This window comes from Streptomyces sp. NBC_00178, assembly GCF_036206005.1.
Taxonomy (GTDB): domain Bacteria; phylum Actinomycetota; class Actinomycetes; order Streptomycetales; family Streptomycetaceae; genus Streptomyces.
On record NZ_CP108143.1, the window covers coordinates 3,218,510 to 3,274,309 of the forward strand.

Genomic DNA, 55,800 nt, shown 5'->3' on the forward strand with positions numbered 1-55,800 from the left:
CGTAATCAGCAGACGGCGGGCGTGCCGTTGCAGCCGCAAGCACAGGCGGGTCGCGGCAGCATGGCGCACACCTCCGTGCACTGACCGCGCGCACCCCTCGCGCGGAGAACCGAACACCGCCGTACCGCGTCCCCATGACCCGGTCCGGGAGCCGCACCACGCGCGGGGCAGCCGGATCCACCGGCTGCCCCGCGCGCTTTGGTGTCGCCGTTTCCCAGCGCGCCCGGGTGCGCGGGTGGCAATCTGCTGAGCAGTAGATACGCACAGCTAGAACAGCTGCATAGCCGGAGGTGCCGTTCCGTGCCGACCAACGTCAATCCCACCGTCAGGCGACGCCGGTTGGGCCAGGAGTTGCGCCGTCTGCGCGAGATCAAGGGCATGACGGCCGAGGAGGTGGCGGAGCGGCTGCTGGTCTCGCAGTCGAAGATCAGCCGCCTGGAGAACGGCCGGCGTTCCATCAGCCAGCGCGACGTCCGCGATCTGTGCGGGGTGTACGAGGTCGAGGACCACCGCGTCGTCGACTCGCTGATGCAGATGGCCAAGGACTCGCGGCAGCAGGGCTGGTGGCACGCCTTCGGCGACATCCCCTACAGCGTGTACATCGGGCTGGAGACGGACGCAGAGTCCCTCAGGGTGTACGAGCCCCAGGTCGTCCCGGGGCTCCTCCAGACCCGGGGTTACGCGGAGGCACTGATCACCGGGGCCCTGCCCGAGGCCCCGCCGGCCGACATCGAGAAGCGGGTCAACGTCCGCGCCCGCCGCCAGGACCGCGTCAACGCCCCCGAACACCCGCTGCGCCTCTGGGCCGTCATCGACGAGTCCGCCCTGCGCCGGCAGGTCGGCGGCAAGCAGGTGATGATCGAGCAACTGGAGCACCTCATCGAGCAGTCGCAGCTGCCGCACGTGACGGTGCAGGTCCTGCCCTTCGACATGGGCGCCCATCCGGGCATCAGCGGGCAGTACGCGATCCTGGAGTTCCCGGACGCCGCGGACTCCAGCGTCGTGTACATCGAGGGGGTCACCAGTGACCTCTACCTGGAGAAAGCGAACGACGTGCAGCGCTACAGCGTCATGTACGAACACCTGCGGGCACAGGCGCTGAATGTGGACCAGACCCGCCAATTCATCGGTGACATCGTGAAGGACTACACACGCTGATCCAGCCGCGCCGGCCTCCGGAAAGTGCCGGGCGCCCGCGGAAACAGCACGTCCCCGATACCACCTGATGTGCGAGAAATGCTGCGATGTAAGTGAGGTGGGGGCGGGACGATACACCGCCACCACCTCGCAGCGGAAGCCCAAAACGGAATATGCCATCCGGTCGAGTGAACGGCCCCACCACCGGACGATGTTGGCGAGTAGCGTCGATCACGCCAACAGGAACGAAGTTGGTGCCCTCCCACATCAACTCTCTGAACCGGAGTGAACATGGCTATTCTTCAGGGTGCTACGGAGAACTGGACGAAGTCGTCGTACTCCGGCGGTAACGGAGCATGCGTCGAGGTGAAGTCACCCGTCACCCAGGCCATCGCCGTGCGGGACTCGAAGGCCCCCGAAGGCCCCTCGCTCAGCTTCGTGTCCGGGGCGTGGAACACCTTCGTCCGCGATGTCGCTTCGGGCTCGATCAACGCCTGACCGGCTTCCCGCCACGCGCGCGCCTCATGCGGGTTCTTCCCCGCCCGCGCGCCGCGCCCGCTCCTCGTGCGCGGCCCTCAGGAGCCCTCTCGACCGGCTTCGCCGTCCTGGCCGAGGGGGACCCGCCCGCAGGGGGACCGCCGCCGACGCACCTTGCTCGCAGGGGCGTCGGTGGTGGGCCCGAGCGGCGTCGAGAGCGCCCGGGCGTCGCGTGGTTCAGCTCTTCCTCTTCTCCGGCCGCACGGGACCCGCATCCCGTGCGGCCGTTCTGCGTTCTCGGGCATTCCTGCATGGCGTGGATCTCTGCACAGCCTGACGAAGTGCCCGCTCATCGTGTGGCCGTGGTCACGTTCACGACAACGCCCCACAAGGTCAAGAACAAGCAAAATCGTTCGCCTTGCTGATCTGCGTTCACATCCCTGATCGCGGAGACCTTGACCGAGGACCCGGACAGGCGGTTCAATCCCCCAAGTCCCCGTTCCCGCACGGGGACACCGCTGAACGGCCGTACTGACGAAGTGCGTTCCCGTTCACAAGGCGGACCCCTGGAGGGGGCACATGAACAGTCTCGACTGGGCCGTGCTCATCGGATACTTCGGTGTGATGGTCGCGATCGGACTCTGGTCGCACAAGCGCGTGGACGACGTCAGCGACTTCTTCACGGCCGGCGGCAAGATGCCGTGGTGGCTGTCGGGCATCTCGCACCACATGTCCGGTTACAGCGCGGTGATGTTCACCGGCTACGCCGGGATCGCCTACCAGTACGGCGTGACGTCGTTCGTGACCTGGTCCCTGCCGATCGCGATCGGCATCGGCATCGGGGCGAAGCTCTTCGCCCCCCGGCTCAACCGGCTGCGCTCGCGGCTGCACGTCGCCTCACCGCTCGAATACCTGAAGAACCGCTACAACATCCCGACCCAGCAGGCCCTGGCCTGGTCCGGTCTGCTGCTGAAGATCGTGGACGTCGGCGCCAAGTGGGCCGCCATCGCGACCCTGCTCTCCGTCTTCACGGGCATGAGCCTGACCCAGGGCATCTTCATCACGGGCGCCATCACCGCCGTGTACTGCACGGTCGGCGGCCTGTGGGCCGACGCCCTCACCGAGCTCGGCCAGTTCGTCATCCAGCTCTTCGCGGGTCTGACGATGCTGGTCATCGCGATGAGCGAGCTGGGCGGCTTCAGCTCCCTGTGGACCGTCTGGGACAAGCTGCCCGAGGGTCACACCGACCCGACGGCGGGGCCGTACACCGTGACGTTCCTGCTCGCCTATCTCTTCATCAAGACCTTCGAGTACAACGGCGGCATGTGGAACCAGGCCCAGCGCTACATGGCCACGGACTCCGCGCGGTCCGCGACCCGCTCGGCCCGCCTCTCGGCCCTGCTGTGGCTGGTCTGGCCCGCGGTGCTCTTCTTCCCGATGTGGGTCGCCCCGCTGCTCGTCGAGGCCAAGAAGCCCGACGCGTCGGACAGTTACGCGCTGATGACCGAGCAGCTGCTGCCGCACGGCCTGCTCGGCCTGGTCGTCGTCGGCTTCTTCTCGCACACGATGGCGATGTGCTCCTCCGACGCCAACGCCATCTCCGCCGTCTTCACCCGGGACATCGCGCCGGTCCTCTCCAAGGCCGCCCGCTCCTGGAGCAACCGCAGCGGGCTGCTCGCCGCCCGGCTGTCCACGCTGACCTTCCTCGGACTGTCCATGGCGCTGGCGACCCAGATCAACTCCCCGACGTTCAAGGACATCATCACGGTCGTCATCAAGTGGGTGGCCGGCCTGATGGGCCCCATCGCGATCCCGTTCATGCTCGGCCTGCTGCGCGGGTTCCGCAGGTCCGGCCCGACGGCGGCGCTCACCAGCTGGGCGGCGGGGCTGCTCGCCTTCTTCTTCACGAACTACAACCTCGACGGTTCGGTGAAGACGGATGTGGCACTGCAGTACCAGGTGGCTCTGCCGCTGGCCATCTCGCTGGTGCTCTACGTCGTCATCGGCTTCGTCAAGCCCGAGGACACCCCGGAGCGGGACGCCCTCATCGAGGTGATCAACACGGACGACGGAGGCCCTGGCGGCGCCGCGGCGACGGCGGGCGTCCCCGCGCAGAAGGCGGGTCCGGAGGGCACCGGGGTCCGCGAGGGCGTGCGGGACTGACCGGTCCCCCGCGACGCGGGGGCAGGAACGGCGGGCGGGCGCGGCGGCGTCCGTCCGCCTCCGCGCTTCCGGGGTGCGGGCCCGTCTCAGTCCCTCGGGTAGCGCGCCACCCAGCCCGGGGCGACGGCGGTCGGGCTGTGCAGGGCGGGGCCCTGGGTCATCTCCATGGCGAAGTCGTCGGCGAGTTCGAGGAGGGTGGAGCGTCCCTCCAGTTCGGCCAGCCAGGCGGGCGGCAGCGCGGTCTCGCCGTGCAGGGCCCCGAGGAGCGCCCCGCAGACGGCGCCGGTGGCCGCCGAGGGGCCGGAGTGGTTGACCGCGAGCCGCAGACCGTGCCGCACGTCCTCGCCCACCAGCGCGCAGTACAGCGCGACCGCGAGGACCTCTTCCGCAGAGTCGGTGTCGCCGAGCGCCTCTATGAGCGCGGGCCCGGGAATCCCCTGCCGTACGGAACCGAGCGCCTGGCGGAGCGCGTCGGTCACCTGCTCGTTGCCCGGCCGTTCGGCGAGCAGGGCCAGCGTGTGCTGCACGGCCCCGTCCAGGGTCTCCCCACGGGCCAGCCCGTGCACGAGCAGGGCGAGGGCGCCTGCGGAGAGCTGGGCGGTGGCGTGGCCGTGGGTGTGGGCGGCGCACTCGACGGCGAGTTGCAGGACCAGCTGGGGCTCCCAGCCGACGAGCAGGCCGAAGGGCGCGGACCTGGTGAGCGCGGCCGAGTCGCGTGCGGAGGGGTTCTTGGGCACGGCGAGGGTGCCCATGGTGGCGTCGCCGAAGCCGATCAGGCATTCGCGGGTGGGGGCGCGGCGGGTGTAGAGCCACTCCTCCCTGGCCAGCCAGCCGTTGTCCTTGCGGCGCTCGTCGGGGCCCCAGGCGCTCTGCGTGGCGGCCCACCGCAGATGGGCCCGGAACACGTCGGTGGGCGGGTGCCAGGCGCCGGTGTCCCGGCGGACCTGCGCCCTGATGAGCCCGTCGACGGTGAAGAGGGTCAGCTGCGTGACGGCGGTGACGGCACCCCGCCGTCCATGTACGGGGACGAAGTCCACGACTCCGTCGACCCCGTGGGCGGCGCGGATCTCCTCCAGGGTGAGCGGGGCGACGCCCGCCCCTATGGCGTCTCCGATGGCGCCGCCGAGCAGGACGCCACGCACCCGGCTGCGGAAGTCCTGTTGTTCGGCACGGCCCCAGACAGCTGTGGTCCCAGTGCTCACCGCGCCCCTTCCTCGACGAATACCGGCGTGTGACCGCGCAAGCACTGTAATCGAACGGAATGAGGTGTCTCAGGGGTCGAACGGAATGTACTCAGTAACTCCTCAGATCCCCTTTGAAAGGCATTCCTCAGAGTTTTCCGGATGTCCTCCCTTCTCTGCAGTGCGCGACGCGCAGAACGTCCCGCAGTGATTCGGTGGTCCACGTGAGGGCGAAACGCACCGCCCCCTCTCCCGCTGCCGCGTCGGCGAGGACGGCCTCCGCGCCGCTGAGAACGGCTTCTCCACAGGAGAGCAGTTCCGCCTCCACCTCGTCGGCGAGGCTGGACAGCCTGCTGTCCGGATGGTCGGTGCTCAGATAACAGGGCCTGCCCTCCGGGGAGTTCCAGGGCAGCAGGCGAAGGGGGGATTCGTCCACGGGCGTGCCTCACAGGTGTCGGGTGCGGTGGCGGTGCGGGGTCGGTGCCGGGGGCCGGCGTGACGACGCTGTCCCCATCGGGTGATGCTCACCTTTCGTGTTCCGATGATCACCCTCTGCGCGTAACCTCGGAAGGGGCGCCCGATTGCCGGCGCACGGGACAACGGGAGGACCGCGATGACCGCTCAGCCGGCCGACGTGGACGAGGAGTCGGGGCGCGCCGCCCTGGGCCGGGCCCTGCGCTATCTCCGGGAGAGCTCGGGGAAGTCCCTGGGCCGCCTCGCGGAGGAGACGCGCTACGACAAGAGCTACCTGTACCGGCTGGAGGTCGGCCAGCGGCTGTCCAAGCTGGCGGTGATGGAGGACCTGGACCGGCATTACGAGTCCGGGGGCCTGCTGGTGCAGTTGTGGAAGGCCGCTCGCCGGGAGGTGTTCAAGGACAAGTACAAGGAGTTCATGCGCCTGGAGCCGACCGCCTGCATCATGCACAAATTCACCCTCGGAATCCCGGGCCTGCTGCAGACGGAGGACGTCGCCCGTGCCTCGTTGTCCGGCGCCCAGGCAACGGAGACGGACGCCGAACTCGTGGAGGAGCAGGTCGTCGCACGCATGGGGCGGCAGCAACTGCTGCACCGCAGGCCGGCCCCGTCGGTCCGGATCATCATCGACGAGTACGCACTGCGCCGCCCCGTGCCGGACGCAAAGGTGTGGCAGGACCAGCTGACGCACCTGATCGACACGGCCGACCTCGCCTCCGTGGTCCTCCAGGTGCTGCCCTTCTCGGCCGGCGCCCACCATCTGATGGACGGCTCCCTGACGTTGCTCTGGCAGGAGGACGGGGCCTCGGTCGCCTACACGGAGGGCAACGGCTGCGCCGAGCTCATCGAGGAACCGGCAGCGGTCACTCGATACCGGCTGTCCTACGATCGGCTCCGGGACCGGGCGCTGCCCCCGCCGGAGTCCATCGGGTTCATCAGGGGCGTCCTGGAGGAGCAGACATCATGAGCCGTATCCCCGACCTCTCCACCACGGCCTGGCGCAAGTCCAGTTACAGCGACGGCGGCGACAACAACTGCCTGGAGGTCGCCGACGGCTTCGCGGGTCTCGTCCCCGTCCGGGACAGCAAGGTCCCCACCGGACCCGCCCTCCTCGTGACCGCCCCCGCCTGGACGGACTTCGTCGCCTTCGTCACCGGGCACTGAGCCGGGCGCCGAACCGGGCGCCGATCCGGGCCCCCGGCCGAGCGCCGCGCCCGCCGCAGGACGGCCGCCCGGCGCCCCCGCCCCGCCCGGCGGTCGGCGCGGGCGGGGCGGGGAGAGGCAGGGATCTCAGCCGGGCAGGACCGGCAGCAGTTCCGGCAGGTGTCCGTCCGACGCGGCGGCGGCCTCGACCCGCTCCCGGGGCACCTCGCCGTACAGCGTCGTCCGCGGCTTCGCCGGGCGGCCTGCGAGACCGGCGATGGCGACGAGGTCCTGGACGGAGCGGTACGAGCCGTAACCGGACCCGGCCATACGGGAGATGGTCTCCTCCATCAGCGTCCCGCCGAGGTCGTTCGCACCCGAGCGCAGCATCTCGGCCGCACCCTCCGCGCCCAGCTTCACCCAGCTGGTCTGGATGTTGGTGATGTGCGGGTGGAGCAGCAGCCGGGCCATCGCCGTCACGGCGCGGTTGTCCCGGTCGGTGGGGCCGGGGCGCGCGATCCCGGCGAGGTACACCGGGGCGTTGGTGTGGATGAAGGGCAGGGTGACGAACTCCGTGAAGCCGCCGGTCTCCTGCTGGAGCCGGGCCAGCGTCCGGAAGTGGCCGAGCCAGTGGCGGGGCTGGTCGACATGGCCGTACATCATCGTGGACGAGGAGCGCAGGCCCGTCTCGTGCGCCGTCCTGATGACCTCCAGCCAGGTGGCGGTGGGCAGTTTCCCCTTGGTGAGGACCCAGCGGACCTCGTCGTCGAGGATCTCGGCGGCGGTGCCGGGGATGGAGTCGAGTCCGGCCTCCTTGGCGGAGGTCAGCCAGTCGCGGATCGACAGGCCGGTGCGGGTCGCGCCGTTGACGACCTCCATCGGCGAGAAGGCGTGGACGTGCATGCCGGGCACGCGCTCCTTCACGGCGCGCGCGATGTCGAAGTACGCCGTGCCGGGCAGGTCCGGGTGGATGCCGCCCTGCATGCAGACCTCGACCGCGCCGACGTCCCACGCCTGCGCGGCACGGTCGGCGACCTGGTCGAGCGAGAGCGTGTAGGCGTCGGCGTCCGTACGCCGCTGGGCGAAGGCGCAGAAGCGGCAGCCGGTGTAGCAGACGTTGGTGAAGTTGATGTTCCTGGTGACGACGTAGGTGACGTCGTCACCGACCACGTCACGGCGCAGGGCGTCCGCGATCCGGCACAGCTCGTCCAGGGCCGGACCGTCCGCGTGGAGCAGGGCGAGGGCCTGGTCGTCGGTGAGCTTCGTGGGGTCGTCGGCGGCCTGGCCGAGGGCCTGGCGTACGTCGGCGTCGATGCGGGAGGGGACCATGCCGGGAGCCGCGGCCTCGCGCAGGGCGTCCCAGTCGCCGTACACCTCGTCGAAGTCGTCGCGCCGGTCGCCGGTGCGCCCGTCGGTGTCGATGGTGCGGTGCAGGTCGGTGCGCCCCGAGGCGTTGAAGCCCTCGTCGGGCTCCTGCCAGGGCAGCCCCACCGGGATGGCGCCCTCCTTCGCCAACCCGGTCTCCGGGTCGGCGAGCGCCCGCACGTGCGGAAGGAGGCGCGGGTCGAGCCACGGCTCACCACGCTGGATGAACTCGGGGTAGATGGTGAGGCGTTCCCGAAGCGTGAAGCCGGACTCGGCGGTGCGCGCGGCGAGTTCGTCGATGTGCGGCCAGGGGCGCTCGGGGTTGACGTGGTCCGGGGTCAGCGGTGAGACGCCGCCCCAGTCGTCGATGCCCGCCCCGATCAGCAGGGCGTACTCGGCGTCCGCGAGGTTCGGCGGGGCCTGGATGCGGGCCGAGGGGCCGAGGATGTGGCGGGCGACGGCGATCGCGGCGGCCAGCTCCTCCAGCTCCGCGTCCGGCATCCCGCGCATCGCGGTGTCCGGTTTGGCACGGAAGTTCTGGACGATGACCTCCTGGACGCCGTGGTAGGCCCGGGTGGTCTTGCGCAGTTCGAAGAGGGAGTCGGCGCGCTCCTCGTAGGACTCGCCGATGCCGATCAGGATGCCCGTGGTGAACGGCACGTTGGACCGGCCCGCGTCCTGGAGCACCCGCAGCCGGACCGCCGGCTCCTTGTCCGGGGAGCCGTAGTGGGGACCGCCCTTCTCCGACCAGAGCCGGGTGGCCGTCGTCTCCAGCATCATGCCCATGGACGGGGCGACCGGCTTCAGCCGTTGCAGGTCCGTCCACGTCAGCACCCCCGGGTTCAGGTGCGGCAGCAGCCCCGTCTCCTCCAGCACCCGGATGGCCATGGCCCGCACGTAGGCCAGGGTGTCGTCGTACCCCTCCGCCTCCAGCCACTCACGCGCCTCGGGCCAGCGGTCCTCCGGCCGGTCCCCCAGCGTGAACAGCGCCTCCTTGCAGCCCATTTCAGCGCCCTTGCGGGCGATGTCCAGGACCTCGTCCGGGGAGAGGAACATGCCGTGGCCCGCCTTGCGGAGCTTGCCGGGCACGGTCACGAAGGTGCAGTAGTGGCACGTGTCCCGGCAGAGCCGGGTCAGCGGGATGAAGACCTTGCGGGAATAGGTGATCACTCCGGGACGGCCCGCGGCCTCCAGCCCGGCGTCGCGCACCCGGGCCGCGGACGCGGCGAGGTCGGTGAGGTCCTCCCCCCGCGCCTGCAGCAGGACGGCGGCCTCCGCCACGTCGAGGGCGACACCGTCGCGGGCCCGCCTCAGGGCGCGCCGCATGGCGTTGGTCGTGGGGCGCTGGGGATCGGTCATGAACCGAGCATACGAGCGCGGCACTCGGTCCGGACCAGGGCCTCTGCCCGGCGGAACCACCCGGCCGCCGCTGGCGCCTTGGACGTTATGTCCCACTTGGCCCGTAGGCTCGGAGGGGTGATGGAAACGATCGTCTTCGACATCGGAGAGACCCTCGTCCGCGACGACCGCCACTGGGCCTCCTGGGCCGACTGGCTCGGGGTCCCCCCGCACACCGTCAGCGCCCTGGTGGGCGCGGCGGTCGTACAGGGCCGCGACCGCACCGACGCGCTGCGCATCCTGCGCCCCGACATGGACGTCGAAGAGGCCGCACACGCCCGTACGGCGGCCGGGCGCGGCGAGCACCTCGACGAGACCGACCTCTACCCCGACGTCCGCCCGGCCCTCGCCGAACTGCGCGCCGCCGGCCTGCGGGTGGTGATCGCGGGAGACCGGTCGGTCCGGGCCGGCCAGTTGCTGCGGGCCCTGGACCTGCCGGCGGACCTGGTCGTCACGTCGGAGGAGTGGGGCGTGGACAAACCGGACCGGGAGTTCTTCTCCCACGTGCTGGAGGTGTCGGGCGCGGCGCCGGACGCCACCCTGTACGTCGGCGACCACCCGGCCGACGACCTGTTCCCCGCGAAGTCCTCGGGGCTGCGCACGGCCCACATCCGCCGCGGCCCCTACGGCCACTGGTGGGCGGACCACCCGGACGTCCTGGACACGGCGGACTGGCGCATCGACTCCCTGACGGAACTCCCCGCCCTGCTGGACGCCAAGGAGCGGCGCAAGCACCTGGTGCTGGCCCCGAGGCCCGAGGAGCCGGAGGTCTGAGCCGGCGCCGCCGCCCCGGAACACGTCCGCCCGCCCGGTGCTGACCGGGCGGGCGGACGGACCCACGGATCGGACGGGCGGGGGCTACTTCCCCAGGACCGCCTTCATCACGTTGCGGGCGATCGGGGCGCCGAGGCGGCCACCCGAGATGTCGGAGCGGGAGATGTCCATGGCCGTCGGGTCGATGAAGACCGCGACCGCGACGGCCCGGCCGTCGGGGTTCTTGCCGTAGGAGACGAACCAGCCGTACGGCACCTCCTTGGTCACGTCGTTGCCGCGCTGCGCCGTGCCCGTCTTGCCGCCCACCGTCACGCCGTCGATCAGGGCGCGCTGGGCGCTGCCCTCCTTGGCGGTGAACTCCATCATCTCCTGGACCTTCTTCGCCGTGTCCTCGGAGACCGCCTGGCTCATCAGCTTCGGCTCGTGCTGCTCCAGGACGGACAGGTCCGGCCCCTCCAGCTTGTCCACGATGTAGGGCTGCATCAGCTTGCCGTTGTTGGCGAGGGCCGCCGTGACCATCGCCATCTGCATCGGGGTGCTCGTGAGGCTGCCCTGCCCCATGCCGGTGAGAGCCGTGCCGGGCTTGTCCAGCTCCGCCGGATAGAGGCTCTTGGTGGCGAGCATGTCGCCGAACTCCTCGGAGTAGACGTCCTCGTTGAAGCCGAACTTCTCCGCCGTCTCCCGCATCTTGTCGTCACCGAGCTTGGACGCCATGTCGAGGAAGACGTTGTTGCAGGAGTGCTGCATGGCCGTCTTCAGCGAGGCCTTGTTGCAGACCGCGTCACCGGCCTCGCTGCCGATCTTGTTCGAGGAGAGCGGCAGCGGGTACGGCGAGACGGCGTCGGTCCTGGCGTCGACGTCGGTGACGACGCCGTGCTCCAGAGCGGCCGTGGCGGTGAGGATCTTGAAGGTGGAGCCGGGCGGGAAGGTCTCGCGGAGCGAGCGGTTCGCCAGCGGCTTGCTCTTGGCGTCCACCAGCGCCTGGAACCTGTCGCCCTCCTTGAAGGAGTTGCCCGCGAAGACCGAGGGGTCGTACGAGGGGGTCGACACCAGCGCCAGCACCTTGCCTGTCGCGGGGTCGAGCGCGACGACCGCGCCACGGGCGTCGAGGTCGCTCAGTCCCTTGTAGGCCGCCTCCTGCGCCTTCGGGTCGATCGTCGTGATGACGTCTCCGCCGCGCCGGGGCTCACCGGTGAGGATGTCCTTGGCGTGCCGGAAGGCGAACCGCTCGTCCTGGCCGCTGAGGATGCTGTCGTACGTCTTTTCCAGGAGTGACATGCCCTGGGCCTGGGACGCGTAGCCGGTGACGGGGGCGTACATCGGGCCGTTCTTGAAGGTGCGCTGGTACTTGAAGTCGGTACCCGAGACCTCCTTCGACCCGGTGATCGCCTTGCCACCCACGATGATGTCGCCGCGCGGCGTCGCGAACTGGGTGATCTTCACCCTGCGGTTGAACTCGTGTCCGGCCAGCTCCTCGCTCTTGGCGAACTGGAGCCAGTTGGTCCGGATCAGCAGAGCCAGCATCAGGATTCCGCAGAAGATGGCTATGTGCCGCAAGGGTCTGTTCATCGAGCTCCCGCTCCCCGGCAGCCGGGCACACACGCGCAGGCCGCTCCATCGATGTACGTCAGTGAAAGATGCGATTGCGGCGACCGTGGTTGCACTCCGGGTGGCACACCACGACGCCGGTCACCGCTACAGGTGCGCCGCATAGGCGTCCAGTGCCCGCAGAACCTCCGCCTCATCCGCCGGGGGCAGCTGCAGGACGACCTCCTCGACGGCCAGGTCGGCGTAGTACGCCAGCTTCCCGGGGGTCGGGACGACGGCGTACGGCACCACTTGGAGGTGCTTCGGGTCACGGCCCGCGTCCTCCCACGCCGTGCGCAGTGCGGGGATCGACTCCGACAGGCCGCGCCCGCCGATCGGCAGCCAGCCGTCCGCGTCCCGGGCGATCTGAGCGAAGAGCTTCGGTCCCGCCGCCCCGCCGATCAGGGTGCGGGGTCCGTTCACCGGCCCGCGCGGCCGCTGCACCGGCTTGGGGTAGGCGTGGCTCGCCCGGACGGAGCCGAACTCCCCGTCGTACGCCGTGGGTTCGTCGGACCACAGGGCGCGCATCAGGGCCAGCCGGTCGCCGGCGAGCGCACGCCTCGTCGACCACTCGACCCCGTGGTCCGCCGCCTCCTCCACGTTCCAGCCGAAGCCGACGCCGAGCGTGAAGCGGCCGCCCGAGAGGTGGTCGAGCGTGGCGGCCTGCTTCGCCAGGTCGATGGGGTCGTGCTGCGCGACCAGCGTGATGCCGGTGCCGAGGGCCAGCCGCTCGGTGACGGCCGCCGCCTGCCCGAGGGCGACGAACGGGTCCAGGGTGCGCCCGTACTCGGCCGGCAGTTCGCCGCCCGCGGGGTAGGGCGTGTCCCGGCTCACCGGGATGTGGGTGTGTTCGGGCAGGTAGAGCCCGGCGAATCCCCGCTGCTCCAGCTCACGCGCGAGCCGGACCGGCGTGATCGTCTCGTCGGTGAGGAAGATCGTTGTGGCGATCCGCATGCGAGGCACCTCCGTCGTCGTCCGTGACGGCTCCAAGGTATGCGGTACGGCGCCCTGTTGAGTCCACTCCGAAAAGATCATGGCCCGGTTTCGCACACAACTCCCCGCTCAGGGACCCTCGAGGAGAAAAAGTTAGGGTACCCTAAGTCGCAATTCGTCCGGGCGCGGGAGGGCACCGATGGGTCACGGCTGGGAGGGTGCCGTCCTCAAGCTGTTCCGGGGACGGGACTTCACGTTCACCGTCACGGGTACGGAGCAGGTCACCCAGGCGTTCCGGCGGATACACGTGACCGACGGGGGCCTGCTCGCCGCCACCGGCGGCGCGCACCCGACCATGTGGGTCAGGCTCTGGTTCGACCGGGACGGCAGGCCCCACCAGCGCGGCTACACGCTCGTGGACCCCGATCCCGCCGCCGGGACGTTCAGTCTCGAATTCGCCCTCCACGACGGGACCGCCTGCGACTGGGCGCGGGCGGCCGAACCGGGCGACACCATCGACGCGACGCTCCAGGGCACCCGCTTCTCCCTGCCCGAACCCCGGCCCGCCCGGCTCTTCGTCATCGGCGACGCGGCCTCGCTGCCCGCCGTCAACTCGCTGCTGGACGCACTCCCGGACACCCCGGCGACGATCTGGTGCGAGAGCGCCCACGCCACGGACGAGGACCTGCCGTTCCGCCTGGACCCGGCCCTTCACACGTTGCACACGGTCCCGCGCCGGGACGAGGGCGCACACCTCGTGTCCGAGGTGCGGACGGCCCTGCCCGGCCTCCTCGGCGACGACCCCTCCGACGCGTACGTCTGGATCGCCTGCGACACGGCGACGACCCGGACCCTGGCCGCGTACGCCCGCAAGGAGCTGCGGCTGCCCAAGGACCGGGTCCACGCGCTGGGTTACTGGCGGGCCTGAGCGCTCACTCGTCCACCACGAGCGCGGGGGGCTCCTTCGTCAGCACCTCGCCCCGGAAGAAGGCGGGCGCGCGACGCCGCATCGCCTCCATCAGCACCAGGCCGAGGAGCAGCAGGCCGACGCCGATGACGAACACGGAGCCGACGCCGAGGACCGAGGAGCCGGAGCCGTAGGCCGGGTCCCACATGTCGTACAGCGTCTTGCCGAAGACGGCGGTGAGGAGGATGCCCCCCACGACGGGAAACAGCCCCTTGAAGACCAGGTCCCGCACGGACCGGGTGAGTTCGGCGCGGAAGTACCAGGCGCAGGCGAAGGCCGTCAGGGCGTAGTAGAAGCAGATCATCAGGCCGAGTGCGTAGATGGTGTCGACCAGGACGTGCTCGCTGACGAGGGTCATCACCGTGTAGAACACGCCGGTCGCGACCCCGGCGACGACGGTGGCCCGGCCCGGGGTCCGGAAGCGCGGGTGGACCTTCGCGTACGACGCGGGAAGCGCCTCGTACGACGCCATCGCCAGGACCGTGCGCGCCACCGGGATGAACGTCGTCTGCAGGCTCGCCGCGGCCGAGGCCAGCACCGCGAGGAAGAGCAGGACGCCGAGGCCCGGCCCCATGACGGGGCCCGCGAGTGCGGCGAAGACGTTGTCGGACGTGCCGGGGTTCGCCAGGCCGAGCCCGGTGTCCCCTGCACCCACCGCCATCTGCGCGGCGATGCCGGTGGCCAGGTACGAGCCGACCAGGACGATCATCGCGACGAGGGCGGCGCGGCCGGGCGTCTTCTCGCTGCCGATGGTCTCCTCGTTCGTCGTGAGGCAGGTGTCCCAGCCCCAGAACATGAAGATGGAGAGGGACAGTCCGGCCGTGAAGGCGGCGAACGACTGGACGGCGAACGGGTTCAGCCAGGTCCAGGAGAAGTCCGTCGACGTGGCGGCGAAGCCGTCGCTGCCCGCCTTCCGCACGGCCATGACGACGAACAGCGCGAGGACGACGAGTTGCAGGGCCACGAGGGTGTACTGGATGCCCTTGGTCGCGGTCATGCCCCGGTAGCTGATCGCCGTCGCCACGGCGATCAGGAGCAGGCAGGTCAGGATGTGCACCGGCTTGCTGTCGTCGAGGGCGGCGACCGCGTCACTGCCGGAGATCTCGCCGGCCAGCAGCCAGAAGTACGAGGTCGCCACACCCGCGAGGTTCGACAGGACGATGATCGTCGCGATGACCAGGCCCCAGCCGCACATCCACCCCAGGCGGGGCCCGAACGCCTTGACCGTCCAGGTGAACGAGGTGCCGCAGTCCGGCACGGCCTTGTTCAACTCGCGGTAGGCGAAGGCCACCAGCAGCATCGGGAGGAACCCGGCCAGGAACACGGCGGGCATCTGCACGCCGACCTCCCCGGCGGTGGAGCCGAGCGTGGAGGTGAGGCAGTACACCGGGGCGACGGTCGAGATGCCGAGGACGGCACTGCCCGTCAGCCCGACGGAGTCCCCGCCGAGGCCCTTCTCGCGTACGCCGCCGTCGGCAGGGGTCGTTCCCCGTACCGTGTCTCCGGCCTGTGGCCGCGCGTCCAGCTGAGTCATGGGGAGGACGGTATGCGCTGCGATATCCATATCCGGAGGCTGAGACTCCCACGTCTCAACCTTGCATTAGTGCAGATTTTTCCGCATCTGCCCACCTTATCGCAGGCACACTAAGCATCCACCCATTGAATACATGACCGAATGACCGACCCGCGAGTATGCGGGAACCGCACCACCGCCCGTTTCGTCCTGGTTCAGTTTTTTCCCGTGCCTCGCCGGGAGGCCGGCGGGCGGTGGCCTCCGCCGGGTCCGCCGACCCCGCCCGGGCGCTCCGGTGAGCCGTCCGGCGCCCCGGTCACGTCCGGCGGTAGAGCTCCTCTATCTCCGCGTCGAAGTCCCGCGCGATCGCCTCCCGCTTCAGCTTCAGCGAGGGCGTGAGATGGCCGCCCTCCTCGGTGAAGTCCCCGGGCAGGACGGTGAACTTGCGGATCGACTCCGCCCGCGAGACCAGCCGGTTGGCCTCGTCGACCGCCCGCTGCAGCGCCGTGCGCAGTTCCTCGTCCCGGACCAGCTCACGCAGCGGGACACCCTCCTTCTTCCGCATCCGGCGCCAGTGGGCGAGACCGTCAGGCTCCAGGGTGATCAAGGCACTGACGAAGGGGCGGTTGTCGCCGACCACCATGCACTGGCCGACCAGCGGGTGGGCGCGGAGCCAGTCCTCCAGCGGGGCGGGGGCCACGTTCTTGCCGCCCGAGGTGATGATGATGTCCTTCTTGCGGCCGGTGATCGTGAGGTAGCCGTCCTCGTCCAGGGCGCCGAGGTCGCCCGTCGGGAACCACGCGTCGTCCCCGGCGTGCGGGACGGCCACGCCGCGCTCGGCGTCCCAGTAGCCGCCGAAGACCTGGCCGCCGCTGAGCAGGACCTCCCCGTCGTCCGCGATGCGCACGGCGGTGCCCGGCAGGGGCCAGCCCACCGTGCCCAGCCGGGGCTTGAGGGGCGGGGTGACCGTGGCCGCCGCCGTCGTCTCGGTCAGGCCGTAGCCCTCGAAGATCTGGATGCCCGCCCCCGCGTAGAACGCCGCGAGCCGGCGCCCCAGCGGGGAGCCACCGCAGATCGCGTACCGGACGTGCCCGCCCAGGGCCGCGCGGATACGGCGGTAGACCAGCGGGTCGTACAGGGCGCGGGCGGTGCGCAGCCCGGGGCCGGGGCCCGGGCCCGTGCCGTGCTCGGCGGCCTCGACGGCCTCCCCGTAGCGCCGCGCGATGCGGGCCGCGCGGTCGAAGGACGAGGCGCGGCCCATCTTCTCCGCCGTCGCGCGGCCGGTGTTGAAGACCTTCTCCAGGACGTAGGGGATGGCCAGCAGGAACGACGGCTTGAATCCGGCGAGGTCGGCGAGGAGGTCCTCGGTCGCGATGGACGGCGCGTGCCCGAGCCGGACCCGCGCGCGCAGGCAGCCGATCGCGACCATCCGGCCGAAGACATGGGACAGAGGGAGGAACAGCAGGGTGGAGGCGGGGTACTTCGAGACCGACCTGAACACCGGGTGGAGCAGTTCGATGGCGTTGTCGACCTCGGCGAAGAAGTTCGCGTGGGTCAGGACACAGCCCTTGGGACGGCCCGTCGTACCGGACGTGTAGATCAGCGTGGCGGGGCTCCCCGGTTCCAGGGCGGCGCGCCGGGCGTTGACGACCGCGTCGGGGACGGCCCTGCCGAGCGTCTTCAGCCGGCCCACGGCTCCCGTGTCGAACTGCCAGAGGTGGGTGAGGCCGCCCAGCTGCTGACGTTCCTGGCTGATCAGCCGCCCCTGTTCCTTCGTCTCGACCGCGCAGGCGACGGCTCCGGAGTCCTGGAGGATCCAGCGCGTCTGGAAGGCGGACGAGGTGGGGTAGATGGGCACGGTGACCAGACCGGCCGCCCAGGCCGCGAAGTCGAGCAGCGTCCACTCGTAGGTCGTACGGGCCATGATCGCGACCCGGTCGCCGCTCTGGAGGCCCTCGGCGATCAGGCCCTTCGCGACGGCCCTGACCTCCGCCGCGAACTCCTCGGCGGTCACGTCCCGCCAGCTGCCGTCCCCCTGCTTGCGGCTGAGGACCGGGTCCGCCGGAGCCTCGCGGGCGTTGTCGAAGGGGATCTCGGCGAGCGAGCCGCTGCGCACCGTCGGCGCGAACAGCGGCACGGACACTTCGCGCACGGTGCCGTCGGCCGTCCTGACCTTGGTCGGCTCGACCAGGACGGGATCGGTGGGCGGGACGGTCGCGGCGGCGGGGGCGGGCGTGGACACGGGCGGCTCCTCGACATGGGGTTCGGCACAGGGCCCCGTCCCTGGGGCAGGCGCCGAGCGGCTGCTGGATGCGCGGGGTCGTACACGTGTGGAAGGGCTGCGGGTCGTTCGCATGCGCGGCGTTCGCGGGGTGGTCGTTCACGGTGCGGGTCGCGCGCCGCCTCGCGGGTCGATGCGCGATCGGCGGGCGGCGGGCTCCCGGTCGTTCAGGGGCGCTCCAGGATGGCGGTGACCCCCTGGCCGCCGGCGGCACAGACCGAGATCAGGCCCCTGCCGGGTGCGTCACGCTCCGCGAGGAGCTTGGCGAGGGTCGCCACGATCCGGGCACCGGTCGCGGCGAAGGGGTGCCCGGTGGCGAGGGACGACCCGGCCACGTTCAGCTTGTCCCGGCCGACGGGCGCCAGCCCCTGCTCCTCCCATGAGGCGAGCGTCGCGAGGACCTGGGAGGCGAACGCCTCGTGGATCTCGACGAGGTCGAAGTCGTCCATGGTCAGCCCGGCCCGCTCCAGCAGGCGCGGTACGGCGTACGCGGGTGCCATCAGCAGCCCGTCCTCGCCGTGCACGTGGTCCACGGCCGCCGTCTCGTACAGCGACAGGTAGACCAGCGGTTCCAGGCCGCGCGCCTCGGCCCACTCCTCGCTCGCCAGGAGCACGGTGGCGGCGCCGTCGGTGAGCGGGGTCGAGTTGCCGGCGGTCATCGTCGCGTCGGGGTGAGAGGCGCCGAACACCGGCTTCAGGGTGGCGAGTTTCTCCACCGTGGACCCCGGGCGCAGGTTCTGGTCACGGTCCAGGCCCAGGTAGGGCACGACGAGGTCGTCCAGGAAGCCGCGCTCGTACGCCGCGGCGAGCCGCTGGTGGCTCGTGGCCGCCAGCAGGTCCTGGTCCTCTCGGCGCACCCCCCACTTCCGGGCGGTGACGGCCGCGTGCTCCCCCATCGGGAGTCCGGTACGGGGCTCGGCGTTGCGCGGGATGTCCGGGACGAGGTGACTCGGGCGTACGGCGGCCAGTGCCCGCAGCCGCGCGCCCGCGGACTTCGCGCGCCGGGCGTCCAGCAGGATGCGGCGCAGCCGGTCGTTGACGCCGAGCGGCGCGTCGCTGGCGGTGTCCGCGCCTCCGGCGACAGCCGAGTCGACCGCACCGAGAGCGATCTTGTTGGCGGCGGCGATGACGGCCTGCAGCCCGGTGCCGCAGGCCTGCTGGATGTCGTACGCCGGTGTGCGGGGGTCCAGTGCGCTGCCCAGCACGGTCTCGCGGGCCAGGTTGAAGTCACGGCTGTGCTTGAGGACCGCCCCGGCGACGAACTCGCCGACCCGCTCCCCCCGGAGGCCGAACCGGTCGACGAGCCCGTCCAGGGCGGCGGTCAGCATCTGCTGGTTGGACGCGTGCGCGTAGGGGCCGTCGGAGCGGGCGAACGGGATACGGGTACCACCGACGACCGCGACCCTGCGCGGCCGGGGAAGCGCGAGGGGAATCAACTCGACCAACTCATCTCGACCTACTCCTGACCCTTGAGTAACCTTACTCAACGGTAAATCTACGACCGAGCAGGAGTCTGGACAATGGCCGACCGCTATCTGCACTTCACCGGCACGGCAACCGGCCGCTTCCTGACCCGCAGGACCGGGCTGCCCGCGCCGACGGCGCTGCGCCGCTGGTCTGCCGAAACCCCCTCCCTGGACGGCCCGTTGCTGCACCTCACCGCCGGCGACTCCGCCTGGCCCGGGCAGCTCGCCCCGGTGCTGGAGGCCACCGGGCTGAAGGTCACCGACAGCGCCGAACGCCCCGCCGGCATCGTCCTGGACGCGACCGGGGTCATCACGGCCGCCGGGCTCGCCGACGTGCACGCGGCGCTCCACCCCGTCGTGCGGTCGCTCGCCGGAAACGGCCGTGTCGTCGTGCTCGGCACCACGGCCTCCCCCGACGACCACCACCAGGCCGCCGCCCAGCAGGCGCTCGAAGGGTTCGTCCGGTCGCTCGGCAAGGAGATCGGCAGGGGCTCCACCGCGCAGCTCGTCAGGCTCGCCCCGGGAGCCGCCCCGGCATCGGCCGGGTCCACGCTGCGCTTCCTGCTGTCGCCTCGCTCCGCGTACGTCAGCGGCCAGGTCGTCGAGCTCACCGCCGACGCCCCCGGCCAGGACACCGACCAGGCGGCGCCTCTGTCGGGCCGCACCGCCCTGGTCACCGGAGCCGCCCGCGGCATCGGGGAAGCCGTCGCGTCCGTACTCGCCAGGGACGGCGCGCGGGTGATCTGCCTGGACGTGCCCCAGGTGCGGGACGAACTGGCGCGCACCGCCGGCCGGCTCGGGGCGAGCTCCCTGCCGCTGGACATCACCGCACCCGACGCCGCCGAGCGGATCGCCGCGGCCGCCCCCGGCGGCCTGGACGTCCTCGTCCACAACGCGGGCATCACCCGCGACCGGCGGCTCGCCAACATGGCGGCCGACCGCTGGGCCGCCGTCATCGACGTCAACCTGGAGAGCGTCCTGCGCACCACGGACGCCCTGCTGGAGTCGGGCGCCGTGAACCGGGGCGGCCGGATCGTCGCCACCGCCTCCATCGCCGGGATCGCCGGGAACGCCGGCCAGACGAACTACGCGGCCGGCAAGGCGGGGATCATCGGCATGGTCCGCTCGCTCGCGCCGCGCGCGGCCGCCGCCCACGGGGTCACGGTCAACGCCGTCGCCCCGGGGTTCATCGAGACGAGGATGACCGCCGCCGTACCGCTGTTCATCCGGGAGGCGGGACGCAGGATGAACTCCCTCTCGCAGGGCGGCCTCCCGGTCGACGTCGCGGAGACCGTCGCATGGTTCGCCGGGCCCGGGTCCGGCGCCGTCAACGGCCAGGTCGTGCGCGTCTGCGGCCAGAGCCTGCTGGGGGCCTGACCGATGACCGGCCTCGGCCTCTCCCTGCTGCGCGGAGCCGTCACCTCACCGTTCAGACGGGCCGGGCGGCCCGGCGCCGTACTGCCCGCCGGACGCGAGGTGCTCACGCTCCCCCGCGTCGCCCCCGGGCCGCTCGCCGCGTACGCCAGGGTCTGCGGCTTCGCCGAACCGGGCGTACTGCCGCTCACCTACCCTCACGTCCTCGGCTTCCCGTCGGCGATGCGGGTCATGACCGGGCGCGGCTTCCCGCTCCCGGTCCTCGGCCTCGTGCACACCTGGATCGAGATCACCGGACACCGGGCCCTCCACCCGCACGATCCCCTCGAACTCACGGTGTACGCCGACTCCCTGACGCCCCATCGACGGGGCACGGAGGTCACCGTGGTGACGGAGGCCCGCCTCGACGGCGCCCTCGTCTGGGAGTCCCGCAGCGGATACCTGTCCCGCCACGCGACCGGGGAGCCGGGTGCCACCGGACGGCCGTCCCCATCCGTGAGCACGTCTCCCCGTCCCCGGGGGACCGCGGCCGGACTGCCCACCGTGGCCGAGTGGCGGCTGCCCACCGGCCTGGGACGGCGTTACGGCGCCGCGTCGGGCGACCGGAACCCCATCCACCTCCACCCGCTGACGGCCCGGCTGTTCGGCTTCCCCCGGCACATCGCGCACGGCATGTGGACCGTCGCCCGCTGCCTGGCCCAGGAGAGCGGAGGCGGAGCCCCGGGTCCCGGCCGGATCCGTTCCCTCCGGGCCGACTTCAGGGCGCCCGTGCTGCTGCCGGCCACCGTCACCTACGCCGCGTCCGGGCCGGACTTCGAGGTACGCGACGGCAGCCGCGTCCACCTCACGGGGCGCGCGACGAGGGAGGACTGAGGCCGGGGCCGGACGCGTACGCCGGGTGCAGCGGGGCCGGGACCACCACCGGGGCGGGGACCACCACCGGGGCCGGCCCGGCGCCCCTCAGTCGTTCCGGGACTGCCAGCCGCGCCCGTGCATGAGGTTCTCCAGGCCGGCCCACGAGAAGTTCATCAGGGTCGACGCGGCCTCCTTGGCCGAGACCCCGGGCGTGACGTTGGCCCACCCCGCGAGCGCTTCGGCGGCGCCCACCAGTGCCTGCGCGAGCCCCGCCACGTCCCGGTCGGGCAGAGCCGGATCATGGTGCGCCTCGCGGGCCGCCGCCCCGATCAGACCCGTCACGAACGCAACGATCTCCCTGCGCAGCGCCCCGACCTCGCTGACGAACGGCTCCCCGTGCGAACTCGCCTGCTGGTGCAGCACCGCCCAGCCGTCGGGGTTCTCCGCGGTGTGCGTGAAGAACGCCCGCAGCCCCGCCCACAGCTGCCGGTCCGCCGGAAGACCCGGCTCGACCGCCGCCGTCACGGCCTCCACCAGCGCCTTCGACTCGCGCCGGATGCACGCGGTGAAGAGCTCCTCCTTGGAGTTGAGGTAGAGATAGACCAACGGCTTGGATACCCCGGCCAGTTCGGCGATCTCGTCCATCGAGGCGGCGCGGTACCCGCGCTGCCCGAAGGTCTGCACGGCCGCGTCCATCATCTGCTGCTCACGCACCGCGCGCGGCATCCGTTTGCTCTTCACTGCACTCACGTCAGACATCCCCTCCGCCCCCACTGCGCTACTCCTCGGCAAGACTACGGCGCCGGGCGGGCGCACACGGCGCCCCGCTGATCCGATCCGGCCCCCGTGGCCGATTGCCCGTCCGCCGTCGGCCCCCTCCCCCGCGCACCGCATGGTGTGCGACCGCACACACGCGGGAGCGCCCCCGGCCTCGTAGGGCCGGGGGCGCTCCCGGTGCGTGTGCGGTGCGGGACGGCCTTCAGGCGGCGACCGGGACCCCGGCGGGCCTGGCGTCCTCGACCTCGGGCTCGTCGACCGGGGAGGCCGACGCCGAGTTGTACGCGTCGTGGTCCAGGATCTTCTCCCGCGCCGAGACGATGACCGGAACCAGTGCCTGTCCCGCCACGTTCGTGGCGGTGCGCATCATGTCCAGGATCGGGTCGATGGCGAGCAGCAGGCCCACACCCTCCAGCGGGAGGCCCAGCGTCGACAGCGTCAGGGTCAGCATCACCGTGGCGCCGGTGAGGCCGGCGGTGGCCGCCGAACCGATCACCGAGACGAACGCGATCAGGATGTAGTCGCCGATCCCGAGCTGGACGTCGAAGATCTGCGCGATGAAGATCGCGGCCAGCGCCGGGTAGATCGCGGCGCAGCCGTCCATCTTGGTCGTGGCGCCGAAGGGCACGGCGAAGGAGGCGTACTCCTTCGGGACGCCGAGGCGCTCGGTGACCTTCTGGGTGACCGGCATGGTGCCGACCGACGAGCGGGAGACGAAGGCCAGCTGGATCGCGGGCCAGGCGCCCTTGAAGAACTGCAGGGGGCTGACCTTGGCGACCGTGGCCAGGAGCAGCGGGTACACGCCGAACATCACCAGGGCGCAGCCGATGTAGACGTCGGCGGTGAAGGTCGCGTACTTGCCGATCAGGTCCCAGCCGTACGTGGCGATCGCGTAGCCGATGAGGCCGACGGTGCCGAGCGGGGCGAGGCGGATGACCCACCACAGGGCCTTCTGGAGCAGCTCCAGGACCGACTCGCTGATGGCGAGGATCGGCTTGGCCTTCTCGCCGAGCTGCAGGGCGGCGATTCCGGCGACGACCGCCATGAAGACGATCTGCAGGACGTTCAGCTCGGTGAACGGCGTGATGATGTCCGTCGGGATGATGCCGGTCAGGAAGTCCAGCCAGGAGCCCGCGTGTTCGGGCTTGGCGCCGTCCTTCGGGGTGAGGCCGGTGCCCGCGCCCGGGTTGGTGATCAGTCCGATCGCGAGGCCGATGGCGACCGCGATCAGCGAGGTGATCATGAACCACAGGAGCGTGCGGGTGGCCAGCCGCGCGGCGTTGTTGACCTTCCGCAGGTTGGTGATGGACACCAGGATCGCGAAGAAGACGAGCGGCGCGACGGCCAGCTTCAGCAGCTGGACGAAGATGCCGCCGACCTTGTCGAGCGTGGTGACGAGCCAGCTGACGTCCTGGCTGCGGGCGAGCCACCCGAGCAGGACACCGAGGACCAGACCGGCGACGATCTGGACCCAGAAGGGGACGCTGGGTATGCGGAAGCCGGAACCGGACGGCTTGCCGGCCTCGGTCTCGGCGGTGGGTGCGGAATTCGCGGACACGGACACACTCCAGATGTGACGCGACGGGGCGTACGGGGGACGGACGTACGGTCGTGCGGTGGAACGGGGGACGGGGGTGCGGCGCCCGCGTCAGGGGCGGCGCCGCTGCATGATGCCGGTTCAGACGTTGCGGCGACAGACCGCGGACATACAGCGGCAGAGATCGACGTGCAGGCGCACCACGAGCGGGACGCTCAGGGCGTGGTGGGTGCGCGGGGCAGTCGTCATGGCGAATACGTTAACACTGCAACTTTGGGAACCTCAAAGGTACGCTTCTTGATCATTTTCTCGCGTGGATGTCCGGACACGCCGAAGCCCCGGTCCGGGAGCGGCTGCTCCCGTCCGGGGCTTCGTCTGTACGGGTTCGCGGTGTGAGGAACCTTACGCGGCGCTTACCCGGCGACCGAGTCCTCGCGGGTCCGGTTCGCCTCGAGCCGGGCCTTGGTGCGGTCGACCGTCGAGACGAGCTGCTCGGACATCTCGTCGCGCTGCTTGCGCAGCAGGATGTAGCTGAGGGGCGCGGAGAGCACCAGGCCGAGGAGGAGGACCCAGACGACGTTGGAGCCGCCGACGCCCGAGGGCAGCACGCCGAAGTGGACCGCGACACCCGCGACGAAGAAGCAGCCCACGAAGATCAGCAGGCGCATCGCGGTGTAGCGGATCGTTGCGCTCGGCTTGGCAGCGGACACGGCTGGCCTTCTCTCTTCGTACGACTTCCACGGTCGCGCGGTCATGGTTCTGCCCGACCAGTGAAGCATGCCCCGAATTCGATCAGTTCACAGGGTTGTCCGGCGCGTCCGGCGGCTCCCGGCGAGGACGCGCCGCCCGAGGACGGGCCCGCGCGGCCCGGGGGCGCACCCCTACCGGAACAGCGGGAGCAGCATGATGACGTCGTCGCGGAAGTCGTCCTCGGCGACCCGGATGGCGTCAGGGATCCGGCCCACCTCCTTGTACCCGCAGGAGGCGTAGAAGCGGTCCGCCCCGGTGCCGCCGCGGCAGGTGAGCCGCACCGCGCGGATGCCGTCGATCGCGCGGGCGGCGTCGGCCGCCGCGGCCATCAGCTCACGCCCGAAGCCCTGCCCCTGGTGCCGGGGGTGCACCATCACCGTGTAGACACCGATCCAGTGCCGCATCAGCCGGTGCGTGTTGTGGGTGAGGAAGGCGGTGGCGGCCACGGCACCGTCCCCGTCCCGCCCGACGACGAGGTGGGTGCGCCCCTCGGCCATGCCGGCCAGGTGCTTGACCAGCTCCGGGCGGACCGCGTCGGCGGTGACGGGCGGCACGAAGCCGACGGCACCCCCGGAGTTCGTGACGTCGACCCAGAGCGCGGTGATGTCGTCCCGCAGGGCCCGGTCGAACGCGGGATTCACTTCAAACGTAAGCGCCATAGAGACAGATTAACTATTACGTGCACGGGACATCAACCGGTGTCCGCCCCGCGAGAAAGCCCCGGCCGTGGACAACGGCCGGGGCTTTCGGTGCGACAGGATTTTCGGTGGGACAGGTCTTTCGGTGGGACAGGACTTTCGGTGGGACGAGGCAACGAGCGCCCGCGAGAGGCGCCCGGCGTCAGACGCGCATGGGCTGCGGGGTCTCGCGCCGGTCCGCGTCGGGTCCCGGGTACTCGCGCAGGATCTCGTAGCGCGTGTTGCGCTCCACGGGGCGGAAGCCCGCGTCGCGGATCAGGTCCAGCAGGTCCTCACGGCCGAGCTTGTTCGGCGTGCCGTAGTCGTCCGCGTCGTGCGTGATCTTGTACTCGACGACCGAGCCGTCCATGTCGTCGGCGCCGTGCTGGAGCGCCAGCTGCGCGGTCTGCACCCCGTGCATCACCCAGAACACCTTGACGTGCGGGACGTTGTCGAAGAGCAGCCGCGAGACCGCGAAGGTCTTCAGCGCCTCGGCGCCGGTCGCCATCGACGTCCGCGCCTGGAGGGTGTTGCGGACCTTGCCGTCCTTCATGTCCACGAAGTCGTGCTGGTAGCGCAGCGGGATGAAGACCTGGAAGCCGCCGGTCTCGTCCTGCATCTCCCGCAGCCGCAGCACGTGGTCGACGCGGTGACGGGGCTCCTCGATGTGCCCGTACAGCATCGTCGCCGGGGTCTTGAGCCCCTTCTCGTGCGCGAGACGGTGGATGCGCGACCAGTCCTCCCAGTGGGTGTTGTGGTCGACGATGTGCTGGCGGACCTCCCAGTCGAAGATCTCCGCGCCGCCGCCGGTCAGGGACTCAAGACCGGCGTCGATCAGCTCGTCGAGGATCTCGGAGGCCGAGAGCCCGGAGATCGTCTCGAAGTGGTGGATCTCCGTCGCCGTGAACGCCTTGAGCGCCACCTCGGGCAGCGCCTCCTTGAGCGCGCTGAGCGAACGGGGGTAGTAGCGCCACGGCAGGGTGGGGTGGAGCCCGTTGACGATGTGCAGCTCGGTGAGGTTCTCGCCCTGCATCGCCTTCGCGAGCCGGACGGCCTCCTCGATGCGCATCGTGTACGCGTCCTTCTCGCCCGGCTTGCGCTGGAACGAGCAGTACGCGCAGGACGCGGTGCACACGTTCGTCATGTTGAGGTGGCGGTTGACGTTGAAGTGGACGACGTCGCCGTTCTTCCTCGTGCGCACCTCGTGCGCCAGCCCGCCGAGCCACGCGAGGTCGTCGGACTCGTAGAGCGCGATCCCGTCCTCGCGGGTCAGCCGCTCGCCGGCCCGGACCTTCTCCTCCAGCTCGCGCTTGAGTCCCGCGTCCACCTGGGCGCCTCCGTATGTCTCTGCGTCACCGAAATGTCGGTGCGTTACCGATCCGGCAGCCAACCGTACTCCCCCGCGTTTCGGGCGGAAGCACCCCCGCCCCCGGGTCAGTCCTCGTGGGGGAGCTCACCGACCCGGTTCTCCCACTTGGTGGAGAGCACGACGGTCGTACGGGTCCTGGAGACCCCCTTCGTGCCGCTCAGCCTGCGGATCGTCCTCTCCAGTCCGTCCACGTCGCCCACGCGCACCTTGAGCATGAAGGAGTCGTCGCCCGCGATGAACCAGCAGTCCTCGATCTCCGCGAGGTCCTTCAGCCGGTGCGCGACGTCCTCGTGGTCGGCGGCGTCGGAGAGCGAGATCCCGATCAGCGCGGTGACGCCCAGGCCGAGCGACGCGGAGTCGACGGTCGCGCGGTAGCCGGTGATGACACCGGCGGTTTCCAGCCGGTTGATGCGGTCGGTGACGCTGGGCCCGGAGAGCCCGACGAGCCGCCCCAGCTCGGCGTACGAGGCCCTGCCGTTCTCTCTGAGGGCCTGGATGAGCTGCCTGTCCACCGCGTCCATATGACTGAAACCTTCCATTGTTCAGCAGTACCGCGAGCTTACGTGTAGAATCTAAGGCACAACAGGGCTTACGGCCTGCAAATCTCTTCCGTAGCCCGATAAACGCTTACGAATCTTCAGGAGTGATCTTCACCGTGTACACGATCGAGATGGCCTACGCCCGGATGCGCGAGCTGCAGGACCTGGCCAACCGCTCGCGTGCCCACCAGCCCGCCGCCGCCCAGCGCGTCGACCGCACCCGCACCCGGCGGGCCGGGGGGAAGAAGCGCTGACCCCACCGGATCAGCCCCGGGAGCCACCACCGAGCTCCCCCTCCCACCGGCGGTAGAGCTGGTGCGGCACTCCCGCCGCGTCCAGCACCCGCCCGGCGACGAAGTCCACCAGGTCCTGGATGTGCGTCGCCCCCGCGTAGAAACCCGGAGAGGCGGGCAGCACCACGGCGCCCGCCTTGTCCAGCGCGACCATCTGCTTCAGCGTCGAACCGCTCAGCGGGGTCTCGCGCACCGCCACGACCAGCTTCCGCCGCTCCTTGAGCGTCACGCTCGCGGCCCGCTGCAGCAGGTCCTTCGAGAGCCCCAGCGCCACCCCCGCCACACAGGCGGTCGACGCCGGGACGATGAGCATCCCCTTCGCCGGGTACGACCCGGACGAGGGCCCGGCCGCCAGATCACCGGCCGCCCAGTGGCGCACGGCCCCGACGTCGGGCCGGAAGCTGTCGGGCTTCCCGTCCGCCCCGCGTGCCAGCCACGTCCGCAGGTCGTCCTGCCAGTGCGCGTCGCGGAAGGCGATCCCCGTCTCGTCCAGCAGCGTCAGCCGGGAGGACCGGCTGACCACCAGGTCGACGCTCTCACCCGCGTCCAGCAGCCCGCGCAGGACGGAGGCCGCGAAGGGCGTGCCCGACGCTCCCGACACCCCGACAATCCAAGGCCTGCGCTGCTGTTGAGTCACTGAAGTCCCGGCTGTCACACCGCCGAGCCTATCCGGCACCGGGCCTCCCGTCCGGGTCAGGTCGGCGCGGGCCGCACCCCGGCCGCCCGTCAGGAACCGGGCCGGGGTCCTCGTACGTTGCAGCGACAGGAGCAACAGCCATGGACAGGGGGTGCCCATGACGGACACGCGCACGAGCGCCACCGCACGGGCCGTCACGGCCGGCGCGGTCATGCTGGCCTGGGTCGCGCTGCTGTGGGTGCTGGAGGGCATCGACGTCGCGACGGGCAACTCCCTCGACACCTACGGCGTCAGCCCCCGCGAGCCCGCCGAGCTGGCCGACGTCGTGCCGGCCGCCTTCCTGCACGGCAGCTGGGAACACGTGGCGTCCAACAGCGTCCCGCTGCTGGTCCTCGGTTTCATCGCCGCGCTCGGCGGCATACGCAGGTTCGCCGCGGTGGTCCTGGTCGTGGTCGTGACCAGCGGTCTCGGCGTGTGGCTGACGGCGCCGCCGGACACCGTCACCCTCGGGGCGTCCGGCGTGGTCTTCGGCCTGCTCGGCTACCTGCTGGTCCGCGGCTTCGTCGACCGCCGCCCGCTGGACATCGTGGTCGGCGTGGTCGTCGCCGCGGTCTACGGCTCGCTGCTCTGGGGCGTGCTGCCGACCGACTCCGGCATCAGCTGGCAGGGCCACCTCTTCGGGCTGATCGGCGGGGTGGCGGCGGCGTTCCTCCTCCGTCGCCCTCGCCGGCCGCGGGACCCCGGACGTGTCACGGTGTGAGGCCGCGCGCCAGCAGGTCGAGCAGCGCGCAGGCGAACAGCGCGATCCCGATGAAGCCGTTGACCGAGAAGAAGGCCCGGTTGAGCCTCGACAGGTCGTGCGGCCGCACGACCCGGTGCTCGTACACGAAGGCCACGGCCACGACCAGCATGCCGATCCAGTAGAAGATCTCCGCGTCGGTCGCCAGTCCGAACCACACCAGCAGACCGGTCGTGACCACGTGGCAGACGCGCGCACCCCACAGGGCCGCCGGGATACCGAAACGGGCGGGGAAGGAGAGCACCCCGTGGGCCCGGTCGGCCTGCACGTCCTGGCAGGCGAAGATCAGGTCGAAGCCGCCGATCCAGATCCCGACGGCCAGCCCCAGGATCACCGCGTCCCACGACCAGCTCCCGGTCACCGCCAGCCAGGCGCCGATCGGGCCGATCGCCTGCGCGAGGCCGAGGATCGCGTGCGGGAAGTTCGTGAACCGCTTGCCGTACGGGTAGACGACCATCGGCACGACCGCGACCGGCGCCAGCACCAGGCAGAGCGGGTTCAGCAGGGCGGCGGCGCCGAGGAAGACGACGAGCGCCACGAGCGCCCCGGTCCACGCCGACCTGACCGACACCGCCCCGGTGACCAGCTCCCGGCCCGCGGTGCGCGGGTTACGGGCGTCGATCTCCCGGTCGATGATCCGGTTGGCCGCCATCGCGAAGGTCCGCAGCCCGACCATGGCGACGGTCACGAGCAGCAGCGTGCCCCAGTGGATGCTCTCGTCCAACTGGAACATCGCGGTCAGCGCGGCGATGTACGCGAAGGGCAGCGCGAAGACCGAGTGCTCGATCATCACCAGCCGCAGGAACGCGCGGGGCTTGCTCCGCGGCTGCGGTACGGCGCCGGCCGAGGCCGAGGCTGAGGCGCTCACAGGCCGTACTCCTTCCAGCGGCGGTCGACCTTCGCCGCCGTCTCCGGGTCGGACTCGACCATCTCCGGCCAGCCCCCGTCCCGCGTGTACCCCTCCTCGGGCAGTTTGCGCGTCGCGTCGATGCCCGCCTTGCCACCCCAGAACTGCTGGTAGGAGGCGTGGTCGAGATGGTCGACCGGACCCTCGGTGACCGTCAGGTCCCGCGCGTAGTCGGTGTTGCCGAGCGCCCGCCAGGCGACCTCGTGCAGGTCGTGGACGTCGCAGTCGGAGTCCACGACCACGATCAGCTTGGTCAGCGACATCATGTGCGCTCCCCAGATGGCGCTCATGACCTTCTGGGCGTGCTTGGGGTACTTCTTGTCGATCGAGACGATGGCGCAGTTGTGGAAGCCGCCCGCCTCGGGCAGGTGGTAGTCCACGATGTCCGGAACGATGATCTTGAGCAGGGGCAGGAAGAACCTCTCGGTGGCCCTCCCCAGCGGCCCGTCCTCGGTGGGCGGCCTGCCGACGACGATCGACTGCAGCAGCGGCCGCTTCCGCATCGTCACGCAGTCGATCGTCAGCGCGGGGAAGGGTTCCTGCGGGGTGTAGAAACCGGTGTGGTCGCCGAACGGGCCCTCCGGCAGCATCTCGCCCGGCTCCAGCCAGCCCTCGATCACGACCTCCGCCTGCGCGGGGACCTGGAGCGGGACGGTCTTGCAGTCGACCATCTCGATCCGCTTGCCCTGGACGAAGCCGGCGAAGAGGTACTCGTCGATGTCCCCGGGCAGCGGCGCCGTCGACGCGTAGGTGACGGCGGGCGGCGCACCGAAGGCGATGGCGACGGGCAGCTTCTCACCGCGCCGCGCGGCGACCTGGTAGTGGTTGCGGCTGTCCTTGTGGATCTGCCAGTGCATGCCGATGGTGCGCTTGTCGTGGCGCTGCAGCCGGTAGAGCCCCAGGTTGCGGATGCCCGTCTCGGGGTCCTTGGTGTGCGTGAGCCCCAGGTTGAAGAAGGAGCCGCCGTCCTCGGGCCAGGTGAAGAGCGCGGGCAGCCGGTCGAGGTCCACGTCGTCGCCGGTCAGGACGACCTCCTGGACGGGGGCACTCTCGGACTTCACCTTCTTCGGGGGCAGGTGCGTCACCGTGCCGAGCTTGCCGAACGCCTCGCGGATGCCGACGAACCCCTGCGGCAGCTCAGGCTTGAGGAGGCCGCCGATCTTGTCGCTGATCTCGGTGTAGGACTTCAGCCCCAGCGCCTTGAGCAGGCGCCGGTCGGTCCCGAAGACGTTCATGGCGAGGGGCATGGACGACCCCTTGACGTTCTCGAAGAGCAGGGCGGGCCCGCCCGCCTTGTTCACCCGGTCGACGATCTCGCCGACCTCCAGATACGGGTCGACCTCGGCCTTGATGCGCTTGAGATCGCCCTCGCGCTCCAGAGCCCGGAGCAGGGAGCGAAGATCGTCGTAAGCCATGCCGTCCAGTATCGGCCACCCGCTACCCTGGGCCCGTCACCGGGGGCGGGACAGCGCCTCCCCATCTCATCTCGGGGGACTTTCCACGATGCTCAGGGCCTTGATGTACCTGCTGCCGCTGGCGCTGACGATCTACGCGTTCATCGACTGCCTGAACACCCCGGAGGACGAGGCGAAGCACCTGCCGAAGGTGGCCTGGATCTTCATCATCCTGCTGTTCTGGATCGTCGGCCCGATCGTCTGGCTCGCCGCGGGCAGACTGCGCACGCCGCCCGCCGGGGGACGCACGCCCTCCGAGTGGCATCGCTCCCACCGCACCACGTGGGTCGCGCCCGACGACAACCCGGACTTCCTCAGGTCGCTGAAGGACGAGAACACGAAGGACGAGGCGCTCCTCAAGGACTGGGAGGCGGACCTCCGCCGCCGCGAGGAGGAGATCAAGCGCCGGGAGGACGGCAGGACCCCCGAGGACCCGGCTCCCCCCGCCGGCGCGTGAGCGCCCGCCTTCACGCATGGCACCAGGGGCTCACGGCGTCATGACGACAGCAGCCGCCCCAGCCGGTTCAGCAGGGGCAGCAGAGCCGTGCGCTCCTCTGGCGTGAGCGCCTCCAGGGCGCCGCGCACCACCCGCATCTCGGCGCGGATCCGGTGCGCCAGCTCGGTGCCCTCCGCGGTGCGGGCGGCCACCTTGGAGCGGCGGTCGCCGGGCGCCGGGGTGCGCGTCACGAGACCGCGGGCCTCCATCCGGCCGATCAGGCCGGTGGCGTTGGACGCGTCGCACACCAGGTGATTGGCCAGCGCACTCATGGGCATGGGGTCATTGAGGGCGATCAGCGCCCGTGCCTGCGAGGAGCTGAGGCCATGCCGTCCGGCGACCACGGTGAGATCGTCGTGGTGGCCCCGGACGACGACCGCGAGGGGCTCCAGCAGCTCGTCCGGATCAGGGACGGCGCGGGGTGCCGGTTCCGTCGTCATGGTCGGTCATCCTTCGATCGGGTACGCGGTCCGGGCACCGGCCGGTCCGGTGCGCCACGCCCCGCATTCATTTGACATGCTCAACTTTTAGCCGTTACATGATCCCTATTGCTTGATCATATCAAGCTCTTCATCGTCGTACGTCTGCGTCTCGCGTCTCGTAGGGAGCACCCCCCATGCCCTCCGTACTCTTCGTCCTCACCGGTGCCGACCACTGGACACTCAACGACGGCAGCGCCCACCCCACCGGGTTCTGGGCCGAGGAACTCGCCGCCCCGCACCGCGTCTTCACCCAGGCCGGCTTCGACATCACCGTGGCCACCCCAGGCGGAGTCGCCCCCACCGTGGACACGGCCAGCCTCGCCGCCGAGGCCAACGGCGGCCAGGAGCAGGCCGACGCCATTGCCTCCTACCTCGCCTCGATCGACGAGACGCTGCGCATCCCGGCCCGGCTCGAGGACGTCGTCCCCACGTCGTACGACATCGTGTTCTACCCCGGCGGCCACGGCCCCATGGAGGACCTGGCCGTCAGCGAGGTGTCCGGGCGGCTGCTCACCGCGGCGCTGGACGCGGGCAGCCAGGTGGCCGTGCTGTGCCACGCCCCCGCCGCGCTGCTGCCCGCCCGGCGGGAGAACGGCGACTGGCCGTTCGCCGGCTACCGCATGACCGGCTTCAGCAACGCCGAGGAGACCCAGGCGGGCTTCGCCGCGAAGGCGCCCTGGCTGCTGGAGAACCGGCTCGTCGAGCTCGGCGCCGACTACGCCGCGGCCGACCCGTGGGCGGTGCACACCGTCCACGACCGCAACCTGCACACCGGCCAGAACCCGGCCTCGTCCGAGCAGCTGGCCCGCGAGATCGTGGCGGCGCTGTGAGCGCCGGGACCGCCGTGGAGACTCCCGCCGACGTGGTCGCCCGGCTCCGCACGGCCTTCCGCACCGGTGGCACCAGGGACCTCGCCCGGCGCACCGCCCGGCTGAAGCGGCTGCGCGCGCTGCTGACCGAGCGCGGGGACGAACTGGCCGACGCGCTGAGGGCCGACCTCGGCAAGAGCCGCAAGGAGGCCTACCGGACCGAGATCGACTTCACCGTCCGGGAGATCGACCACACCCTGGAGCGCCTGGAGGGCTGGCTGGAGCCCCGGCCCGCCCCCGTGCCGGCGGTCCTGGCGGGGGCCACCGCCCACACGGTGCAGGACCCGCTGGGGGTCGTCCTCGTCATCGCGCCGTGGAACTACCCGGTGCAGCTGCTGCTCGCGCCCGTCGCCGGTGCGCTCGCCGCGGGCAACGCGGTGCTCGCCAAGCCCAGCGAGCTGGCGCCCGCCACCTCCGCCGCCCTGGCACGGCTGCTGCCGGAGTACCTGGACGCCGACACCGTCGCCGTCGTCGAGGGCGGCGTACCGGAGACCACCGCACTGCTCGCGGAGCGCTTCGACCACATCTTCTACACCGGCAACGGCACCGTCGGCCGGATCGTGATGGCCGCCGCCGCGAAGCACCTCACCCCCGTGACGCTCGAACTGGGCGGCAAGTCACCGGCGTTCGTCGACCGCGACACCGACCTGAAGACGGTGGCCGCGCGGCTGGCCTCCGGGAAGTTCCTCAACGCCGGCCAGACGTGCGTCGCCCCCGACTACGTCCTGGCCGACCCGGAGACGGCCGGCGCCCTGGCGGACGCCCTGGCGGCGGCGGTCGAGGGGCTGTTCGGCGCCGACGCCTCGGTCAGCCCCGAGTACGGCCGGATCGTGAACGAGCGGCACTTCGACCGCCTGGTCGGCCTCCTGGACTCCGGCCGCACGGTGACGGGCGGGGCCCACGACCGGGACGCGAAGTACATCGCGCCGACCGTGCTCGCCGACGTCGCCCCGGACTCCCCCGTGATGCGGGAGGAGATCTTCGGCCCGGTCCTCCCGATCGTCACCGTGGGCGGGCTCGACGAGGCCATCGCCTTCATCAACGACCGTGACAAGCCACTGGCGCTGTACGCGTTCACCCAGGACCCCTCGGTGCGGGCGCGGCTGCTGACCGAGACCTCGTCCGGCGGGGTGGGCATGGGCCTGCCGCTGGCCCATCTGACCGTGTCGGACCTGCCGTTCGGCGGGGTCGGCGAGAGCGGCATGGGCAACTACCACGGCCGGTACTCCCTGGAGACGTTCAGCCACCGCAAGGCGGTCCTGGACACCCCGCTCGGCTGAGACCCCGTACGCCACGAGGGCGCGACCGCCGTGAAGCGGTCGCGCCCTCGTCGTGTGTGCTGGGGGGTGCCGTCAGACTCCCGCGTAGGAGTGCTTGCCGGTCACGAAGATGTTCACGCCGTAGTAGTTGAACAGCCAGCAGCCGAACGCGATGAGCGCCAGGTAGGCCGCCTTGCGCCCCTTCCAGCCGGCCGTCGCGCGGGCGTGCAGGTAACAGGCGTACGCGACCCAGGTGATGAAGGACCAGACCTCCTTGGGGTCCCAGCCCCAGTACCGGCCCCACGCGTCGCCCGCCCAGATCGCGCCCGCGATGATCGTGAAGGTCCACAGCGGGAAGACGGCCGCGTTGATGCGGTACGAGAAGGTGTCCAGGGACTTCGCCGCGGGGAGCCGCTCCAGGACGGAGGAGGCGAACCGTCCGGGCGTACCGCCGTTCGCGATCTTGTTCTCGTAGCTGTCGCGGAACAGGTAGAGCAGCGTGCCGACGGCCCCGAGGTAGAACACGGCGCCGCAGATGATGGCGGTGGAGACGTGGATCCACAGCCAGTAGGAGTGCAGCGCCGGCACGAGCTGGTCGCTGTCGGTGTAGAGCGTGGTGGTCGCGATGCCGAGGTCCAGCAGGACCGTCGTCACCAGCAGCAGGCCGATCCAGCGGACGTTCTTCCGCAGCGCCAGCAGGATGAGGTACGCGCCGACCGCCACCGTGGAGAAGGTGATGGAGAACTCGTACATGTTGCCCCAGGGGGCGCGCCGTACCGACATGGCGCGCGCCACGACCCCGCCGGCCTGCACGGCGAAGGCGACGACGGTCAGGGAGACCGCGATCCGCCCCCACAGGTCCCCCTTGAAGGTGCCGCCCGCGGCGCCGGGGCCGTCCGGCACGTCACGGGACCCGGCGGCCGAGCGGGTCACGACCTTCGGGCGCTCCAGCACCGCCGTACCGCCGGCCTGCTGACCGATCCGGGCCTTCGCGGCGGACCCGGCGCCCCCCTGACCGCTCAGCGCGGCGGCGGTACGGCCCACCTTGCTGCGGCTGCCGAACACCCACTCCGCGATGTGCGCGAAGAAGGCCAGGGTGTAGACGGCCATCGACGAATAGATCAGCACATTGCTGGTGTGTGCCAGATTCTCGTTGGTTGCGGCGGCGAGACTCACTTCTCAGCCCCTTCGGCAGGTTCTTCGGCAGGTTGTCCGGAAGGTCGTCCGGGCTCGGGTTCGGGATCGGGGTCGGGCGCGCTCGGCGCCCTGTCGTGCAGCGCGGCCGCCAGGCCGGCCAGTTCCTCGGGCAGCTTCGCGGACTCGCTGCGGCCGAGCCCGGCCATCTCGACGACGGTGACGCCGTCCGCCCCGCGCACGGCCCGCACCCACACGCGGCGCCGCTGGATGAACAGCGAACCGGCGAGGCCCAGGATGGCCGCGACGGCACCGGTCAGGGCCCAGCCGCTGGCGGGCTGGCGCGAGATCTGGAAGCTCGCCCACTCCTCGACGCTCTCGAAGGTGATCGAGCCCGCGCCGCCGGGGAGCGCCATGGTCTCGCCGGGGCGCAGGCGCTTCTTGAGCTTGTCCCCGTTGCTGTCCTTGAATTCCTTCATCTGGGACGTGTCGAGCTGGTAGACGTTCTGGGGCAGCCCGGAGTCGACGCCGAGGCTCCCGTAGTAGCCGTTGAGCGCGAGGACCGGGTAGTCGGCGCCGGGGTACTGCGAGAACATCGTGCCCTTGCCGTCACCGGCGAACGTCGGGACGAAGAACGCCTGGAACCCCAGCTGGGTCTTCTTGCCGCTCTTGTCCTTGTAGCCGTCCATCACCTTGATCGCGCCGGTCGAGGTGACGTTGTTGTCGATGGGCAGCAGGGGCACCGCGTTGCGGTACACCTCCTTGCCCCTGCCGTCCTTGACGGAGATGACCGGGGCGTAGCCGTGCGCGTTGAGGTAGACCTTCGTGCCGTCGACGACGAGCGGCTTGTTGACCTCGATGACCTTCTTCTTCGGGGCACCGTCGGCGCCCTCGGAGTAGGTCACGCGCGCCTCGTACGTCCGGGGCGTGCCGCGCTGCGGGCCGCTGCGCTCGTACGTGCCGACGAACTCGTCCAGGTCGAAGCTGAAGGGGGTGAGGTCGTCGTTGTCGAAGAGCGACCCCGACTTGAAGTCGTCGTACTGGGTGATCGTGTTGGCGAAGCCGTCGCCCTCGACCACCAGCTTGCCGCCCTCGGACTTGAAAAGCTGTCCTCCGGCGAACGCGACCAGCATGACGATCAGCGCGATGTGGAAGAGCAGGTTGCCCGTCTCGCGCAGGTAGCCCTTCTCCGCCGCGACCGCCTCCCCGACGGTGTGCGAGCGGAAGCGCCGCTTGCGCAGGATCCCGAGGGCCGCCTCGCGGACCTGCTCCGGGGCGGCCTCGGTGCGCCAGGTGGTGTACGCGGGCAGCCGGGTCAGCGTCCTGGGGGCGCCCGGCGGCCGTCCGCGCAGCTGGCCGACGAACTGGCCGGTGCGCGGGACGATGCAGCCGATCAGCGAGACGAACAGCAGGATGTAGATCGCGGAGAACCACACGGAGCTGTAGACGTCGAAGAACTGCAGCTTCTCGTAGAGCGGGCTGACCGTGGAGTGGGCCTCCTTGAAGGTCTGCACCTTCAGTTCGTCCACGCTGTTCTGCGGGATCAGCGACCCTGGTACGGCGCCGAGCGACAGCAGGAACAGCAGGATCAGCGCGACCCGCATGGAGGTGAGCTGCCGCCAGAACCACCGGGCCCAGCCGATGACGCCCATCGCGGGTACGGAGGCGGCGGATTCCTCGCGCGGGGCGGTGGACAGCTGTGCCCCCGCGTCGCCGAGGTCGCGCTCGTCCGTGGTGTGCGTGTTGCTCATGGACTCAGATCCCCACAGTGAAGCCGTTGGACCAGACCTGCATCTCCTGGATGAGCACGTCCCACGCACCCGTCAGCAGGAGTACCCCGGTCACGATCATCATGCCGCCGCCGATGCGCATGACCCATGCGTAGTGGCGCTTGACCCAGCCGAACGCGCCGAGCGCCCGGCGGAAGGCGACCGCCGCCAGGACGAAGGGGACGCCGAGCCCGAGGCAGTACGCCACGGACAGGACCGCCCCCCGGCCGGCCGTCGCCTGCGTGAACGCGAGCGAGTTGACGGAGGCGAGTGTCGGGCCCAGACAGGGCGTCCAGCCGATCCCGAAGAGGGCGCCGAGCAGCGGTGCGCCCGCCAGCCCGGTCACCGGCCGCTTGTGGATGCGGAACTCGCGCTGCGTCATCCACGGCATGAGGCCCATGAAGAAGATCCCCATGAGGATCATCAGGCCGCCGAGGACCTTGGTGAGCGTCCCGCTGTAGCCCTGGAGCGTCTGGCCGAAGAAGCCGAAGAGCGCGCCGCCGGAGACGAACACGGCGGTGAAGCCGAGGACGAAGAGCGAGGCCCCGGCGACGGTCCGGCCGCGCCGGCTCTCCGCCAGGTCGGCGCCGCTGACCCCGGTGACGTAGCTGAGGTAGCCGGGGACCAGGGGAAGGACGCACGGCGAGAAGAAGGAGACGAGTCCGCCGAGCAGCGCGAGCGGCAGCGCCACTATCAGGGCGCCGCTGAGGACGGTCTCGTTCCCGCCGGTTGCCGCGGCCAGCCCGATCGCCGGGATCACTTCTCTGCGACCAGCGGGTCGATCATCTCGCGCAGCTTCGCGGCGTCGAGCGCGGCGAGCGAACGGGCGGCGATCCTGCCTTCCCGGTCGACGACCACGGTCGACGGGATGGCCTGCGGGTTCAGGGTGCCCTTCGGGAAGCGCAGGAGGAGCTTCCCGGCCGGGTCGTAGAGGCTCGGGTAGGTGACCCCGAAGTCCTCCTCGAAGCTCACCGCGAGGGACTTCTGCGGGTCGCGGGTGTTGACGCCCACGAACTGCACGCCCTGGGCCGCGGTCTCCTCCGACACCTTCTCGAAGTGCTTGGCCTCGGCGCGGCAGGGGCCGCACCAGGAGCCCCAGAAGTTGAGGACGACGACCTTGCCCTTGTAGTCGGCGATATCGAGGGGCTTGCCCCCCAGGGTCGTGCCGTCGAGCTTCGGCGCGTCGGTGCGGTCCGCCTCGGCGACGGTCGAGATCCCGCCACTGCCGGTCACGAAGTTCGTGTTGCCGCCGCCGCCCGCCCTGGTGCCGTCATCACTGCACGCGGACAGGGTCAGCGCGCCTGCCGCAGCGAGGGCGGCGAGCAGGGTGAAGCGGCGTCGGGATGCGCGGCCAGAGCTCATGTGAAAAGTTTCGCATGGCAGTTCCGGGGATCTTGCGCGCCCCCCTCGGTGCCCGTAAAGCCCCTTGTCAGGCTTGTTTAAAGAAGGCGTTCCAGCCGCCGTCGGGCGCCTTGCCGACCTGGAGCGTACGCAGCTTGTCGAGCACCGCCGGGTCCTGCACGTCGAGCCAGTCGACGAACTGCCGGAAGGAGACGAGGCGCACATCCGGCTTGCCCGCGATGTGCTTGAGCGCTTCTTCGACGGCGTCCATATAGATGCCGCCGTTCCACTCCTCGAAGTGATTGCCGATGTAGAAGGGCGCGCGATTCGTCTCGTAGGCGCGGTCGAACCCGGCGATGTAGGCCTCGGCGGCCTGCTTGCGCCATCCCGGATAACGCGAGGGCATGCCGTTGGTCGAATTCACCGACTGGTTGGCGAGGATGTTGTAGTCCATGGACAGGACTTCGAAGGTGTGACCGGGGAAGGGAATCCCCTGCAGCGGGAGGTCCCAGACGCCCTGGCGCTTCTCCGGCCACATCTGGGTTCCGCCGGGTGAACTCGCGTCGTAGCGCCAGCCCAGCTGTTTCGCGGTGGGGAGCAGGTTGTCCTGGCCGAGGAGGCACGGGGTGCGACCGCCGACGAGTTCCTTGCGGTAGTCGAAAGGCAGCGGATCGAGGTCCGTCCAGCCGGTGTTCGTACGCCATTCGGTGACGAAGGAGACGGCCTGGTCGATCTCACTACGCCATTGCCCGGCGGTCCAGTTGCCGACGGATCCGGAGCCCCCGCAGAAATGCCCGTTGAAGTGGGTGCCGATCTCGTGTCCTTCGAGCCACGCCTGGCGGACGTACGTCAGTGTCTGCTTGACGTGGTCGTCGGTGAGATAGCCGATGTCGGAGGCGCCCCTGGGGTTGTTCGGGGGCCGGTAGAGGCTTTTCTTCGACTCGGGCAGCAGATAGAGCCCGGAGAGGAAGAAGGTCATCGCCGCGTCGTGTTCCTCGGCGAGTTCGAGAAAACGCGGGAAGAGCCCGTTGCCGACCTCACCGGCGCCGTCCCAGGAGAAGATCACGAACTGCGGGGGCGTCTGTCCCGGTTCGAGGCGCACCGGGGCGGCGGGCTGCTTCGGCTGCTTTCCGGTGTCCGCCGTGGATCCGTCGCCGATGAGCCTGATGTTCTTCTCGGGAGCTCCTCCGGCGTTGCCGTGGGCCCCCTTGCCGCCTTTGCCGCTCTTCGCGGGTTCCGGCCGGCCGGTGTCCGACGACCCGAGGGAACCGCAACCGGCCATCGAGAGTGCGGCTGCGGCTCCGAGTCCTGCCCCGAGCAGGCCCCTTCGGTTGATTTCACGCATAGCGTCCCCATCTGCGGTCGTATTACCTCAAGGCCATACAAACTGGCGATGGCTTAGATGAGGAAACCAACACGACGGTTCCGCTGATAATCACAAAAGTTATTACGTGAACAGACCCTTACAGATGCTGCACACGATCGCCCGATCGGGGCCGCGCACCGCTTCCGGTGCGCGGCCGGCGGAGCGCTACGCCCCGAACGCCTTGGACTTCCCCTTGACCGGCTTCGCACCCGCGAGCAGATGCGCCGGGACCAGGTCCCGCGCCGGCTCGGTGTAACCGACCGACACGATCTTGTCGCCCTGATAGGTGAAGCTCGTCAGCGAGGCCAGCGTGCACTCGCGCTTGCGCGGGTCGTGCCACAGCCTGCGGCCCTCCACGAAGCTCCGCACGATCCAGATCGGCAGCTGGTGGCTGACGCAGACCGCCTCGTGCCCGCGCGCGGCGTCACGCGCGGCGTCGAGGGCGCCCATCATCCGTACGACCTGCTCGACGTACGGCTCGCCCCAGGAGGGCTTGAAGGGGTTGGTGAGGTGCTTCCAGTTGGCGGGCTTGCGCAGCGCGCCGTCACCGACCCCGAAGGTCTTGCCCTCGAAGACGTTGGCCGCCTCGATGAGGCGCCCGTCCGTGGCGAGGTCCACGCCGTGCGACGCGGCGACCGGCGTGGCCGTCTCCTGGGCGCGCTCCAGCGGGGAGGCCACGACGTACGTGATGTCGCGCTTCTCCAGGTGCTCTGCGACCCGGTCGGCCATCCGGCGGCCCAGGTCGGACAGGCTGTAGCCGGCGCGGCGGCCGTAGAGCACGCCGTCCGGGTTGTGCACCTCACCGTGGCGCATCAGGTGGACGACGGTGATGTCCTTGTCCGGGTACTCGCTCATGCCGTGGCCTCCGATGCGGCGCGGGCGGCGGCCGGCAGGGCGGCGGCGACCCGCTCCAGGGCGCGCTCGTCGTGGGCGGTCGAGACGAACCAGGACTCGAAGGCCGAGGGCGGCAGGTAGACGCCCTGCTCCAGCATCGAGTGGAAGAAGGCGGTGAAGCGGAAGGCCTCCTGCTTCTTCGCCCCCTCGTAGTCGCGGACCGGCTCGTCGGTGAAGAACACCGAGAACATGTTGCTCGCCGCGGACACCGTGTGCGCGACGCCCTCCTTGGTGAACGCCTCGCCGACCAGGGAGCGCAGCTGGGCGGAGACCGCGTCGACCTTCGCGTACGCGGCGTCGTCGAGCAGCCGGAGCTGGGCGAGACCCGCCGCCGTGGCGACCGGGTTCCCGGAGAGCGTGCCCGCCTGGTAGACGGGACCGGCGGGTGCCAGGTGCGCCATCACGTCGGCGCGGCCGCCGAAGGCCGCGGCCGGGAAGCCACCGCCCATGACCTTGCCGAACGTCATCAGGTCGGGCCGCACGCCGTCGATGCCGTACCAGCCGGCCTTCGAGGTGCGGAAGCCCGTCATCACCTCGTCGGAGATGTACAGCGCGCCCTCGGCCGCGCAGATCTCCTTGAGCCCGGCGTTGAAGCCGTCCAGGGGCGGCACGACACCCATGTTGCCCGGCGACGCCTCGGTGATCACGCACGCGATCTCACCCGGGCGCGCGGCGAACGCGGCGCGCACGGCCTCCAGGTCGTTGTACGGCAGCACGATCGTGTCGCCGGCCTGCGCCCCGGTCACGCCGGGCGTGTCGGGCAGACCGAGTGTGGCGACCCCCGAGCCGGCAGCGGCCAGCAGCGCGTCGACGTGCCCGTGGTAGCACCCGGCGAACTTCACGACCTTGGCGCGCCCCGTGAACCCGCGGGCCAGCCGGATCGCCGACATCGTCGCCTCGGTGCCGGACGACACCAGCCGCACCTGCTCGACCGGCTCGATGCGGGCCACGATCTCCTCGGCGAGCGCGACCTCGCCCTCACCGGGCGTACCGAACGAGGTACCCCGGGCCACCGCGTCCTGGACGGCCGCGACGACCTCCGGGTGCGCGTGGCCGAGGATCATCGGCCCCCACGAACACACGAGGTCGACGTACTCACGGCCGTCGGCATCGGTGAGGTACGGACCCGTGCCGGACACCATGAACCGGGGCGTACCGCCCACGGCCCGGAAGGCGCGCACGGGAGAGTTCACGCCGCCGGGGGTCACGAGGGACGCACGGTCGAAAAGCGTCTGCGAAACTGGGGCTTCGTATGAATACGCCACTTTGGTCCTGATCTGCGATTCGGGGGATTCGGGGCCCGGCCGGATTTTCCCGGCCGCCGGTGAGCAGGGAGCACGCCCTCCCCGTATGAGGCTCGTACAACGAAAGGGCGTCAGTCTCCTCGCGTCTGCGAAACTGGGGCGTCATAGGGAAAGCTCACACGTGCCATGGTGTCAGAGGCGTGCACGGTCTTGCGGACAGGTGTTTCACGGCCCGCCCGTGGGGGAGGTCACTGACGATGATCGGGTTGCGCGGCGGGGCTGTGTCTCCTAAGAAGTAGTCGGGTGGATGAGATATGCATCGCGGTGGCGGAGTGGGCGAAGGGACCGACGACCTGGGGCCCGAGCCTGCCCGGCGAGGGCGGCACCGGCGCAAGGCCGAACGCGAGGCCGAGCGCCTGCGGGACGCACCGGCCGGAGGCGTCGACGGTCCGGGGATCAGGAGCAGTGGACGGGTGGGGGTGACCTACAAGTACTTCGGTGCCCCGGACGGGGCCACGGCGGCACGCGTGCCCATCTCGATGCGCCCCGAGGAACTGGGCGGTGACGAGCTGGGCATGGGCGGCATGTTCAGCAAGATCAAGCCCGAGACGGTCGCGGCCATGGTCCTCACCGGCATACAGGGCATACCCCTGCACAAGGTCCCGCCGCTGGAACTCGTGGTGCTCCACCCCGACTACGCGGTGGTCAAGCTGCCCATGACGGTGGTCGACCCGCTGCGGGACGTCGGCGAGGAGTCCGTCGGCGCGGCCGCCTTCATCTGGTCCACCGTCCCGGACCGCGGCGGGCCGCGCGACGCGTTCAACGTCTACCAACTGCTCCACGAGTGGCAGGACTTCTCCCACCGCCTGCACGACGCGGGCCACCAGGCCTACTGCCTGGTGTGGCCCTGACCCGCGCCTCCCCGGAGGGCCGGCCCCGTCGGCGGCCGGTGCAGGGTCCCGGGGCGCGTCGGGTCAGTGGTAGCTGAAGTCGCCCACCGTCCAGGCGTCCACGTCCTCGATCGCGACCCGGTACATGCCGCCGGTCTCCGGGATGCCGACCGCGCCCTGGAGGATGCGGGCGACGTGGAAGTGCAGATGGGTCGGCGGCCCGTCCCTCCCCGTGCGCTCGGCGAAGATCGCGGAGAACTCGCCCAGGTGGGCCGAGTCCGTCAGGACCTCGGAGACACGGCGGCTCCACACCGCCTCGGGGGCCAGCCGGCCGGTGATGACGGCACCGTTGGTGACCACGGTGAGGGACATCTGATTGCTGCGCCCGGACTCCACCAGTGCGGCGATGTCAACGAGCAGCTCGTCAGGCTTCGACATGGCAGCGGATTCTATGCACCGCTCCGGCGGCGCTCCCCGCCGGGACACCCGCCGGCGCCCGCTCCCGGCGGGAGGGGAGGGGGCACTCCGGACGATGTAGGAGGATGAGGCCCATGACGGGAGACGAGAAGCGGGTGGTCGTGGAGACCGCACCCGACGGGGCCGTACTCATCCGGGTCCGCGGCAGTCTGGACGGGTGGGCGGGTTCCACGGAACTGGCCGACGCGCTGACGCGCGCCGCCGACGGCGGCACGAACCGCACCGTGGTGGACCTCTCCGGGGTGGAGTTCGCCGACTCCGCGGGGCTGCACACCCTCCTGGACGGCCGCCGGCAGCACGGCGAGGCGGGCATACCGCTGGTCCTGGCGGGGCCGATGCCCGCAGCCGTGCGCCGGCTGCTGGAGGTCACGGGCACGCTGGGCGCCTTCCAGGTCGCGGACTCGGTGGACTCGGCGTTCGCATGGTGACGGGCCGCGCCCTCCGCGGCCGTTTCGCGGGCGACCGGTGTGACATGGGGCCCGCAGGGCAGGCGGAGAGTGCATGAACGGGGAACAGGAAAAGCCAGTGGACGGCATGGACCCGGGGAACGGCCCGGCAGACGCCGTCGCCAGCGCTGGGGCGCCGGAGGCCGCCGGGCACGGGACGGCTCCCGTGCCCTCGAACGCGGCGTCGGCCCGCGACACCGTCACGGACCTCCTGGCGTCCCGGGCCCTCGGACCGGCCGGGCGCCTGGCGGAGGTCGTCATGGCCGACGCGCTCCTGGTGACCTCGGAGCTGGTGACGAACGCCTTCCGGCACGGCGGCGGGCTCACCGGTTTCTCCGCCGAACTGACCGACGAGGGCCTGCTGCTGGCCGTGGCGGACGCCAGCCCCGACGTGCCGGTCACGTCCCCCCACCCGCCGCGGTCGGCCCACGTGGGCGGCTACGGCTGGCCGCTGGTCTGCCGGCTGGCGGAACGGGTGTCCATCACCTTCCACCCCGGCGGCAAGAGCATCGTCGCCCTGATCGCCCTCCCCTGACGGACGGCGGACCGGCGCCGCGCCGGTTCCACGCCCTCCGGCCGCCCGCCGCCCCTGCCCCGTCGAGACGGCCTCGCACTCCTGGCACACTCGGCGGCATGTCCCGTACGCCCCCGCCCGGTCCCGGACCCGTGCCGCCGCAGACTCCCGTGACCGCCGAGTTCGCGAGCGACGGCTGCTGGGTCGTCCAGGTGCGCGGAGACCTCGACAGCGACACCGTCGACCCGCTGTTCCTCGCCATGTGGGAGGCCGCGGCCAGTCACGACGTGGTCGTCCTGGACGCCACCGCCGTCACCTTCGCCGACTCCTCGTTCCTGAGCCTGCTGATCCAGGTGCACCAGCAGACGCGGCTGCGCATCGCCGCCCCGGGAACCGCCCTGCGGCGCCTGCTCGGCACCGCGGGCGTCGACCATCTGCTGGAGCGCTACGACAGCCTCGACGAGGCCCTCGCCGCTCCGCGCTGACCCTCCCCGGCCGGGGCCGTTCACCCCGGGGGCGTGCGGGGCGGAGCGGGACGGAGCCCGTCGTCCGCGTGTGCCTGTTCGGGCTGCGCGTCCGTCTCCGAGGTCTCGAAGATGCCCCGGATGCCGGTCACGGTCAGGATCCGTTCGAGGAACGCGGGCGGGTCCTCCAGGCGGAGACGCACGCCACGCGCGCTGGTGATCCGGTGGATCTGGAGCAGCGTGGACACGCCCATCGAGTCGCACAGCCGCAGCTCCGCGCAGTCCAGGTGGAGCGCGTCCGGACCATGGGTGTCCAGGCACTCCTGGGCCCGCGCGGCGAGTTCGCCACTGGTGTCGTAGTCCAGGTCACCGCCGATGCGCAGCCGCACCGTACGGGGTCCGGTCTCGACGGTCACCATGAGGAGCGGATGGGGCAGGGCGGTCATGCGGGAACTCCGGAGGTGTGACCGGCAGCCAGGGTGGCGTCCAGCAGGAGACGGGCGTGGTCGAGCAGCCGTACGCAACGGGGGAAGTCCTGGAGTTCGGCCGCGAGGATGTCCAGGGCGGGGCGCAGGGACATGGCCGGGACGCCGCGGGCGGTGAGGATGCCCGCGGTCCAGGTCAGGAAGGTCGTGAGCAGCTCGTCGTCGTCCGTGTAGAGACCGACGGCGAGGCGGTCGACGATGTGGGCGATGTCCTCCGCCGTGTGTTCCCGCTGCCGGTCCGTGTAGGACCTCATCGCCGGGAAGGCGTTCTCCAGCTGGAGCATGACCTCGCGTACGAGCTGCCCCTGGTTGCGGGCGACGTAGGTGTACTCCTGGTCGGCGAGGTGCGGCAGGTCGTCCACCTGCGTGCGGCCGACGGCCAGGTCGGGGGCCGGGATGCCGTCGGCGAGCCGCCGGGCGGCGGTGCGCGCGTCCGGGGCCCAGGCGTTGGCGCCCAGCAGGCGCGCGTAGCGCCCGTCCGGCCCGAAGGCCGCTCCGCCGGCGAGGACGGGAACCCCGATCGCCTGGCAGGCGGTGATCGCCGCGTGCGCGGTGGGCAGCCGGGTGGGCAGGGACGACGAGAGCGCGACGATCTCCGCGCCGCTGGTGTGCAGATGGGAGATCAGGTGCGGGGTGGGGACCTGGGCACCGAGGAAGTCGACCCGCCAGCCTCGCAGCGAGAGGACCTCCGCGAGCAGCCTGGCCGGGAGCACGTGCCATTCCCTGTCGACGCAGGCCACCGTGATCCTGCCGAGGTGCGGGACCGTACGGGTGGCCGGATGGTGGGCGAGCGCCGCGATGACCCGGTCGGCTATCGCGCTCGCGGCGTGCTCCGCCGCGACGGTGAGGCGGTTCGCCGCCCACTCGGTGCCGACCTTCTCCTGGACGGGCGCGATCACGTCGAGCAGAGCGGATTCGGCGTCCAGGCCGTCGTCCAGGGCGGCGAGGACGATGCCCGCGGCGGCGTACTCGTCGCGACCGGTGACGGCGGTCCACAGCTGGTCCCGCAGTCCCCGGAAGTCGTCCGTGCCGGTGGTGACAGGCGTGTTCATGCGGTGTACCTGCCCCGCGTGTGCCCGTTCACCGCACTCAGGTGCGTGGTCCGCGGCGCGGTGATCGCCACGAGGGCCATGTCGTCGTGCCTGCCGTCGCGCAGCCACTGCGACGCGAGCATCTGGATGCGCTCCACCACCGCTTCGCCCGGCATGCCCGCGCAACCCGACAGGGCCCGTGCGAGGCGCTCCTCACCGAAGAGTTCGTCGCCCATCGGGCCGCCTCGCGCCTCGGTGACCCCGTCGGTGTAGAGCAGGCAGGTCTCGCCCGGCTGCAGCTGGACCTCCACGCTGCCGGCCTCGATGTGCGGCAGGGCTCCGACGAGGGTGCCGTGCGTGGTGACCTCCTCGACCGTGCCGTCGTTGCGCACGACGAGCGGGGCGGGGTGGCCGGCCGAGGTGAGCCGCAGCCGCACCTGGTTCTCCGTCCGTACGACGGAGGCGAGCACCAGGGTGGCGAAGCGCGTGTGGTGCGAGTTCAGCAGCGCTCCGTTGAGGAGCCGCAGCATCTTCACGTGGTCGTCGGCCATCGGTGTCAGGGCCTGCAGCGTGTTGCGGATCTTGCCGGTGAGCACGGCGGCGTCCAGCCCCTTGCCGCAGACGTCGCCCAGGACCACCAGGGACGGGTCGGCGTCCGTGCTGCCGGGGTGTACGTCGTAGAAGTCGCCGCCCACCCGCTCGCGCGCGCCGGCCGGCTGGTAGCCGCCGGCGAACTCGACGCCGTTCACCCGGTGGAGGCGGGGCGGCAGGAGGTCCCGCATCAGGGTCCGGGTGATGTCGCTCTGCTCGGCGTAGAGGCGGGCGGCGGAGAGCGCGGCACCGGCGCGGGCGGCGAACTGCCTGGCGAAGAGTTCCTCGCTCTCGCTGAACTCCGCCCGCCCGCTGCTGCGCAGCAGGATCAGGGCGCCCGCGGGCACCCCGTGGCCGGGAAGGGGGGTGACCGCGACCGCCCCGATCGTTCCCGTAAAGCCTTCGGGCAGCATCCACGCGGGCAGGGCGGCCGGGTCGATCCAGCGCGACGGGACGGGCGGGAAGCCCTGGAGCGCCTCGCTCAGACCGGGTACGAGCGACGGGTCGTCCGCGACCAGGACCCGGGTGGCCTCCTGGCCCGCGACGGCGTGCGCGATGGGCATGGTGCGCCCGGACGCGGGTGTGACGACGATCGCCGCGTCGGCGAGGTACCGGGCGGCGAGGCGCGCGGTGGCCAGCATGCACCGCTCACTGTTCAGTGAGGCCATCAGCACGTTGGACGCCTCGGCGAGGAAGGTGGCCCGCTCGCGCTCCGTGGTGAGCGCCGCCTCCGCAAGTCGCTGGTCGGTGTCGTCGACCAGCCACCACACGACGTGCCCGTGAGCACCCCACGAGGGGTGGGCCTCGAAGCTCTGGTCCCCGATGTGGCCCCGGACCGATGCGGGGGCGGCGATGCCCTCCCCGTCCGTCCGTCCCGGAACCGCCCCGGCCGCGGCGAAGTCGGCGTGCGCCCGCGCCAGCCAGGAGGGTGCCGTATCCGCCAGGCCCGTCCCCGCCGCCAGGCCGTCGATCAGTGACACGGCGGCCGCGTTCGCCTCGACGACGGTTCCGCACCGGTCGGCGACGAGCACGGGGTAGGGAGCGGTGACCCACACACCGCTCGTGGGCTGCTCATGAGTGATCGTGGCGGTTTCCTTCGGAGGAGCCATGAGGGGGGGCTCGCCGGGAGCGAGCCGCACCACCTTCCAACTGGACGGACATTACTTTCCCTTCGGCAACCATTGCCCAGACGGGCGTCCGATGGCAACCCGCCCTCGGCTCCCGTCCCCCTCCCGGGGGCCTGACCGGCGTGTTGTCCACAGGCCAGGCCCGGAACCTTCACCGCGTGCGCACGAATCCGGCACCCGGTCCGGCACGGGCACGCGGCCGGAGCCCGAGTCCCCTCAGTCTGCGGCCGGACGGCCGTGCCAGTCGAGGCACAGCACCAGTGCGTCGTCCACGGTCGGCCCGGAGCCGCGGTGGCCCAGCACCCGCTCCAGCAAGGCCCTCGGCACCTGGGTCGCCAGCAGCAGCCGGGTCTCGGTCATCGCCCTGACGAGCGCGTGCAGGCTGTACTTCTCGCCCGCGGGCGACAAGGCGTCGTAGACGCCGTCGCTGATGAAGAACAGCCGGTCACCGGGCTCCACGGTGAAGTGCTGCGGTGTGTAGACCGTGTCCTCGAACATCCCGAGCGGCATCTGCGCGTCCAGCTCGATCTGCTCGACCGTCCCCTCGCGCATGCGCCAGATGCGCGGCGACCCCGCGTCGATGATCTCCACGTCGCCGGTACGGAGCTGGAAGCGGAGCAGCAGCGTGGCCAGGAACCTGCTTCCGTGGTGCTGGCCGTAGAGGGCCTGGTCGGCCAGGTACGCCTGGTCCGCCAGACTGAGGCCCGCGCGGCGCGCGTTGCGCAGGGCGTTGACCGCCAGATTGGTGAGCAGCGCGGCGTCGATCCCCTCACCCATCCCGTTGTTCACGGTCAGGGTGAGCTCGTCGGCCGACGTGGACCAGTCGAAGTTGTCGCCGTGGATGGCGTAGGCGGGCTCCAGCTGCGCGCCGATGCTGTACTCGGGGCGGGCGCACGACCGGCCCGGCAGCAACTGCCACTGCATCTCGGCGGCGAGGGTCAGCCGCTCGGCGCGCCGGGCCTGGAGGAACAGGTCGGTGTCCCGTTCCGCGACGACGATCTCGTGCGCCAGCGCGTCGGCGCATGCCCGCAGGTCCGCCACCACGGCCGCGTCGGGGCCCGTTCCGCCGTCGGGCAGTGTGACGCTCAGCACGCCCTGCCGGTCGCCGCGGACACTGACCGGTACATGCACGGTTACAGTGGACGCACCGGGGTCGCGCACAGAGTGCGGCTCCTGCGCGCCGAAGGCCCGGCCGGGGTCACTGCCGTGGACCGGCACAGGCCTGCGGGTGTGGGGCAGGACACCGACCGGCTGGAGCTGTGTCATCGCGTAGTCGGCGACGAGCAGTTCCACCTGCGAGGCCCCGTGACGGCTCAGGATCGAGGCCCGGAGCGCGTCGAAGATCTGGTGCGGGGCGGCCTCGCGCAGTACACGCTCGACGCCGCTGGGTCTGTCCATCTGTACCGGACCTGCTTTCGTTGACATATTTTCATCACGCGACTGTTCACATCGACCAGCCGGAACGGGCATATGCCCCACACGGGAGTGTCACATGCGCGAGGAGCCAGCCCAGAAGCTCGACCGGTATGCCCCGGACGAGGTGCCCGAGGTCAGGCAGGTCCTCGAACTCCTGGAGGTGGCCTGGGAACGCGGCCGCCACACCCTCACGACCTCACCGGTCTCCGCGGCGCAGATCCGTGTGATGTACATCATCGAGCGCGAGCCGGGCATCAACCTCCGGACGCTGGGCAGGCACCTGGACGCGGCCGCCCCCTCCGTCAGCCGCCTGTGCGACCGGCTGCAGGCGGCGGGGTTCGTACGCAGGACCCCGCGCCCCGACGACCGCCGCGAGATGCTGCTGGACCTCACCGACGCGGGCACCGCACACCTGCGTGACGTACGGCGCCGTCGCGAACAGGGCCTGCACCAGGCGCTGAAGCGCATGACCCCCGCCGCGCGCGAGGCGCTCGCCACCGGGCTGGCCGCGTTCTGCGAGGCGGCCACCGAACCCCTGCTGGCGGCCCCCGAGCAGCCGCCGAAGCATCAGCAGACCGTCTGAGGCGTGCCGGCGGGCACGTCCCGCGCCGTGCTCACCCGGCGCCGGCCAGTTCGCCGCTCAGGGCCCCGTGCAGCCGGGCGCTCCGCTCGTCGAGGCCGACGAGCTCCACCCGCTTGCCGCGCTGCTCGTACTTCGTCGTGACGGCGTCCAGGCTCGCGACGGCCGAGGCGTCCCATATGTGCGCGCCGGACAGGTCGATGACGACCTCGTCGGGGTCGGTGGCGTACGCGAACCGGCCGGCCAGGTCGTTGGACGAGGCGAAGAAGAGCGCGCCGGTGACGGAGTAGACGACCTGGCCGCCGTCCGGGTCCATGACGGCGGTGACGTCGGCGAGGTGGGCGACCCGCCGGGCGAAGATGACCATCGCGGTGACCGAACCGACGACGACCCCGACGGCGAGGTTCTCGGTGACGACGACGCAGACCACCGTGATCACCATGACCGCGATCTCACCGGCGGGCATCCGCTTGAGGGTCCGGGGTGCGATGGAGTGCCAGTCGAAGGTCGCGAAGCAGACCATGACCATGACCGCGACGAGGGCGGCCATCGGGATGCGGGAGACGAGGGGTCCGCACGCGATGCAGAGCACCATCAGGAAGACGCCCGCGAGGAAGGTCGACAGCCGGGTGCGGGCGCCGGACACCTTCACGTTGATCATGGTCTGCCCGATCATGGCGCACCCGCCCATGCCGCCGAAGAAGCCGGTCACGATGTTGGCGACGCCCTGGCCGATGGACTCGCGGGTCTTGCTGGACCGGGTGTCCGTGATCTCGTCGACGAGCTTGGCCGTCATCAGCGATTCCATCAGCCCGACCAGCGCCATGGCCAGTGCGTAGGGGGCGACGGTGGTCAGCGTGTCCAGGGTGAAGGGCACGTCCGGGAGACCGGGGACCGGCAGGGTCGAGGGCAGCTCGCCCTTGTCCCCGACCGTCGGTACGGCGATGCCCGCGGCGACGGTGATCGCCGTCAGGATGACGATGGAGACGAGGGGGGCGGGCACCGCCCTGGTGATCCTGGGGAAGAACACCATGAGGGCCAGTCCGCCCGCGACCAGCGGGTACACGGGCCAGGGGACGTCGCTCAGTTCGGGGACCTGGCCCAGGAAGACCAGGATCGCCAGGGCGTTGACGAAGCCGACCATCACGCTGCGCGGCACGAACCGCATGAGTTTCGCGACGCCGAGCGCACCGAGGACGATCTGGAGGACCCCGCCGAGGAGGACGCCCGCCACCAGGTAGCCGAAGCCGTGTTCCCGGTTGAGCGGGGCGATGACGAGCGCGACGGCGCCCGTCGCGGCGGAGATCATCGCCGGCCTGCCGCCGACGACGGAGATGACGACGGCCATCGTGAACGCGGAGAACAGGCCGACCGCCGGATCGACACCCGCGATGACCGAGAAGGAGATGGCCTCGGGGATCAGTGCGAGGCCCACGACGAGCCCGGCGAGGACCTCGGTGCGCAGGACCCCGGGGGACAGCCAGTCGGGCCGGAAGCCCTTCGGCCGGATGGCCGGGAAGGACGGCGGGAAGAAGCTCAAGGGGGCCTGACCTGTCGTGGATTCGGGCGCGTCCGGCGGGCCGGGGCGTGCGGGGACTGCGGGACGGACGGGACCTGCACGGAGAAACGGTCCGTCCGTGGCGGCAGACGCGGGAACCGCCGAGGGGCCTGCCCTGGGCTTCCGCCGGTGCGGGTTCGGCGCTCCGGGACTGCGGAACACCGGCACTCAGAGACTCCGGGGCACCGGATGCCGGAGAAGCGGCTCCGCCGCCCGTTCCCTTCCGGTCCCGGCCGGAGACGTCGTCGGCCCCGGCCCACCGGCAGCGGACAACTCTACCCTGACGTCAGGGTAGAGATGGACGTTAGGGTGGGGCCGAAGCGCCGTCCCCACCCGGTCACGGCGGGAGCCGGCAGGACCCAGGGGGCACCGTGAGCGGCACACACATGCAGATCGGCGAGGTCGCCACGCGCACCGGACTGTCGCTGCGCACCATCCGGCACTACGAGGAGACCGGGCTCGTCACACCCTCGGCCAGGTCACGGGGCGGGTTCCGGCTCTACACCGAGGCGGACGTGGCCCGCCTGATGGTCATCCGCCGGATGAAGCCGCTCGGTTTCACCCTGGAGGAGATGCGGGACCTGCTGGAGGCGGTGGACCTCCTCGACGCCGAGGAGGGACCGGCGGCACAGGAGCGCGACGCACTCCTGGAGCGCGTCCGGTCCTACGAACGCTCCGCGACCGAGCAGGTCGCGAAGCTGCGCGTCCAGCTGGCGCGGGCCGAGGAGTTCGCCCTGACCCTGCGCACACGCCTGGACCGGAGCGGGACCACGGGAGACTGAACGACCGAAGGGCCGAAGGCCGAATGTCGAAACGCCGGATTGCTCACGTTTCGCCGGGTACGGAGATCATTCTTCGGCCATTCATTGGCCGAAGAATGATCTCCAGCCCCACCGTGCGGCCTGCCGATGCAAGGAGCAGCGACTCCCGAGGAGGCACCCCCGGCATGGATGACCTGCTGTTGGCCCTGGCCGTCCCGGCCGTGGTCCTCGCCAGTGGGGTGTACGCGGTGTGCGACTGCCGCCGCATGCGCCGGAACCCGCCTCCGCCCCACACCCGGCGGGCCGCCCGGGCCGCCGCGCGCGACGTGCTGCGCAGGGCCGAGGCCGTCGTCGGCGGCGCGTACGAAACCCTCGGCGGGCTCTACACCGATCCGGCGGCCCCGCATCCGGCGCAGGACACCCCGGTCGTCACCGGCCGGCGGGCCGCCAGCCGGGATCGCGGCCCGTCACGGCCAGCACCCGTTCGAAAGGCGTAGCCCCGGGGCCCAGGGGGAACGGCACGCCGAACACCTTCATCTCACGTGCCGTGGGCGCCAGCTCGGCCAGTCCGGGCTCCATCCGCTCCACGGCGTCGGGATCGGGCCGGTAGTCCTGGCCGGTGGCCCGGGCCAGATCCCAGGCGTGCACACTCAGGTCGCCCAGCACCATGAGTCCGACCGTCCTGGCCGGCATCCCCATGCCACCGGTCACCCCCTCCTCCGCACCCGGCTCGGCCCACGCCCTGGCCAGCGCACCGGTCTCGTCGTCGAACAGCCCGCGCCAGTCCCCGCTGACGACGTCCGGGGACGCCGCGAAGTCCACCGCCTGCTTCGCGGCCAGGAGCCGGAAGTTCGCGACCACACCGAAGAGGTGGTTCAGCAGGTCCCGCACGTCGTACTCGGCACAGGGCGTGGCGAACGAGAGCTGGTCGTCGCGGATCCCCCGCACGACGGGCACCGCCTGCGCGGCGGCTCCTTCGAGGAGTTCGCTGATCGTCTTCATGGTTCCGACGATGCACCCGGCGGAACGCGGAGTCTTGAAGAAACACGACAGCCGGACGCGTCCTCGGCGCCGTCCCGCGATCCGTGGTGGATCGGTGCGCGGCGTCGGACGCGGTGCGCCGCACGGCGGAGGCACCTCCCCATACGGCATGAGCCGGTGCGTTCCGGCGAGGCGCCGTGGCCGTCGTCGCGTACCCGCCGGGGAGGACGGGCCCCCCTAGGATCCGACCATGGCCGGATCCGGATCCGAGAACCCCCGGGGCATCGTCGACGCTCCCGACCTGTTCACCCACGTCCGCTTCCGCCTGCGCGAACCCGCCCCGGGGCTGCGGCGTCATCTGGAGCACTACTGGTTCATCGACTGGGACCTCTCCCGGCCCTACACCTCACAGGTCGTGCCGCACCCATCCGTCCACCTGGTCTTCCAGCGGCAGGATTCCGGGAGCACGGCGCACCGGGCCGGTACCGCCGAGGTGTACGGCGTCGTCCAGGGCATGTTCACCCGGCGGCTGGAGGGCAGGGGGCGAGTCTGCGGCGTGAAGTTCCGGGCCGGCGCCTTCCGGCCGTTCGCCCCGGACCGGCCCGTGTCGGCGTGGACCGGGCACCAGGTCCCCGCCGACGAGGCGCTGCCGGGCCCGGCGGGCGGCCCCACGGCCGCCCAGGCGGCGCCGGCCGTGCTCGGTCCGGCCGACGAGGACGCCAGGGTGGCGGCCCTCGACGCGTATCTGCTGCGGCTGCTCCCGCCCCCGGACCCGCAGGCCGAGCGGGCGACGGAACTGGCCGAACTCGCACGCGCGGACCGCTCACTGCTGCGGGTCGACGCCCTCGCCCGCGCCGGGGGCCTGTCGGTGCGCACCCTGCAACGGCTCTTCTCCGGCCACGTGGGGGTCGGCCCGAAGTGGGTCATCCTGCGCCACCGCATCCACGAGGCGCTCCAGCGGGCCGGGACGGACCCGGAACCCGACTGGGCCGCGCTCGCCGCCGACCTCGGCTACAGCGACCAGGCGCACCTGGTACGGGACTTCACGGCCACGGTGGGCGTTCCTCCGACGGCGTTCGCCCCGCCCCGCCGACCGCCTGGCGGCGGGCTCACCGGACTGCCGCCGACGCCGCCGTAAAACCGTCGCCGCGCCCTGCCGCACGGTGACATCCTGAGCGGGTGAACGGACCGGAGATCACCCTCGAAGTAGCGGCGGAGCTGCGGCTCTTCGTCGCCCACGACCGCCGCGACGGACGCACGGCCGTCACCACGGACGGTTCGTCGACCCTGGGACACGTGGTGGAGTCGCTCGGCGTCCCGCTCACCGAGGCCGGGCAGTTGCTCGTCGACGGCCGCCCCGCGCCCACGTCGCACATCCCGGCCGCCGGCGAACTCGTCGAGGTGCGCGCCGTCCAGCGCCCCCAGCAGGTCCCGGGGGCGCCGCTGCGCTTCCTGCTCGACGTCCATCTGGGCACGCTCGCACGCCGGCTGCGGCTGCTCGGTGTGGACGCGGCCTACGAGAGCGAGGACATCGGCGACCCGGCCCTCGCGGCCCGCTCCGCCGCCGAACGGCGGGTCCTCCTCTCCCGCGACCGCGGACTGCTGCGGCGCAGGGAGATCTGGGCGGGGGCGTACGTCTACAGCGACCGGCCCGAGGAGCAACTGCGGGACATCCTGGGGCGCTTCGCCCCGGCGCTCGCCCCGTGGACCCGCTGCACCGCATGCAACGGGGACCTCGCCCCGGCCGACAAGGACGCGGTGAGCGCCCATCTGGAGAAGGGCACCCAGGCGTCCTACGACGTCTTCGCTCAGTGCACGGCGTGCGACCGGGTCTACTGGCGCGGCGCCCACCACTCGCACCTGGAGGACATCGTGGCGGACGCGGTGCGCGAGTTCGGCGACGCGGGCAGGCAGGCACCGACCGCCTGAGCCGACGCGGAGGGCCGGGGCCCGTCGCGCGGCGGTGACCCGGCACCGGGAACGCCGGGCCGGGCCCTCAGAAGACGTACGCGTCGCCGGTGGACGGGGCGAGTACCTCATGGGTGCTGTTGCGGGGATTCCGGTCGCTCGCACCGCCGTTCCACACCGTGTCCACGCGCACCACGACCTCCGACGGCCGTCCGCTGAGGCCGAGCACGACCGTGGTGCGCCGCGCGATTCCGGCCACCGGGAGCGCACCCGTGCCGCACAGCACCGTCCGGCTGCCGCTGCGCAGGCAGCCCCGGGGCAGGCGCTGCGCCGCGGCGAGCGGCACGGAGACGCGCAGTCGCACGGTCACGTCCTCCAGGGGCGACGGCCCTCGGTTGCCGGTCCGCAGCAGGACCCCGAGCCGCGGGCCCTCCAGGGACACATGCCCGTGGTGGGACACGTCCGCCTCCGGCGCGATGCCCTTCGCAGCCGTGCCCTTCGCCGCGATGTCCGTTCCCGCGGGGGCAGCCCGCTCCGGCGCGGGTCCGGCCACGGCGGACAGCCCCGGGCCGAGCACCACGGCCATCGCCATCGCCGCCACGGCGGGCTTGATCAGCACGGTTCCACGCGTCAGTCGCATGGGAGGAAGATACCGATCAGCGGCAATCATCCCGATATGAAGAGCGGTTCGTCGCACCTCCCCACCCGCACGGCCCACGACCGCACCCGCCCCACCGCCGCTCGGGGCGCCGCGCACCGCGGGCCCGGGGCCTCTCCCCCGCATGGCACGCTGGCCGCATGCTCATCGCCCGTTCCATCGCCCTCTTCGCCGTGGCCGCCCTGTTCGAAATCGGAGGGGCCTGGCTCGTGTGGCAGGGCGTGCGCGAGCA

At 71.2% G+C, this 55,800-nt stretch carries 57 protein-coding genes (2 of these 57 only partly in view); 24 read left to right on the top strand and 33 right to left on the bottom strand.

Annotated features, from left to right (window positions below; translation table 11 throughout):
- The 4 genes from OHT61_RS13805 to OHT61_RS13820 all read left to right on the top strand — a co-directional run.
- Positions 1–84, top strand: the 3' end of a protein-coding gene (locus tag OHT61_RS13805; protein WP_329038288.1) for a GOLPH3/VPS74 family protein. 636 nt of this gene lie to the left of the window's left edge; only the last 84 of its 720 coding nucleotides appear in the window; the start codon falls outside the window, past its left edge; its stop codon occupies positions 82–84.
- Between the two features lie 216 nt (positions 85–300).
- Positions 301–1,158 (top strand): helix-turn-helix domain-containing protein, encoded by an 858-nt coding sequence (locus tag OHT61_RS13810; RefSeq protein WP_327117568.1) that lies wholly within the window; start codon positions 301–303, stop codon positions 1,156–1,158.
- Between the two features lie 270 nt (positions 1,159–1,428).
- Positions 1,429–1,635 carry a DUF397 domain-containing protein gene (locus tag OHT61_RS13815; protein ID WP_014155679.1) on the top strand — a complete coding sequence of 69 codons (207 nt, stop codon included), beginning with the start codon at positions 1,429–1,431 and terminating at the stop codon, positions 1,633–1,635.
- A 558-nt stretch (positions 1,636–2,193) separates the two neighbouring features.
- Complete coding sequence (locus OHT61_RS13820) at positions 2,194–3,777, top strand: sodium:solute symporter family protein (RefSeq protein ID WP_329038292.1); 1,584 nt, start codon at positions 2,194–2,196, stop codon at positions 3,775–3,777.
- Positions 3,778–3,863: 86 nt separating this feature from the next.
- On the opposite strand, the gene OHT61_RS13825 is transcribed toward OHT61_RS13820, so the two are convergent.
- Entirely contained in the window at positions 3,864–4,979 is a 1,116-nt protein-coding gene (locus OHT61_RS13825) for an ADP-ribosylglycohydrolase family protein (protein WP_329038294.1), read from the bottom strand.
- A 127-nt stretch (positions 4,980–5,106) separates the two neighbouring features.
- Positions 5,107–5,394: a hypothetical protein gene (locus tag OHT61_RS13830; RefSeq protein ID WP_329038295.1), complete on the bottom strand. Its 288-nt coding sequence runs from the start codon at positions 5,392–5,394 to the stop codon at positions 5,107–5,109.
- Positions 5,395–5,571: 177 nt separating this feature from the next.
- Here OHT61_RS13830 and OHT61_RS13835 point away from each other — a divergent pair, with 177 nt between their 5' ends.
- Both OHT61_RS13835 and OHT61_RS13840 read left to right on the top strand, forming a co-directional pair.
- Entirely contained in the window at positions 5,572–6,399 is an 828-nt protein-coding gene (locus tag OHT61_RS13835) for a helix-turn-helix domain-containing protein (RefSeq protein WP_329038297.1), read from the top strand.
- Positions 6,396–6,596, top strand: coding sequence for a DUF397 domain-containing protein (locus OHT61_RS13840; RefSeq protein WP_329038299.1), 201 nt, complete (start codon positions 6,396–6,398; stop codon positions 6,594–6,596). Before OHT61_RS13835 ends, OHT61_RS13840 begins: the two co-directional genes overlap by 4 nt.
- Positions 6,597–6,722: 126 nt before the next feature.
- On the opposite strand, the gene OHT61_RS13845 is transcribed toward OHT61_RS13840, so the two are convergent.
- Positions 6,723–9,299: a bifunctional FO biosynthesis protein CofGH gene (locus OHT61_RS13845; protein WP_329038301.1), complete on the bottom strand. Its 2,577-nt coding sequence runs from the start codon at positions 9,297–9,299 to the stop codon at positions 6,723–6,725.
- Between the two features lie 120 nt (positions 9,300–9,419).
- On the opposite strand from OHT61_RS13845, the gene OHT61_RS13850 reads away from it, so the two are divergent.
- A complete protein-coding gene (locus OHT61_RS13850) occupies positions 9,420–10,112 on the top strand; it encodes an HAD family hydrolase (protein ID WP_329043246.1) in 693 nt (230 codons plus the stop codon).
- A gap of 84 nt (positions 10,113–10,196) precedes the next feature.
- Here the strand turns inward: OHT61_RS13850 and OHT61_RS13855 are convergent, their stop codons facing one another.
- Positions 10,197–11,681 carry a peptidoglycan D,D-transpeptidase FtsI family protein gene (locus OHT61_RS13855; RefSeq protein ID WP_329038303.1) on the bottom strand — a complete coding sequence of 495 codons (1,485 nt, stop codon included), beginning with the start codon at positions 11,679–11,681 and terminating at the stop codon, positions 10,197–10,199.
- 126 nt (positions 11,682–11,807) lie between these two features.
- Positions 11,808–12,653 (bottom strand): LLM class F420-dependent oxidoreductase, encoded by an 846-nt coding sequence (locus OHT61_RS13860; protein WP_329038305.1) that lies wholly within the window; start codon positions 12,651–12,653, stop codon positions 11,808–11,810.
- 178 nt (positions 12,654–12,831) lie between these two features.
- Between OHT61_RS13860 and OHT61_RS13865 the strand changes: the two genes are divergently transcribed.
- Positions 12,832–13,560 (top strand): siderophore-interacting protein, encoded by a 729-nt coding sequence (locus OHT61_RS13865; RefSeq protein ID WP_329038307.1) that lies wholly within the window; start codon positions 12,832–12,834, stop codon positions 13,558–13,560.
- 4 nt (positions 13,561–13,564) lie between these two features.
- Here the strand turns inward: OHT61_RS13865 and OHT61_RS13870 are convergent, their stop codons facing one another.
- From OHT61_RS13870 to OHT61_RS13880, 3 genes are all read right to left on the bottom strand, one after another.
- Complete coding sequence (locus tag OHT61_RS13870; protein ID WP_329038309.1) at positions 13,565–15,133, bottom strand: APC family permease; 1,569 nt, start codon at positions 15,131–15,133, stop codon at positions 13,565–13,567.
- Positions 15,134–15,428: 295 nt separating this feature from the next.
- On the bottom strand, positions 15,429–17,354 hold the full coding sequence (locus OHT61_RS13875) for an AMP-dependent synthetase/ligase (RefSeq protein ID WP_329038311.1): 1,926 nt from the start codon (positions 17,352–17,354) through the stop codon (positions 15,429–15,431).
- A 206-nt stretch (positions 17,355–17,560) separates the two neighbouring features.
- On the bottom strand, positions 17,561–18,838 hold the full coding sequence (locus tag OHT61_RS13880; protein ID WP_329038313.1) for an acetyl-CoA C-acetyltransferase: 1,278 nt from the start codon (positions 18,836–18,838) through the stop codon (positions 17,561–17,563).
- 75 nt (positions 18,839–18,913) lie between these two features.
- On the opposite strand from OHT61_RS13880, the gene OHT61_RS13885 reads away from it, so the two are divergent.
- A complete protein-coding gene (locus OHT61_RS13885) occupies positions 18,914–20,236 on the top strand; it encodes a 3-oxoacyl-ACP reductase (protein ID WP_329038315.1) in 1,323 nt (440 codons plus the stop codon).
- 3 nt (positions 20,237–20,239) lie between these two features.
- Positions 20,240–21,106: a MaoC/PaaZ C-terminal domain-containing protein gene (locus tag OHT61_RS13890; RefSeq protein WP_329038316.1), complete on the top strand. Its 867-nt coding sequence runs from the start codon at positions 20,240–20,242 to the stop codon at positions 21,104–21,106.
- 87 nt (positions 21,107–21,193) lie between these two features.
- Here the strand turns inward: OHT61_RS13890 and OHT61_RS13895 are convergent, their stop codons facing one another.
- The 6 genes from OHT61_RS13895 to OHT61_RS13920 all read right to left on the bottom strand — a co-directional run bounded on the left by OHT61_RS13895 (position 21,194) and on the right by OHT61_RS13920 (position 26,719).
- Positions 21,194–21,814, bottom strand: coding sequence for a TetR/AcrR family transcriptional regulator (locus OHT61_RS13895; RefSeq protein WP_329043247.1), 621 nt, complete (start codon positions 21,812–21,814; stop codon positions 21,194–21,196).
- Between the two features lie 253 nt (positions 21,815–22,067).
- Positions 22,068–23,423 (bottom strand): dicarboxylate/amino acid:cation symporter, encoded by a 1,356-nt coding sequence (locus OHT61_RS13900; protein ID WP_329038319.1) that lies wholly within the window; start codon positions 23,421–23,423, stop codon positions 22,068–22,070.
- A gap of 392 nt (positions 23,424–23,815) precedes the next feature.
- Positions 23,816–24,112, bottom strand: a complete 297-nt coding sequence (locus OHT61_RS13905; protein WP_329038321.1) for a DUF4229 domain-containing protein — start codon at positions 24,110–24,112, stop codon at positions 23,816–23,818.
- Between the two features lie 171 nt (positions 24,113–24,283).
- A complete protein-coding gene (locus OHT61_RS13910) occupies positions 24,284–24,811 on the bottom strand; it encodes a GNAT family N-acetyltransferase (RefSeq protein ID WP_329038323.1) in 528 nt (175 codons plus the stop codon).
- Positions 24,812–24,992: 181 nt separating this feature from the next.
- The gene (gene mqnE / locus OHT61_RS13915; protein WP_329038325.1) at positions 24,993–26,156 is read right to left on the bottom strand and encodes an aminofutalosine synthase MqnE; all 1,164 of its coding nucleotides are present in this window, start codon (positions 26,154–26,156) and stop codon (positions 24,993–24,995) included.
- Between the two features lie 107 nt (positions 26,157–26,263).
- Positions 26,264–26,719 carry an Lrp/AsnC family transcriptional regulator gene (locus tag OHT61_RS13920; RefSeq protein WP_329038328.1) on the bottom strand — a complete coding sequence of 152 codons (456 nt, stop codon included), beginning with the start codon at positions 26,717–26,719 and terminating at the stop codon, positions 26,264–26,266.
- A 122-nt stretch (positions 26,720–26,841) separates the two neighbouring features.
- Between OHT61_RS13920 and OHT61_RS13925 the strand changes: the two genes are divergently transcribed.
- Positions 26,842–26,991, top strand: coding sequence for a hypothetical protein (locus OHT61_RS13925; protein ID WP_329038330.1), 150 nt, complete (start codon positions 26,842–26,844; stop codon positions 26,989–26,991).
- 10 nt (positions 26,992–27,001) lie between these two features.
- Here OHT61_RS13925 and OHT61_RS13930 read toward each other — a convergent pair whose 3' ends face one another.
- Positions 27,002–27,667 (bottom strand): UbiX family flavin prenyltransferase, encoded by a 666-nt coding sequence (locus OHT61_RS13930; protein ID WP_329038333.1) that lies wholly within the window; start codon positions 27,665–27,667, stop codon positions 27,002–27,004.
- Positions 27,668–27,824: 157 nt separating this feature from the next.
- Between OHT61_RS13930 and OHT61_RS13935 the strand changes: the two genes are divergently transcribed.
- Positions 27,825–28,427 (top strand): rhomboid family intramembrane serine protease, encoded by a 603-nt coding sequence (locus tag OHT61_RS13935; protein WP_329038335.1) that lies wholly within the window; start codon positions 27,825–27,827, stop codon positions 28,425–28,427.
- On the opposite strand, the gene mqnP is transcribed toward OHT61_RS13935, so the two are convergent.
- Both mqnP and OHT61_RS13945 read right to left on the bottom strand, forming a co-directional pair.
- Positions 28,417–29,334: a menaquinone biosynthesis prenyltransferase MqnP gene (gene mqnP / locus OHT61_RS13940; protein WP_329038336.1), complete on the bottom strand. Its 918-nt coding sequence runs from the start codon at positions 29,332–29,334 to the stop codon at positions 28,417–28,419. The genes OHT61_RS13935 and mqnP overlap by 11 nt on opposite strands.
- Positions 29,331–30,788 (bottom strand): menaquinone biosynthesis decarboxylase, encoded by a 1,458-nt coding sequence (locus tag OHT61_RS13945; protein ID WP_329038337.1) that lies wholly within the window; start codon positions 30,786–30,788, stop codon positions 29,331–29,333. The genes mqnP and OHT61_RS13945 overlap by 4 nt, the downstream gene beginning before the upstream one ends.
- Before the next feature lie 88 nt (positions 30,789–30,876).
- Here OHT61_RS13945 and OHT61_RS13950 point away from each other — a divergent pair, with 88 nt between their 5' ends.
- The gene (locus tag OHT61_RS13950) at positions 30,877–31,284 is read left to right on the top strand and encodes a PLD nuclease N-terminal domain-containing protein (RefSeq protein WP_329038340.1); all 408 of its coding nucleotides are present in this window, start codon (positions 30,877–30,879) and stop codon (positions 31,282–31,284) included.
- A 38-nt stretch (positions 31,285–31,322) separates the two neighbouring features.
- On the opposite strand, the gene OHT61_RS13955 is transcribed toward OHT61_RS13950, so the two are convergent.
- The gene (locus tag OHT61_RS13955; RefSeq protein WP_329038342.1) at positions 31,323–31,763 is read right to left on the bottom strand and encodes a MarR family winged helix-turn-helix transcriptional regulator; all 441 of its coding nucleotides are present in this window, start codon (positions 31,761–31,763) and stop codon (positions 31,323–31,325) included.
- A gap of 176 nt (positions 31,764–31,939) precedes the next feature.
- Here OHT61_RS13955 and OHT61_RS13960 point away from each other — a divergent pair, with 176 nt between their 5' ends.
- Both OHT61_RS13960 and OHT61_RS13965 read left to right on the top strand, forming a co-directional pair.
- Entirely contained in the window at positions 31,940–32,635 is a 696-nt protein-coding gene (locus OHT61_RS13960) for a type 1 glutamine amidotransferase domain-containing protein (protein WP_329038344.1), read from the top strand.
- Positions 32,632–33,954 carry an aldehyde dehydrogenase family protein gene (locus tag OHT61_RS13965; RefSeq protein WP_329038346.1) on the top strand — a complete coding sequence of 441 codons (1,323 nt, stop codon included), beginning with the start codon at positions 32,632–32,634 and terminating at the stop codon, positions 33,952–33,954. The genes OHT61_RS13960 and OHT61_RS13965 overlap by 4 nt, the downstream gene beginning before the upstream one ends.
- A 72-nt stretch (positions 33,955–34,026) precedes the next feature.
- Here OHT61_RS13965 and ccsB read toward each other — a convergent pair whose 3' ends face one another.
- The 7 genes from ccsB to hemL form a co-directional block, all read right to left on the bottom strand.
- Positions 34,027–35,109, bottom strand: coding sequence for a c-type cytochrome biogenesis protein CcsB (gene ccsB / locus OHT61_RS13970; RefSeq protein WP_329038348.1), 1,083 nt, complete (start codon positions 35,107–35,109; stop codon positions 34,027–34,029).
- A complete protein-coding gene (resB, locus tag OHT61_RS13975) occupies positions 35,106–36,818 on the bottom strand; it encodes a cytochrome c biogenesis protein ResB (RefSeq protein WP_329038350.1) in 1,713 nt (570 codons plus the stop codon). Before resB ends, ccsB begins: the two co-directional genes overlap by 4 nt.
- A 4-nt stretch (positions 36,819–36,822) precedes the next feature.
- Complete coding sequence (locus tag OHT61_RS13980) at positions 36,823–37,584, bottom strand: cytochrome c biogenesis CcdA family protein (protein ID WP_329043248.1); 762 nt, start codon at positions 37,582–37,584, stop codon at positions 36,823–36,825.
- Between the two features lie 8 nt (positions 37,585–37,592).
- Entirely contained in the window at positions 37,593–38,198 is a 606-nt protein-coding gene (locus OHT61_RS13985) for a TlpA family protein disulfide reductase (protein ID WP_329038352.1), read from the bottom strand.
- Between the two features lie 67 nt (positions 38,199–38,265).
- Positions 38,266–39,522 (bottom strand): hypothetical protein, encoded by a 1,257-nt coding sequence (locus OHT61_RS13990; protein ID WP_329038353.1) that lies wholly within the window; start codon positions 39,520–39,522, stop codon positions 38,266–38,268.
- Between the two features lie 186 nt (positions 39,523–39,708).
- Complete coding sequence (locus tag OHT61_RS13995; RefSeq protein WP_329038356.1) at positions 39,709–40,398, bottom strand: histidine phosphatase family protein; 690 nt, start codon at positions 40,396–40,398, stop codon at positions 39,709–39,711.
- Entirely contained in the window at positions 40,395–41,702 is a 1,308-nt protein-coding gene (gene hemL / locus OHT61_RS14000; protein WP_329038358.1) for a glutamate-1-semialdehyde 2,1-aminomutase, read from the bottom strand. The genes OHT61_RS13995 and hemL overlap by 4 nt, the downstream gene beginning before the upstream one ends.
- 293 nt (positions 41,703–41,995) lie before the next feature.
- Here hemL and OHT61_RS14005 point away from each other — a divergent pair, with 293 nt between their 5' ends.
- Positions 41,996–42,592 (top strand): hypothetical protein, encoded by a 597-nt coding sequence (locus tag OHT61_RS14005; protein ID WP_329038360.1) that lies wholly within the window; start codon positions 41,996–41,998, stop codon positions 42,590–42,592.
- 63 nt (positions 42,593–42,655) lie between these two features.
- Here OHT61_RS14005 and OHT61_RS14010 read toward each other — a convergent pair whose 3' ends face one another.
- Entirely contained in the window at positions 42,656–43,009 is a 354-nt protein-coding gene (locus tag OHT61_RS14010) for a hypothetical protein (RefSeq protein WP_329038361.1), read from the bottom strand.
- Between the two features lie 113 nt (positions 43,010–43,122).
- On the opposite strand from OHT61_RS14010, the gene OHT61_RS14015 reads away from it, so the two are divergent.
- The 3 genes from OHT61_RS14015 (at position 43,123) to OHT61_RS14025 (ending at position 44,493) form a co-directional block, all read left to right on the top strand.
- Positions 43,123–43,476, top strand: coding sequence for an STAS domain-containing protein (locus OHT61_RS14015; protein ID WP_329038363.1), 354 nt, complete (start codon positions 43,123–43,125; stop codon positions 43,474–43,476).
- A 184-nt stretch (positions 43,477–43,660) separates the two neighbouring features.
- A complete protein-coding gene (locus tag OHT61_RS14020) occupies positions 43,661–44,029 on the top strand; it encodes an ATP-binding protein (protein ID WP_329038364.1) in 369 nt (122 codons plus the stop codon).
- 98 nt (positions 44,030–44,127) lie between these two features.
- On the top strand, positions 44,128–44,493 hold the full coding sequence (locus OHT61_RS14025; protein ID WP_329038366.1) for an STAS domain-containing protein: 366 nt from the start codon (positions 44,128–44,130) through the stop codon (positions 44,491–44,493).
- 20 nt (positions 44,494–44,513) lie between these two features.
- Here the strand turns inward: OHT61_RS14025 and OHT61_RS14030 are convergent, their stop codons facing one another.
- The 4 genes from OHT61_RS14030 to OHT61_RS14045 form a co-directional block, all read right to left on the bottom strand.
- Positions 44,514–44,918: an STAS domain-containing protein gene (locus OHT61_RS14030; RefSeq protein ID WP_329038368.1), complete on the bottom strand. Its 405-nt coding sequence runs from the start codon at positions 44,916–44,918 to the stop codon at positions 44,514–44,516.
- The gene (locus tag OHT61_RS14035) at positions 44,915–46,009 is read right to left on the bottom strand and encodes a cobalamin B12-binding domain-containing protein (RefSeq protein WP_329038370.1); all 1,095 of its coding nucleotides are present in this window, start codon (positions 46,007–46,009) and stop codon (positions 44,915–44,917) included. The genes OHT61_RS14030 and OHT61_RS14035 overlap by 4 nt, the downstream gene beginning before the upstream one ends.
- Positions 46,006–47,688 carry a PP2C family protein-serine/threonine phosphatase gene (locus OHT61_RS14040; RefSeq protein WP_329038372.1) on the bottom strand — a complete coding sequence of 561 codons (1,683 nt, stop codon included), beginning with the start codon at positions 47,686–47,688 and terminating at the stop codon, positions 46,006–46,008. Before OHT61_RS14040 ends, OHT61_RS14035 begins: the two co-directional genes overlap by 4 nt.
- 234 nt (positions 47,689–47,922) lie before the next feature.
- Entirely contained in the window at positions 47,923–49,104 is a 1,182-nt protein-coding gene (locus tag OHT61_RS14045) for a PP2C family protein-serine/threonine phosphatase (protein ID WP_329038374.1), read from the bottom strand.
- Positions 49,105–49,198: 94 nt separating this feature from the next.
- Between OHT61_RS14045 and OHT61_RS14050 the strand changes: the two genes are divergently transcribed.
- On the top strand, positions 49,199–49,705 hold the full coding sequence (locus OHT61_RS14050; protein ID WP_329038376.1) for a MarR family winged helix-turn-helix transcriptional regulator: 507 nt from the start codon (positions 49,199–49,201) through the stop codon (positions 49,703–49,705).
- A gap of 31 nt (positions 49,706–49,736) precedes the next feature.
- Here the strand turns inward: OHT61_RS14050 and OHT61_RS14055 are convergent, their stop codons facing one another.
- The gene (locus tag OHT61_RS14055; protein WP_329038377.1) at positions 49,737–51,242 is read right to left on the bottom strand and encodes a SulP family inorganic anion transporter; all 1,506 of its coding nucleotides are present in this window, start codon (positions 51,240–51,242) and stop codon (positions 49,737–49,739) included.
- Positions 51,243–51,631: 389 nt separating this feature from the next.
- Between OHT61_RS14055 and OHT61_RS14060 the strand changes: the two genes are divergently transcribed.
- Positions 51,632–52,042 carry a MerR family transcriptional regulator gene (locus OHT61_RS14060; RefSeq protein ID WP_329038380.1) on the top strand — a complete coding sequence of 137 codons (411 nt, stop codon included), beginning with the start codon at positions 51,632–51,634 and terminating at the stop codon, positions 52,040–52,042.
- Between the two features lie 408 nt (positions 52,043–52,450).
- Here OHT61_RS14060 and OHT61_RS14065 read toward each other — a convergent pair whose 3' ends face one another.
- On the bottom strand, positions 52,451–53,023 hold the full coding sequence (locus OHT61_RS14065) for a TIGR03086 family metal-binding protein (protein WP_329038383.1): 573 nt from the start codon (positions 53,021–53,023) through the stop codon (positions 52,451–52,453).
- A gap of 229 nt (positions 53,024–53,252) precedes the next feature.
- Here OHT61_RS14065 and OHT61_RS14070 point away from each other — a divergent pair, with 229 nt between their 5' ends.
- Both OHT61_RS14070 and OHT61_RS14075 read left to right on the top strand, forming a co-directional pair.
- The gene (locus OHT61_RS14070) at positions 53,253–54,140 is read left to right on the top strand and encodes a helix-turn-helix domain-containing protein (RefSeq protein ID WP_329038384.1); all 888 of its coding nucleotides are present in this window, start codon (positions 53,253–53,255) and stop codon (positions 54,138–54,140) included.
- 41 nt (positions 54,141–54,181) lie between these two features.
- Positions 54,182–54,931, top strand: a complete 750-nt coding sequence (locus tag OHT61_RS14075) for a Mut7-C RNAse domain-containing protein (protein WP_329038385.1) — start codon at positions 54,182–54,184, stop codon at positions 54,929–54,931.
- A 67-nt stretch (positions 54,932–54,998) separates the two neighbouring features.
- Here OHT61_RS14075 and OHT61_RS14080 read toward each other — a convergent pair whose 3' ends face one another.
- Complete coding sequence (locus tag OHT61_RS14080) at positions 54,999–55,550, bottom strand: hypothetical protein (protein WP_329038387.1); 552 nt, start codon at positions 55,548–55,550, stop codon at positions 54,999–55,001.
- 158 nt (positions 55,551–55,708) lie between these two features.
- Here OHT61_RS14080 and OHT61_RS14085 point away from each other — a divergent pair, with 158 nt between their 5' ends.
- On the top strand, positions 55,709–55,800 hold the 5' portion of the coding sequence (locus OHT61_RS14085; protein ID WP_329038389.1) for a YnfA family protein. The gene runs 244 nt beyond the window's last position; the window shows 92 of its 336 coding nt (coding positions 1–92); the start codon lies at positions 55,709–55,711; its stop codon lies off the right edge, out of view.

Coding starts and splice junctions, on each gene's coding strand:
- OHT61_RS14005 (WP_329038360.1), top strand. CDS start 41,996: ATGCATCGCGGTGGCGGAGTGGGCGAAGGGACCGACGACCTGGGGCCC.
- OHT61_RS14070 (WP_329038384.1), top strand. CDS start 53,253: ATGGCCGGATCCGGATCCGAGAACCCCCGGGGCATCGTCGACGCTCCC.
- OHT61_RS13935 (WP_329038335.1), top strand. CDS start 27,825: ATGACGGACACGCGCACGAGCGCCACCGCACGGGCCGTCACGGCCGGC.
- OHT61_RS13955 (WP_329038342.1), bottom strand. CDS start 31,763: ATGACGACGGAACCGGCACCCCGCGCCGTCCCTGATCCGGACGAGCTG.
- OHT61_RS13960 (WP_329038344.1), top strand. CDS start 31,940: ATGCCCTCCGTACTCTTCGTCCTCACCGGTGCCGACCACTGGACACTC.
- OHT61_RS14065 (WP_329038383.1), bottom strand. CDS start 53,023: ATGAAGACGATCAGCGAACTCCTCGAAGGAGCCGCCGCGCAGGCGGTG.
- OHT61_RS13885 (WP_329038315.1), top strand. CDS start 18,914: ATGGCCGACCGCTATCTGCACTTCACCGGCACGGCAACCGGCCGCTTC.
- OHT61_RS14045 (WP_329038374.1), bottom strand. CDS start 49,104: ATGGACAGACCCAGCGGCGTCGAGCGTGTACTGCGCGAGGCCGCCCCG.
- OHT61_RS13895 (WP_329043247.1), bottom strand. CDS start 21,814: ATGCCGCGCGCGGTGCGTGAGCAGCAGATGATGGACGCGGCCGTGCAG.
- OHT61_RS13835 (WP_329038297.1), top strand. CDS start 5,572: ATGACCGCTCAGCCGGCCGACGTGGACGAGGAGTCGGGGCGCGCCGCC.
- OHT61_RS13855 (WP_329038303.1), bottom strand. CDS start 11,681: ATGAACAGACCCTTGCGGCACATAGCCATCTTCTGCGGAATCCTGATG.
- OHT61_RS14080 (WP_329038387.1), bottom strand. CDS start 55,550: ATGCGACTGACGCGTGGAACCGTGCTGATCAAGCCCGCCGTGGCGGCG.
- OHT61_RS14025 (WP_329038366.1), top strand. CDS start 44,128: ATGTCCCGTACGCCCCCGCCCGGTCCCGGACCCGTGCCGCCGCAGACT.
- OHT61_RS14010 (WP_329038361.1), bottom strand. CDS start 43,009: ATGTCGAAGCCTGACGAGCTGCTCGTTGACATCGCCGCACTGGTGGAG.
- OHT61_RS14030 (WP_329038368.1), bottom strand. CDS start 44,918: ATGACCGCCCTGCCCCATCCGCTCCTCATGGTGACCGTCGAGACCGGA.
- OHT61_RS13890 (WP_329038316.1), top strand. CDS start 20,240: ATGACCGGCCTCGGCCTCTCCCTGCTGCGCGGAGCCGTCACCTCACCG.
- OHT61_RS13995 (WP_329038356.1), bottom strand. CDS start 40,398: ATGAGCGAGTACCCGGACAAGGACATCACCGTCGTCCACCTGATGCGC.
- OHT61_RS14050 (WP_329038376.1), top strand. CDS start 49,199: ATGCGCGAGGAGCCAGCCCAGAAGCTCGACCGGTATGCCCCGGACGAG.
- OHT61_RS13840 (WP_329038299.1), top strand. CDS start 6,396: ATGAGCCGTATCCCCGACCTCTCCACCACGGCCTGGCGCAAGTCCAGT.
- OHT61_RS14015 (WP_329038363.1), top strand. CDS start 43,123: ATGACGGGAGACGAGAAGCGGGTGGTCGTGGAGACCGCACCCGACGGG.
- OHT61_RS13870 (WP_329038309.1), bottom strand. CDS start 15,133: ATGACTCAGCTGGACGCGCGGCCACAGGCCGGAGACACGGTACGGGGA.
- OHT61_RS14035 (WP_329038370.1), bottom strand. CDS start 46,009: ATGAACACGCCTGTCACCACCGGCACGGACGACTTCCGGGGACTGCGG.
- OHT61_RS13860 (WP_329038305.1), bottom strand. CDS start 12,653: ATGCGGATCGCCACAACGATCTTCCTCACCGACGAGACGATCACGCCG.
- OHT61_RS13985 (WP_329038352.1), bottom strand. CDS start 38,198: ATGAGCTCTGGCCGCGCATCCCGACGCCGCTTCACCCTGCTCGCCGCC.
- resB (WP_329038350.1), bottom strand. CDS start 36,818: ATGAGCAACACGCACACCACGGACGAGCGCGACCTCGGCGACGCGGGG.
- OHT61_RS13850 (WP_329043246.1), top strand. CDS start 9,420: ATGGAAACGATCGTCTTCGACATCGGAGAGACCCTCGTCCGCGACGAC.
- OHT61_RS13990 (WP_329038353.1), bottom strand. CDS start 39,522: ATGCGTGAAATCAACCGAAGGGGCCTGCTCGGGGCAGGACTCGGAGCC.
- OHT61_RS13910 (WP_329038323.1), bottom strand. CDS start 24,811: ATGGCGCTTACGTTTGAAGTGAATCCCGCGTTCGACCGGGCCCTGCGG.
- OHT61_RS13820 (WP_329038292.1), top strand. CDS start 2,194: ATGAACAGTCTCGACTGGGCCGTGCTCATCGGATACTTCGGTGTGATG.
- OHT61_RS14040 (WP_329038372.1), bottom strand. CDS start 47,688: ATGGCTCCTCCGAAGGAAACCGCCACGATCACTCATGAGCAGCCCACG.
- OHT61_RS13865 (WP_329038307.1), top strand. CDS start 12,832: ATGGGTCACGGCTGGGAGGGTGCCGTCCTCAAGCTGTTCCGGGGACGG.
- OHT61_RS13920 (WP_329038328.1), bottom strand. CDS start 26,719: ATGGACGCGGTGGACAGGCAGCTCATCCAGGCCCTCAGAGAGAACGGC.
- OHT61_RS13950 (WP_329038340.1), top strand. CDS start 30,877: ATGCTCAGGGCCTTGATGTACCTGCTGCCGCTGGCGCTGACGATCTAC.
- OHT61_RS13815 (WP_014155679.1), top strand. CDS start 1,429: ATGGCTATTCTTCAGGGTGCTACGGAGAACTGGACGAAGTCGTCGTAC.
- OHT61_RS13845 (WP_329038301.1), bottom strand. CDS start 9,299: ATGACCGATCCCCAGCGCCCCACGACCAACGCCATGCGGCGCGCCCTG.
- OHT61_RS13945 (WP_329038337.1), bottom strand. CDS start 30,788: ATGGCTTACGACGATCTTCGCTCCCTGCTCCGGGCTCTGGAGCGCGAG.